The organism is Mycobacterium sp. URHB0044 (genome assembly GCF_000620625.1).
Lineage (GTDB): Bacteria > Actinomycetota > Actinomycetes > Mycobacteriales > Mycobacteriaceae > Mycobacterium.
This window is the reverse complement of record NZ_JIAW01000011.1, coordinates 56,872-114,542: the sequence shown is the minus strand read 5'-3', so window position 1 is coordinate 114,542 and position 57,671 is coordinate 56,872. Positions and strand designations below refer to the sequence as shown.

Sequence of the window (57,671 nt, the reverse complement as noted above, 5' to 3'; positions counted from 1 at the left end):
GCACCGGCGACGGAAACACCTTCGGGACCGAACACTCCGCCGCCCGGCCCTCAGCCGCCCGCTGGCATCGACCTACAGGTCACTTCGTCACTGGCGCATGCTGTTTCACCGATCCAAGCCCGGGTCGCCGCGTCTACGCCCGACATTCCAGCCGCATCGGCCCAGCAGGTCCTGCCCGCCGCCCTTTCTGCGCCAGTGCCCGCACCGGCGCCGCAAATGAACATCATCAGCGCGGTGCTGTCGGCGTTCGGCTTCACGCCGTTGCTGGCCCCCGGTCCAGCGGCCCCCGCGGCCACTCCCGGCATCTGGACGCTCCTCGCGTGGGCGCGCCGCGAGATCGAGCAGACCTTCTTCAATCACACGCCCACCCTGAAACCGACTCAGAACAGCCTCATCGTCGACGAGAACGGTGAAATCACCGGTAGCCTCGGCGCCTCCGATCCCGACGAGGGAGAAACCGAGGGACTCACCTTCCGGCTGGTGCAGGACGGGGCGCACGGCCACGTCGTGATCCACGACGACGGCACCTGGACCTACACCGCGAACGAGGGCTACAGCGGACCCGACTCGTTCAAGGTCATCACCAGCGACGCCGACACCGGATGGCACGTTCACGGGCTGCTGCAGACCTTGTTCTCACCCAACGGCGGCGCCACCCAGGCCGCCACGGTGAATCTCGTTGCACTGCAATCAGCCAACGTCGTCGGCTCACCCCTTCGCCTCGGCGGTGAACCCATCGGTTCACCCGTGTTCAGCCCGGACGGCAAGACCGGATGGCAGCTGGCCCGCCCCGCGGGAACTGCGGAGGGATACCGGCTCGTCATGTTCGACATGGCAACCGGCCACTTCAGGTCAAGCGTGACGACAGGCGCGGGCGTCCCCACCGACGAGGGCCTCGTCCTCAGCGCCGATGGCACGCGCGCCTTCTTCGTCATGCAACGAGGCGACGACGCCACCGACGTGAACATCGTCGCCCTCGACGGCCCACCCGACATCCCCGACACGGTGTCGATCGTTGGCAAGCTGGTGAATCCCGGCGACGTGGTGCTCAGCGCCGACGGCAAGCGGATATACGTGACCACCCGCGAGATAGGCGAGCGCTACGACCGCACCCACGTCAGCGTCGTCGACCTCAGCGGCGAGAGTTTGGTGGCGGAGCGCAGCGCATTCGGTACCTCCTCGGGGCCGGTGCTGGAAACTGCGAGCGGCCGCATCGTTCAGGTGGTCGTCATGGAGTCGTCGACACCCTCCAACGCGGCCACCTCGGTCATCCTTCTGGACAGCCATACCGGCCAGCCCGTCGGCGACCCGTTGCATTTTGGCGGGGCCATACCGCGCGGTCAGTTGATCCTGGACGCCACCGGCACGCGGGCCATGCTCCGACTGGACCCCGTGGACCCGGTCGTCGGTGGCGACATGCTGATCTTCGTCAACCTCACCAACGGGACCGTGGCACACCCGGTCAGCATCCAGAGTGACGCCACGGCACGGTTCGTCGGGGACGGATCGACCGTGCAACTGGTCACTCTCGTCGCCGCTACCCCACTTCACGACGCTTCCTACTATGTCAGCGTCCTGGACACGGCATCCGGAGCCTCCCTCGGTTCGACGAACTTGCACTTCAACAGCCTCCAGGCACCCGCTGCCACCTACGCCGACGACGGCACCGGCTACTACGTGGCCCCGCTCAGCGATCACACCGAGGTCTACGCCATCGGCCCCGACGGAACGTCGCGGGTGTTCGTGGTCGACGGGTCGTACATCCGCGGTGCCATTTTCCAACCAACCCGAAGTGCGATTGTGCTCAACGCAGACCAAAGCCGGCTCTACGTCACGACGGTCACGGGACCAGACGACGCCACGACGCTCCTGACAGCGATCAACGTCGCCACCGGCACGTCGTCGAGCGTCCAACTCGACGGCAGCCTCAATTCGCCGATGGTGACCAACGAACAGCACAGCCGCGCAATCGTCTTCACGCACACGCCCGGAGTAACCAATGAGACCGGCGCGTACGCGACCGTGATCGACCTCGTGACGGGCCAACCGGTCGGTTCGCCGATGAAGCTGGCCGCCGACGGTGTCAACAGTTTCCCCCGAGCGACGTTCACCGCCGATGGCAACAAGGCCTACGTCGTCGTCAACAACAGTTCGATCACGCCCGGGCAGGGAACCACCACATTGACCGCGATCGATCTGGTCACGGGCCAGGCCATCGGGGCGACCATCGTGGATGGCGATCCGGCCGACTTCATCGACGGGCCGGCCCCGGGTTTGGTACTGGGCGCCGACGGAACGAAGGGCTTCCTCGTCACGGAGAGGTTGCTCTCCGACGGAAGCAGCCACGAGCTCGTCGTGACCGGACTCGATCTCACCCGTGCCTCGGTCATCGCCGTCCCGGTCGTCCTGGCTGGGCCCGGCGACGCACCAAGGTTCACCGTCAACGAGGCCGGCACGTTGGCTGTCTTCCTCCGCAAGGGCTCGAACACGCTGTTCGATCTCAACGGTCACAGCGTGAAGGTGACGTCGCGCGACTCCAGCGGCATCGTGTATACGACGTTCAGTGAAGACGGCAACGCCGCCTACATGCGGGCATCCACGTATCTCAACGGCGAGGAATCGACTGGTATCACGACGGTGATTCGGACACCCAGCGGTGACCTGACCACGCTGCAACTCGAGCTACCCGACTACGCCGCCGGCGATCTCAACTTCAGTCCCGATGGCGCGCGGGCGGTTCTCGAAACGCGGGCCGGTGCCGACCGCTTCCTGCAAATCCTCGACTTGGGCGCTGCCACGACACTTCCCGACGTCGAGGTGCCGGAATCCGTCGTACCGATCAATCCCGCGCAGGCGCTGCGCGAGTGGATCGAGCACATCTTCTTCATTTGAGGAGATGTCGGACTCCCCTACTAACGTCACGTACGTGATCACCGTCGACGACGTCCGTCGCGTCACCGCGTCGTTGCCGCGGGCGTACGAAGTGGTGGTGCGCGATCAGATCAAGTTTCGGGTGGGCCAAATCGTCTTCGTTGCGTTCTCGCGCGACGAGACGGTGCTGGGCGTCGGCTTCCCCAAGGAGGAGCGGGCGGCGATGGTGGCTGCCGAGCCCGACAAGTTCATGCTGCCCCGCACGTCGGACATGAGATACAACTGGATCCACGTCCGGCTGGACGCGATCGATCTCGACGAACTGCGTGAGCTGGTGGTCGACGCCTGGCGCATGTGCGTCCCGAAAAAGGTTGCGGCGGCTCTACATACCGTTGGCGACGACCGCGCCCACGGCCTCGACTGACGCGGCAGCACCGGAGGTCGCCACCGTGCCGCCGCGGCTCCACGCCCACAGCGCGAGGTCGACCACCGGCGCTGTGACCGTGGCCGTCGGCTCCCCTGCCTCCGCCCTGCGCGCCATCGGCACGTCCACGGGTGTGCCCGACTCGGGGCCCACACCCGTCCAGTGCCCGACCTCGACGAGCCACCGCCCGTCGACGTCGGATGCCACGAACTCGACCACGGCACGTGCCTCGTACGTCGCCCCGTCCGGCAGCCAGCCCCACATCACGTCCACGGCATGGTCGACGGCACCGGCGGCCACGGCGGCGTCGATGTCGCCGATCGGTAGACCCGCCGCTAGTTCCGCGTCGACGCGGTGCATCGTCGCCTCGTAGGTCTGCATCCTGCGGGTGAAGCCGGCCGTCTGATCCGGCGGCCACCACGACCAGCGCGGCTCGGAGTCGTCCAGCCGGGCGAGCTGCTCCAGCAAGGCCGTCGTGGCCCGCTCCCGCAGCGCCAGCAGATGGGCCATGTCGGTCGGGCGTTCGGGTTTGGCCTCCTCGATGGCCGCGAGGTCGGCCTCGGCGCGGGCATCCTGCGACAGCACGCCGGCCCAGAAGTAGTGCACCTCGGTCAGGTGCCACAGCAGATCAGCCGCGGTCCACTCTGGGCATGTCGGGCAGCGGGCGTCGGGTGCCGCGCTGGCCAACACGGCGGCGAGGCGCTCGGCTTCCGTACGAATGATCGCGATCCGGTCCACGAGCCGAGTGTGTCAGCTGATCGGGAACTCTGCCTTCGCATTTCCGTCCCAGCGACGTAGGCCAATGAAGCTGCCGCTGATCTCCGAGGGCCGTCCTGCGATGCGCACGGCCCGCGCCAGGTGTGCCGGACCGACGCGCCGAGCCAGCGTGACATGACCGGTCCACTGGCCGGGCACGCTGTTGGCCATGGGGCCTGGCTGCAGGTGCGGCAGGCACAATCGGTGCACCTCGGCGTGGACCGCCAGCAGCTCGGCCGTCGGCACCACGAGTCGCGTAACGATCGCGGTCGATCTGCCGAACAACAGTGGCGCACCGACGATGCACGGCAGGGGAAACCGCTCGGGCAAGGACGCCAGGAGACCATCGACCGCCGGATCGATCCGCTCGGCCACCGCCAACGTCACATGGGGCCGGCTCGCGGGCGACTGGCTGGGTATTCCGGCGTCGCGCAGCTCGTCCCAGACGTGCCGGATCGCCGCCTCGGTGTCCGGGTCGAAGACCAGCTCCACGGAGTGGACCATCAGCCCACCAGGCCCGCCACCCAGTCGGGGTCGAACGCGGACACACTGAGGTTCGCGAAGTCCTGGGCACTCATCGAGCCGGCGCCGGTCGGCAACGCTGCGCGTAGCGGAGCCAGCGCCGCCAACGCGTCCCAGTTCGACGTTTCGGCGACTCCTGGGTCGGCAGGCCACGCGCCGATCATCAGCCCAGCCGATGGAATCCCTTGCGCAGCAAGGGCTTCCAGTGTCAGAGCAGTGTGGTTCAGCGTGCCCAAACTCGGTGCCACCACCACGAGCACGGACGCAGCCAGATCCGATGCGAGATCGCGCAGCGTCACCCCGCCCTGGCCGAGCTCCACCAGCAGGCCACCGGCGCCCTCCACCAGAGTCAAGCGCCTCGGCCCGTCGACCTCGCGCACCCACGCCGTCAGTTCGGCACGCGTCGGCAACGCCATACCGACGCGCGCCGCAGCGGCGGCGGGAGCCAATGGCTCGGGAAACCGTGCGAGGCCGTGCAATTCGCTGACTCCGGAGAGCCGGCGTACTTCGGCGAGGTCGTCGTCGCCGTCGGCGGTGCCGGTCTGCAGCGGCTTGCACACCGCGACGTCGATCCCGGCCAACCGTGCATGGCAGGCCAGCGCCGCGGTGGCGATGGTTTTGCCGACGCCCGTGTTGGTGCCGGTGACGACGAGGACGCTCACGAGTTTTGGACGTCGCCGCCGGGTCGGTTTCGGCGCGCATCGGCGAGGACTTCCGTCAACACGCGCCGAGCGAGGACCACGTCGTCCTCGTCAAGGGACGCGCGCGCGGTGAGCCGCAGCCGCGACGTGCCGACGGGGACGGTGGGCGGCCGGAAGCATCCCACCCGGACGCCGCGGTCGAGACAACCGGTAGCAGCGGCCAGCGCAACCTCGGGCTCACCGAGGATCACCGAGACGACCGCGGAATCCGGCGTCTCGGCGACGTCGCAGACCTCGGCGAGCGTGGCGGCGTGTCGCAGCACGGCATCGGCGCGCCACGGCTCGGCGATCAGCACCCGCAGGGCTGCCCATGCAGCGCCGACCGCGGCAGGCGCCAGGCCGGTGTCGAAGATGAACGGCCGCGCGGCATCGATCAGATGATCGCGCACCGCCGACGGGCCCAGCACCACGCCGCCCTGACTGCCCAACGCCTTGGACAACGTCGTCGTCATCACGACGTCGGGCGCGCCCGCCAGACCGACCTCGTGCAGGAGGCCGCGGCCACCGTCGCCCCGCACGCCGAGGCCATGTGCCTCGTCGACGATCAACAGCGCGCCATTCTTGCGGCACACGTCGTGAACGGCGCGCAGCGGCGCCATGACGCCGTCGGCGCTGAACACCGAGTCGACGAGCACGATCGCGCGTTCCTCGTCGCGCGAGCCCAGCGCGGCGTCGATCGCGGCCACGTCGCGATGCGGGGTGACCGTCACGCGGGCGCGGGACAACCGGCAGGCGTCGACCAGGGACGCGTGGGTCAGCGCATCGGAGACCAGCAGCGACCCAGCGCCGGACAGGGCGACCACCGCTCCGAGATTCGCGGTGTAGCCCGACGAGAAGACCAGCCCGGATTCGGCACCGACGAACTGCGCGAGCGCCGTCTCGAATCCCTCGTGCAGTTCGGTGTTCCCGGTGACCAGGCGTGATCCGGTCGACCCGGCCCCCCAGGTGCGCAGCGCATCGACCCCGCCCTCGATGACGTCGGGGTGCTGGGACAGGCCCAGGTAGTCATTGGACGCCAGGTCGAGTTCGGCGCCGACGGGCGGCCGGGCACGGAGCGAACGGCGCAAGCCGGCCGCGCGGCGCTGTCGTTCGACGTCGTCGAGCCAGGCCAGCGGCGAGAGACCTGCGCGTATCGACACCATGCGTCTCCTCCGAACCCGACTCGAACCCGTCGGCGAGCCGACAATTGAACACCGTTCAGGTTAGTGCACGCGCGACGCCGACCATCGCGGAGGTGATCTGGTCGACCTCCGCGGGCGTGCAGACGTACGGCGGCATGGCGTAGACGAGGTTGCGGAACGGCCGCAGCCACACCCGGTGCCCCAGCGCCGTCGCGGTCGCCACGGCCACGTCGACGGGCCGGTCCATCTCGATGACGCCGATCCCACCGAGCACGCGAACGTCGGCGACGCCGGTCAGGGTTCGCGCCGGTGCCAGCCCGTCGGACAGCCCCGTCTCGATGGTGCGCACGCGCCGCTGCCAGTCCTGGCCGATCAGCAGTTCGACCGAGGCCACCGACACCGCACAGGCCAGCGCGTTCGCCATGAACGTGGGGCCGTGCATCAGCGCACCCGCCTCACTCGTGCTGATCGTGGTGGCGATGTCGTTGGTGCACAGCGTGGCGGCCAACGTGACGTAACCGCCGGTCATCGCCTTGCCTACGCACATGATGTCCGGGGTGACGCCCGCGTGGTCGGCGGCGAACAACGCGCCGGTGCGACCGAAGCCCGTCGCGATCTCGTCGAAGATCAGCAGCACGCCGTGGCGGCTGCAGGCGGCCCGCAGATCCGACAGGTACCTCGGGTCGTGGAAGCGCATGCCTCCGGCGCCCTGCACGACGGGTTCGACGATGACCGCGGCCAGTTCGTCGGCGTGCTCGGCGAGTTGACGCTCGAACGCCGCGCTGTAGGCGGGGTCGTAGCTGTTCGGCACCTGCGGCGCGAAGATCTGGTCGGTGAGGACGTCGGACCAGAGCGAGTGCATGCCGCCGTCCGGGTCGCACACGCTCATCGGCGTGAACGTGTCGCCGTGATATCCGCCACGCCACGTCATCAGCCGGTGCTTGCCGGCGCGCCCGACGCTGCGCTGGTACTGCAGCGCCATCTTCACCGCCACCTCGACGGCCACCGAACCGGAGTCGCTGAAGAACACCGTCTCCAAGCCATCGGGGGTGATCTGCACCAGCAATTGCGCCAACCGCGCCGCGGGCTCGTGGGTGAGGCCGCCGAACATGACGTGGTTCATCGTCGCGAGTTGGCCGGTGATCGCAGCGTCGAGAGCAGGATGGCCGTGGCCGTGGATGGCCGTCCACCACGAGCTCATCGCATCGATGACCTCGATCGGACGTCCGTCGTCACCGGCGGGGTCGATCACCGTCAGCCACGCGCCGCGCGCCCCGACGGCAACCACGGGCGGCAGCGCTTCGGCGCCGATCGTGCTGTACGGATGCCACACGTGGGCGGCATCGATCGCACTGATCTCGGCGGGCGTCAAAGCGGGCATCGGCACAGTCTGCTCTTCGCGCAAGCGCTCATCGGCGGCTGTCTGCTCTTCGCGCAAGCGCTCATCGGCCCCATCTTCGCGTCGCATCACCGCTCATCGCAAAACGCGCCTGGCTCCCTGATTGGGTAGATTGACCGTCGACCATGATGACCCTCGCCCCACCCCGGTCGGCGTCGCGCGCCGATACCGGGACAGAAGCCCGCGCCGTCATGGGCACCCGCAAGTCGGGTTTCTACCGCCACGATCTCGACGGTCTCCGAGGCATCGCGATCGCGCTCGTTGCCGTGTTCCACATCTGGTTCGGCCGCGTCTCGGGCGGTGTCGACGTCTTCCTCGCCCTTTCGGGATTCTTCTTCGGCGGACGGTTGTTGCGTGCGGCCATCACGCCGCACGCCTCACTGGCTCCCGGGCCCGAGGTGATGCGCTTGGTCCGGCGACTGTTGCCTGCGCTGGTCGTCGTGCTCGCCGCGTCGGCGGTGCTGACGATCTTCGTCCAGCCCGAGACCCGCTGGGAGACCTTCGCCGACCAGAGCCTCGCCAGCCTTGGCTACTACCAGAATTGGGAATTGGCCAGCACCGCATCGGATTACCTGCGTGCCGGGGAGGCCGTGAGCCCGCTGCAGCACATCTGGTCGATGTCGGTGCAGGGCCAGTTCTACATCGCCTTCCTCGTGCTGATCTTCGGCTTCGCCTACCTGTTGCGTGGCCGCCTCGGCAGGCACACCAGGACGGCGTTCATCGCACTGCTGAGCGTGCTGACCGTCGCATCGTTCGTCTACGCGATATTCGCCCACCAGGCCGACCAAGCCACCGCCTACTACAACAGCTTCGCCCGGGCGTGGGAGCTCCTGCTGGGCGCGCTCGTTGGCGCAGTGGTGCCCTACGTGCGCTGGCCGATGTGGCTGCGGACGACCGTCGCGGTGGTGTCGCTCGCGGCGATCCTGTCGTGCGGCGCGCTGATCGACGGCGTCAAGGAGTTCCCCGGCCCGTGGGCCCTCGTCCCCGTCGGCGCCACGATCCTGTTCATCCTCAGCGCCGCCAACCGCGTGGCCGATCCCCACGTCGCACGCCTTCGGGGCAGGCTGCCTGCACCCAACCGGCTGCTGGCCACCGCGCCGTTCGTGTCGCTGGGCGCGATGGCCTACTCGCTGTACCTGTGGCATTGGCCGCTGCTGATCTTCTGGCTGGCCTACAGCGGTCACACCGCGGCCACCTTCGCCGACGGCGCAGGCATTCTGCTCGTCTCCGGCGTCCTGGCCTGGCTCACCACCCGCTACGTGGAGAACCCCCTGCGGTACAAGGCCGCGGCCGCCGCGCCGAAGCCGGTAGTCACCGTGCCGATCCGGGTACGGCTGCGGCGACCCACGATCGTGTTGGGGTCGGTGGTGACGCTGCTCGGCGTGACGCTGACCGCGACGTCGTTCACCTGGCGTGAACACATGACCGTCCAACGGGCCAACGGCAAGGAATTGTCCGGCCTCTCATCGCGGGACTATCCCGGTGCCCGCGCGTTGCTCAACCACGCGAAGGTGCCCAAGCTGCCGATGCGCCCGACGGTGCTGGAAGCGAAGGACGATCTACCCGAGAGCACCACCGACGGCTGCATCGGCGACTTCGACGACGTCGACGTCATCAACTGCACCTACGGCGACGAGACGGCGACCCGCACCATCGCGTTGGCGGGTGGTTCGCACGCCGAGCACTGGATCACCGCCCTGGATCTGCTCGGCAGGCTGCACCACTTCAAGGTCACCACGTACCTGAAGATGGGTTGCCCGTTGACCACCGAGCAGCAGCCGCTCGTGATGGGCGACAACCGGCCCTATCCCAAGTGCCGCGACTGGAACGACAGGGTGATGAGCCGGCTGCTCTCCGACCATCCGGACTACGTGTTCACGACGTCGACGCGACCGTGGAACATCAAGCCGGGCGATGTGATGCCCGGCACCTATATCGGCATCTGGCAGGAGTTCTCGAACGCGGGCATCCCGATACTGGCGATGCGGGACACTCCCTGGCTGGTACGCAACGGAGAGCCCTTCTTCCCCGCCGACTGTCTGGCCAGCGGGGGCAACGCCATCTCCTGCGGCATCAAGCGCTCTGAGGTACTGTCCGACCACAATCCGACGCTCGATTTCGTCGCGCAGTTCCCACTGCTGAAGCCGCTCGACATGAGCGAGGCGGTGTGCCGCGAGGACTACTGCCGTGCCGTGGAGGGAAATGTGTTGGTGTATCACGATTCTCACCACATCTCGACCACCTACATGCGCACCATGACGAACGAACTCGGCCGTCAGATCGCCGCCGCGACCGGCTGGTGGTGACGGATGGAGACCACCGTCTGGCCAGGCACCGCATACCCACTCGGCGCGACGTATGACGGTGCGGGAACGAACTTTTCGTTGTTCTCCGAGGTAGCCGAGAAGGTCGAACTCTGCCTCATCGCCAAGGACGGCACCGAGGAGCGCATCACCCTCGACGAGGTCGACGGCTATGTGTGGCACAGCTATCTGCCCACCGTCACGCCCGGCCAGCGCTACGGGTTCCGGGTGCATGGGCCTTGGGATCCGGCCGCCGGTCACCGCTGCGATCCGAGCAAGCTGTTGCTGGATCCCTACGGAAAGTCGTTCCACGGCGACTTCGACTTCACCCAGGCGCTGTTCTCGTACGACCTCGAGGCAGCCGAGGCCGACCCCGCAGCCATCGGAACCCCGCCGATGGTGGATTCGCTCGGGCACACCATGACCAGCGTCGTCATCAACCCGTTCTTCAACTGGGCCTCCGACCGGTCACCGAACACGCCCTACCACGAGACGGTGATCTACGAGGCGCACGTCAAGGGCATGACCCAGACGCATCCCGGCATCCCGGAGGCGCAACGCGGCACGTACGCGGGGCTGTCGCATCCGGTGATCATCGACCACCTCAAGTCGCTCGGCGTGACCGCGATCGAGCTGATGCCGGTACACCAGTTCCTGCACGACCACCGGCTGCTGGATCTCGGACTGCGAAACTATTGGGGCTACAACACCTTTGGGTTCTTCGCGCCGCACTACCAGTACGCCGCCAACCAGAACGCCGGTGGCGCCGTCGCCGAATTCAAGACCATGGTGCGGTCATTCCACGAGGCCGGCATCGAGGTGATCCTCGACGTGGTCTACAACCACACCGCCGAGGGCAACCATCTGGGCCCCACGATCAACTTCCGCGGTATCGACAATGCGGCCTACTACCGGTTGCTAGATGGAGACCTGCAGTTCTACAAGGACTTCACCGGAACCGGCAACAGCCTCAACGCCCGGCATCCGCACACCCTGCAGTTGATCATGGACTCGTTGCGGTACTGGGTGCTCGAGATGCACGTCGACGGCTTCCGCTTCGACCTCGCGTCCACCCTGGCGCGCGAGTTTTACGACGTCGATCGCCTCAGCGCGTTCTTCGATCTGGTCCAGCAAGATCCGGTGGTCAGCCAGGTGAAGTTGATCGCCGAGCCGTGGGACATCGGTGAGGGCGGTTACCAGGTCGGCAACTTCCCGGGTTTGTGGACCGAGTGGAACGGGAAGTATCGCGACACTGTGCGTGATTACTGGCGGGGAGAACCCGCAACCCTAGGCGAATTCGCGTCCCGTCTGACCGGGTCGTCCGACCTCTACGAGGCGACGGGCCGTCGACCCAGCGCCAGCATCAACTTCGTCACGTGCCACGACGGCTTCACGTTGAACGACCTGGTGTCGTACAACGAAAAGCACAACGAGGCCAACGGCGAGGACAACCGCGACGGCGAGAGCCACAACCGATCGTGGAACTGCGGCGTGGAGGGCCCCACCAAGGACCCGGAGATCCTCGCGTTGCGCGGCCGCCAGATGCGCAACGTGCTCGCGACTTTGGTGCTGTCCCAGGGCACCCCGATGATCAGCCACGGCGACGAGATCGGCCGTACCCAGAAGGGCAACAACAACGTCTACTGCCAGGACTCGGAGCTCGCCTGGATGGACTGGTCGCTGGCCGAGACGAACGCCGACCTGCTGGCGTTCACCCGGAAGGCGGTGGCGCTGCGCAACGATCACCCGGTGTTCCGCAGACGCCGGTTCTTCGCGGGCAAGCCGATCCGTACCGGTGAGCAGGTCCGTGACATCGCCTGGCTGACGCCCGCGGGCGAGGAGATGACGCCGGAGGACTGGGGTGCGGCGTTCGGGAAGAGCATCGCGGTGTTCCTCAACGGCGAGGCCATCCCCGAACCGAACTCCCGCGGCGAGCAGGTCAAGGATGATTCGTTCCTGTTGTGCTTCAACGCATTCGATCAGGAACTGGACTTCGTCATCCCTGCCGACTGGTATGCAGAACAATGGACCGCTGCACTGGACACCGCGAACGCATCCGGTGATACCAGCCTGGTGGTCGTCGCGGGCGAGAAGATCTCGCTGCAGGCCCGATCGTTGGTCGTGCTGCGCAAGACGGGCTGACCCGTGGCTCCTATGCTGTCCACGTACCGCTTGCAGATGCGCGGTGACGAATTCACCTTCGCCGATGCCGAGAACCTCCTCGACTACCTCGACGAACTCGGCGTCAGTCACGTCTACCTGTCGCCGATCCTGACGGCGGCGGAGGGCTCGACGCACGGCTACGACGTGATCAACCCCACCGAGGTGTCCCCCGCACTTGGCGGTGCCGACGGCCTGGCCCGGTTGTCGAAGGCGGCTCGGATAAGGAAGATCGGCCTCATTGTCGATATCGTGCCCAACCACGTCGGCGTCGACGACCCGCGGCAGAACCCGTGGTGGTGGGACGTCCTCACCCATGGCCGCGAGTCCCGGTACGCCACCTACTTTGACATCGACTGGACCCTGGACCCCGATGGCCGAATCGTGTTGCCCGTCCTGGGATCCGATGACGACACCGATGGCCTGACCGTCGACGGCGACGTGCTACGGCTCGGCGACCGGGCGTGGCCCATCGCTCCTGGCACCGGTACCGGCAGCGGCCCCGAGGTGTACGGCCGGCAGCACTACCGGCTCATCGGGTGGCGTCACAACGTGTGCGGGTATCGCCGGTTCTTCTCGATCACCTCACTGGCCGGGCTGCGTCAGGAGGACCGCGCGGTGTTCGACGCCACCCACGTCGAGGTCAAGCGGTGGTTCGACGAGGGCCTCGTCGACGGATTGCGCATCGATCACCCCGACGGCCTGACGAACCCCGCCGGCTATCTGGAGTGGCTGCGGGAACTCACCGGGCCCGATCCGTGGATCGTGGTGGAGAAGATCCTCGCGGTCGACGAATCGCTGGACCCGACACTGCCCGTCGCCGGCACCACGGGCTACGACGCGCTGCGCGAGATCGGTGGGCTGTTCGTCGATCCCGACGGCAAGCAGGCGCTGACGGAGGCCGTCGACGCGGCGGGTGCTGACTACGGCCAGACACCCGTGGCCGCCCGTGCACTCAAGGCCGAGGCCGTGACCACCACCTTGCACAGTGAACTCGGCAGGCTCTGCCGGACCATCGTCGCAGTGACCGGCGACGAGCATCCCGACCTCGCCGCCGGCGTCGCCGCTTTGATCAGCCACATCGGGGTGTACCGCTCGGACTACCTGTCCTTGGCAACTGTGCTGCCGGTGGCACTGGCCGAAACTGCAAGCGAGAAACCTGAATTCGCCGAGCCACTCGCGATCGTCGCGACCGCAGTATCGGCCAGCACGGAGGCCGCGGCACGCCTGCAACAGCTGTGCGGCGCCGCCACCGCCAAGTCGATGGAGGACTGCCTCTTCTACCGCGATGCGCGGCTGGTTTCGCTCAACGAGGTGGGCGGCGAGCCGGAGTGGTTCGGGGTGAGCAGCGCGGAGTTCCACGACCGCGCCGCCGTGCGTGCCCGGCTGTGGCCGTCGGCGATGACCACGTTGTCCACCCACGACACCAAGCGCGGGGAGGACGTGCGCGCCCGCATCGGCGTGCTGTCGCAGGTGCCGTCGCTGTGGGCCGAGCTGGTCGGTAAGTGGACGCTGAAGGCCCCGCCGCCCGATGCCGTGACCGCACTCTTCTTGCTGCAGAACGTCTTCGGCGTGTGGCCGGTCGACGGCACCGTCACCGAGACGCTTCGCGACCGGCTGCACGCGTACGCCGAGAAGGCGATCCGCGAGGCAGGCAGCCACACCACGTGGAACGACCCCGACGCGGAGTTCGAGTCGGCGGTGCATGGCTGGCTCGACGAGGTGCTCGACGGGCCCGTGGCGACCGAGATGACCTCGCTGGTGGCCCGCCTCGACGAGTTCGCCCGCAGTGACGCGCTCGGCCAGAAGCTGGTGCACCTCACCGCCCCAGGCGTACCCGACGTGTACCAGGGCACCGAGCTGTGGGAGGACAGCCTCGTCGATCCCGACAACCGCAGGCCCGTCGACTACCGCGCGTGCCGTGCGGCACTGAGCACCATGGAGCACCCCAAGATGCGGGTCGTCAACGCCGCATTGCGGCTACGCCGCGACCGACCCGGCACCTTCTGCTCCGGCGGTTACCGACCGCTGCTGGCCGCCGGGCAGGCGCGTCAGCACGTGGTCGCGTTCCTGCGAGGCGACGACGTCCTCGTGGTGGTCAGCCGATGGACGGTGCGGCTGGCCGAAACCGGTTGGGGTGACACGTCGATCGAGCTTCCCGGCGGCGTCTGGACCGATCGACTCGGTGCGGGCAGGTTCACCGGCACGGTCTCCGCCGCAGAACTGTTCGCCGAGCTGCCCGTCGCGCTGTTGGAGCGGGTCGATGACTGAGTTCGCGGTGTGGGCGCCGCGACCGTCGCTGGTCCGCCTGGACGTCGACGGCGACCTGCACCCGATGACCCGAACCGACGACGGCTGGTGGCGCGCCGAGGTCGACGCTCGTCCCGACGCCCGGTACGGCTTCGTCCTCGACGACGACGAGAAGGTGCTGCCCGATCCACGCTCCCCGCGGCAGCCCGACGGCGTCCACGAGCGCTCCCAGCTATGGGACGCCTCCGCGGTGGCGTGGACCGACGCCGACTGGCAGGGCCGCTCCATCGCGGGTCGGGTGATCTACGAATTGCACGTCGGAACCTTCACTCCGGCAGGCACGTTCGACGCCGCCATCGAGAAGCTGGACCATCTGGTGGATCTCGGCGTCGACTTCGTCGAAATCATGCCGGTCAACGCGTTCAGCGGGACGCACGGCTGGGGTTACGACGGCGTGCTGTGGTACGCCGTCCACGAGCCCTACGGCGGACCCGACGGGTTGGTGCGCCTCGTGGACGCCTGCCACCGCCGCGGGCTCGGCGTGCTGATCGACGCGGTGTTCAACCACCTCGGCCCATCCGGCAACTACCTCCCCCGGTTCGGGCCGTATCTGTCCTCGGGCAGCAACCCGTGGGGTGAGTCGATCAACATCGCCGACGACGACTCCGACGAGGTCCGCGCGTACATCATCGAGTGCGCGCTGCGGTGGATGCGCGACTTCCACGCCGACGGACTGCGCTTGGATGCCGTGCACGCGCTGGTCGACACCACCGCCGTCCACATCCTCGAGGAGTTGTCGGCCGAAACCGACTCGCTTGCAGAGCGATTGGGGCGGCCACTGTCCCTGATCGCGGAGAGCGACCGCAACGATCCGCGCCTCATCACCCCCCGCGATCGGGGGGGCTACGGCATGACCGCACAGTGGGACGACGACATCCACCACGCCATCCACACCGCGGTGTCCGGCGAACGCCAGGGCTACTACTCGGATTTCGGTTCACTGGAGACCCTGGCCACCACCCTGAAGAACGGCTACTTCCACGCCGGGACATATTCCTCGTTCCGGCATCGCCGGCACGGCCGCCCCTTGGACACCGCGACCATCCCGGCCACCCGGCTGCTGGCGTACACCGTCACCCACGATCAGGTCGGCAACCGCGCAATCGGGGATCGACCGTCGCACAACCTGGACTTCGGGCAGCTCGCGGTCAAGGCCGCCCTCGCCCTCGGATCGCCCTACACCGCAATGCTCTTCATGGGCGAGGAGTGGGGTTCGACGAGTCCTTTCCAATTCTTCAGCTCGCACCCCGAACCCGAATTGGCGAGGGCCACCGCCGAGGGACGCAAGGCCGAGTTCGCCGAGCACGGGTGGGACGCCGACGAAGTGCCCGACCCACAAGATCCCCAGACCTTCGAGCGGTCCAAGCTGAACTGGGACGAGGTCGGTGACGGTGAGCACGCGCGGCTTCGCGACACCTACCGCCGGCTCATCGCACTGCGCCACGACGAACCCGACTTCGCCGACCCCTGGCTGGACCATCTGGTGGTCGAGTACGACGAGGATCAACGGTGGATCATCTTGCGGCGCGGGGCCTTCACCATCGCGTGCAACCTCGGCACGGAGCCGGTGTCGATTCCCGTCACCGGCGAGGTCGTCTTGGCATGGGATCAGCCCACCGTCACGGACGCAACGCTGCTACCGGGTCACTCGTTCGCGATCCTGCGCTGAGTCAAGTCCGAATCCACAACCTGCGCGCCTGTGGATGAGTGAGCCGCCCATCGGCCGAAACCGCCCATCATGCGGGTGTGAAGAACCATGACTTCCTTCCGATCCCGCCCATGGAGACGGCCACGGACCCCATTGCGTCGCCAGCGGACCTTCGACAACGGTGGCGCGCCTTGATGCAGGAACTTGGATTCGGCGAGCGCCTGCTCAGGTTCGCGTTCGTCGGTCCCGACCGTCGGTTCATCAAGGTGCTGACCGAGGTGGAGATCGGGCCACGGCCCGTCACCACACAGGTCGACGATCTGATGGCAGCGTTGGCCACGTTGCTCGAGGGGTTGGGCGACGGAACCACTGCGGCTCTGCTGCTGACGCGGCCGGGCCGCGGCGGACTGTCGAACGCCGACCGCGCGTGGCACAGCGCGCTGATCGCGTCGGCGGAACGCTTCGACGTCCCTCTGGAACCGATCTTCCGCGCAAACGACGAGGCTCTCGTACCGATCACGGGCCAACTCGAGGCCACCGGTTAGGTCAGATAGCGGTAAGCCGCCGAGCCGGGCTCCAGCGCCTCGACGTGCATGTCGGAGGCGCGCATGCGCTCCATCAGGCCGTCGAAGTCGGCTGCCGAGCCGAGTTCCACACCGACGAGGGCCTCGCCCGTCTCCCGGTTGTTGCGCTTGACGTACTCGAACAGCGTGATGTCGTCGTTCGGGCCGAGCACCTGGTCGAGGAAGCGCCGCAGTGCGCCGGGCTCCTGCGGGAAGTCCACCAGGAAGTAATGCTTCAACCCGAGGTGCACCAGTGAGCGCTCGAGCACCTCGTTGTAGCGGGAGACGTCGTTGTTGCCGCCGGAGATCAGGCACACCACCGTCGATCCGGGCGCGACGTCGGCCTCGAGGAGGGCAGCCACCGACAGGGCGCCTGCGGGCTCGGCGATGATGCCCTCGTTCTGGTAGAGGTCGAGCATCGCGGTGCACACGGCGCCCTCGTCGACGGTGGTGATGGACACCATGTCTCCGGCCGCGGCCAATGCCGCGTAGGGGCGTGCACCGGCTTGCGCCACCGCCGCGCCGTCGACGAACTGGTCGACGTGCTCGAGGGTCACGGGAGCACCGTTGGCCAGCGCGGCGACCATGGCTGCCGCACCCGCGGGTTCCACTCCCAGCACGGAGGTGCTCGTGGTGCGCTCGGCCAGATACGTGGTGATGCCGCTGATGCACCCGCCGCCGCCGACCGGCACGATCACCAGATCGGGTTCGCCGTCGAGCTGGTCGAGGATCTCCACGGCGATGGTGCCCTGACCGGCCATCGTGCGTACGTCGTCGTACGGCGGCACCAGGGTGGCACCGGTGCGCGCGACGTCGTCGAGCGCCGCGGCCGCCGCGACGTCGTAGGTCTTGCCGCCGACGATCAGCTCGATGAACTCGCCGCCGTGATACCGGATCCGGTCCCGCTTCTGCTTCGGGGTCTTACCCGGTACGTAGACCCGGCCATGAATGCCCATCGACCGGCAGGCCAGGGCGAATCCTTGCGCGTGGTTGCCCGCCGACGAGCACACCACGCCCGCGGCCTTCTCCTCCGGGGTCAACTGCATCAGCAGGTTGTAGGCACCGCGCAGCTTGTACGAGCGCACCGCCTGGAGATCCTCGCGCTTCAGGTAGACCTGGGCGCCGGTCACTTCCGACAATCGATCGCTCAGCTGCAGCGGAGTGCGCGCGACCACGCCGGAAATTCGTTGAGCGGCCGCATCGATGTCGGCCGCGGACAGCGGCGACGTACGAGGACTCTGGCTCAACTCAGCGGACACCGGTCAATGGTGCCACTTCCTGGTTGTCCCGCGAAAACTGGTTTAGCCGCTCGCGCCATTCGGTAGACGAACCTGATCCGGCGTTTCGGTTGCCCGAACTCTTGGTTGCGAGCTATCGTCAATGGCATGACGGCCCCCAGCGTCAAACTCGTCACCCCCGGCGCCGAAGTGCGCATCGCCGGTGTGCCGTGGCCGGTGTACAAGCTGGTTGCACTCGCCGTCGGGCTGCTGGTGCTGGTGGTCGTCGGTGCGTTCACGACGAGCGCGGGGCCAGCCGTCGTCGCAGCCGCGGCCACGGCCACCGTGGTGTGGCTGGCATTGAGCCACCTCCACGCTGGAGACGACTAGCCCCTGAACAGCCCCCGCAACGTGGCCAGGTCCGCGGTCACGGCGGCAGCATCGGCGGCGAATTCGGCGTCCGTCACGCCCGGTCGGCGGCGCAGCGTGAACACCACTTCGCAGCCCGGCTGCCCCAGTCCCGCGGGGATCACCCGCATCGGGTTGTAGACCGCCTCACCGGACGGCAACCGCACCACGTGGTCGAGTACGCCGAACTCGTTGGGCGGCGCGAACTCGACGTCCGCGTCCGACAATGCGGGATCGGCCAGCCCGGCCGCCCAGCGTGGGAGTTCGGCGGGATCCGACGCCAACGCATACACCGCATCGGCAGCGGCGTCGATCCACACGCTGATGTGCCGGGTCTCCGTCGTGTCGTTGTCCATTAGTCCATGGTGGCCCACACACTGAGTGCATGGCCGACGCCCCCGACGCCCCGAAACCGGTGGAGTCATTCGTCCGCCGCTCCGAGCGCCTGGCGTCCGACGCCGAACACCTCGTGCCGTCCTGGCTGCGACCAGGAGATCCGGAAAGCCGACTACCAGTGCTGGCGGCGCTGATCGTCGCGATCGCACTGCAACTGGCCATCCCGAAGAGCTACACGGTGGTCCCGCGCTGGCCGCTGATCGCGCTCGAGATCCTGCTCGTCGTGGTGCTGGTCGGCCTCAACCCACTGCGCCTCTCGCGGAGCACGACGCTCGGCAGATGGGCCACCTACGTCCTGCTGGCGGCGATCACCATCGACAACACGCTGTCCGCGCTCGTTCTGGACATCCGGATCCTCTCCGGCGACGTGAGCAACAAGGCCGCCGTGCTGTTGGGCAGCGGAGGCGCCATCTTCGTCACCAACACCATCGTGTTCGGCATCTGGTACTGGGAACTGGACCGTGGCGGGCCCTTCGCCCGGCGCGAGGGGGCCCGGCCGTACCCGGACTTCCTATTCCCACAAATGACCGAACGCGAACTGGCGCCGCCGAATTGGCGCCCGGAGTTCGTCGACTATCTGTATGTCAGCATCACCAACGTGGTGGCGTTCTCGCCCACCGACACCATGCCGATGGCGCGGTGGGCCAAGGCGATGATGACCGTGCAGGCGCTCGTTTCACTGACCACCATTGCGCTCGTAATCGCAAGGGCGGTGAACGTTTTGGGCTAGACCGTGCGACGATACGCGCGTGACCCGCATCATCAATCTGCTGACGCTGCTTGCCGTCAACGCCATTCCGGCGGCAGGCTGGTTCGTGCAGGATTGGTCGGCAGGCACGACGCTCGCGGTCTACTGGTTCGAGAACGTCGCCGTGTGCCTGTTCGTTGCGGCCCGGATCATCGTCCATCAACGCCTGACTCCACGCCGGGGGCACTTCAGATACCAGGCACCGAGCACGCAGCGCCGCAGTTCGCAGTCCTCCTTCGTCGCGGGATTCCTCATCACCAGTCTCGTCTTCTCGGCCGCACATGGCTTGTTCCTCGGAGCCATCCTGTTCCTCCTCGACCGCAACGGCCAGACGGGGTTGGCGGGTGTCGACTGGCGCAGCGTGGGAATCGGCTGCCTCTACATGCTGGTATTCCTCGCCATCGATTTCGTGGCCGATCTGTCGGAGCTGCGCCAGTGGTCGTTCTGGCAGATCGAGCAGACGGCGAACCGCAGCCTCGGGCGCATCGTCGTCGTCCACCTCACGCTGATCTTCGGGATGTTCGCCGCCGCCTTCACCGATTTCTCCGCGCTGTTCGGTGTCTTCGTCGCCCTCAAGACCTTGAACGCGTTGAGCACGGCGCTGCCGCAGTGGGAGCCGGCCACCCCGCCGAGGTGGCTCAGCCGCGTATTGAATCGCCTGCCCAACGTCAAGCCGGGTGAGAGTTTCGAGGACGAATGGGTGAAGGACCGCGCCGACGAAGCCGAGCGACGGAAGAGCAACGAACAGCCGTGGACGGGTGCTCGCCGCTAGCCGACCGCCATCGGTTCAGCCGCCGAGGCAGCCGGGGCCGAGCAGCGCCTTCAAGTCCCCCATCAGCGCCGACGTCATCGTCACGCGGAGGTCTTCCGGCAGCTCCAGCGTGGTGATCCGGTCACCGCTGATCAACCGGAGCTGCACCTGCGAGGTCCCGGGATGACGCGACAGCACCTGCTTGAGTGCACTGACCTTCTCGATGGTGCATTGCCGGGTGGGCAGGCGCACCGCAAGCGGCCGGTCCACCTGAGCGTTCGAGAAGTCCGGGACCACCAGCTCGTTGGCGATGAGCGAGATCCGGTCGTCGCGGATGTTCACCTTGCCGGCTACCAGGACCACCGCATCGTCGGCGATGTCCGCACCGAACGTCGAGTACGTGTGCGGGAAGAACATCACCTCGATGCCGCCGGTAAGGTCCTCCAATTGCGCTGAAGCCCAGGGCATTCCGTTCTTGTTCACCCGCCGATTCACCGAGGCGAGGATGCCGCCGACCCGCACCTGCGTGTCGGTGGCGACGTCGCCGTCGAGGATGGCCGGGATCTGGGTGTCCACCTGAGCCGCTAGCAGGTGCGCGACGCCGTTGAGTGGATGACCAGAGACGTAGAGACCCAGCATCTCCCGCTCGAGTGCGAGCTTGTGCTTGTCGTCCCACTCCTCGTCGGGGACCCTGATCGTGAAGACCGCGTCCGCGGCAGTGTCGGCGCCACCGAACAGGTCGAACTGACCCATCGCCTCGGCCTTCTTGGTGCCCAGCACCGAGTCGACGGCGTCGGTGTGGATGAGGAACAGACCCTTGCGGGGATGACCGAGGGAGTCGAAGGCACCCGCCTTGATCAGCGACTCCGTCACCTTCTTGTTGCAGGCCGTGATGTCGACCTTGTTCAGGTAGTCCGAGAAGTCGGTGTACTTGCCCTTGTCGGTGCGCGTATTGATAAGCGAGGCAACGACATTGCTACCCACGTTGCGTACGGCGCCCAGTCCGAATCGGATGTCGGCGCCGACGGATGCGAAGTTCAGCACCGACTCGTTGACGTCGGGCGGCAGCACGGTGATGCCGAGTCGGCGGCAGTCCGCCAGGTAGACCGCGGCCTTGTCCTTGTCGTCGCCGACGGAGGTGAGTAGGCCGGCCATGTACTCGCCGGGGAAGTTGGCCTTGAGATAGGCCGTCCAGTACGACACCAGCCCGTAGCCGGCGGCGTGGGACTTGTTGAACGCGTAGTCCGCGAACGGAAGGACGGTGTCCCACAGCGCCTTGATGGCCGGCGGGGAGAAGCCGTTGGCCTTCATGCCGTCGGAGAAGCCCTCGTACTCCTTGTCGAGCACTTCGCGCTTCTTCTTGCCCATGGCCTTGCGCAGAATGTCTGCTCGGGCCAGGGAGTAACTGGCCACCTTCTGCGCGATGCGCATGATCTGCTCTTGGTAGACGATCAAGCCGTGCGTCTCGGCCAGGATTTCGGCCAGCGGTTCCGCCAGTTCGGGATGGATCGGCTTGACGGCCTGGCGGCCGTTCTTTCTGTCGGCGTAATCGTTGTGGGCGTTCATGCCCATCGGGCCGGGCCGGTACAGCGCGATGACGGCGACGACGTCCTCGAACGCCGTGGGCTGCATGCGGCGCAGCAGATCACGCATCGGGCCGCCGTCCAGCTGGAAGACGCCCAAGGTGTCGCCGCGGCCGAGCAATTCGTACGTGGCCGGGTCGTCGAGCGGCACCGCATCGAGGTCCAGGTCGATGCCCCGGTTCGCCTTGATGTTCTCGATGGCGTCGCCGATGATCGTCAGGTTTCGCAGGCCGAGGAAGTCCATCTTCAGCAGGCCGATGGCCTCGCACGACGGATAGTCCCATCCGGTGATGACGGCACCGTCCTGCGGCCGCTTCCACAGCGGGATCGACTCGATCAGCGGCTCGGAGCTCATGATCACTGCGCAGGCGTGCACCCCCGCGTTGCGGACCAGGCCCTCCAGCCCGCGCGCGGTTTCGTAGATGGTGCGCACGTCCGGGTCGGTGTCGAGCAGGTTGCGGACCTCGACGGCTTCCTTGTACCGCTCGTGGCTGGGGTCGGTGATACCCGACAGCGGGATGTCCTTCGCCATGATCGGCGGCGGGAGCGCCTTGGTGATGCGGTCGGCGATGGCGAACCCGGGCTGCCCGTAGTGCACCCGGGCCGAATCCTTCAGCGCCGCCTTCGTCTTGATGGTGCCGAAGGTGATGACCTGCGCCACCCGGTCGCTACCCCACTTGTTGGCCGCGTAGCGCAGCATCTCGCCGCGGCGGCGGTCGTCGAAGTCGATGTCGATGTCGGGCATCGACGCACGTTCGGGGTTCAGGAAGCGCTCGAAGAGCAGCCCGTACTTGATCGGGTCGATGTTCGTGATGCCGAGCGCGTAGGCCACCAGCGACCCCGCCGCGGAGCCTCGGCCCGGGCCCACCCGGATGTCGACCGAACGGGCGTAGTCGATCAGGTCGGCGACGATGAGGAAGTAGGACGGGTAACCCTTGTCGCAGATGACCTTGATCTCGTAGTCGGCACGGTCAACGTATTGCGCGGGCGCGCCCGACGGGAAGCGGCGGGCCAGCCCCCGCTCGACCTCGCTGCGCAGCCACGACGCCTCGTCGTGACCGTCCGGCACGGGGAACACCGGCATCCGGTCCTTGGGCGCCCACACGTCGGCGTAGGACTGCACGCGCTCGGCGATCAGCAGCGTCGAATCGCATGCAGCCGGGATGTCGGCCCACAGCGCGCGCATCTCGGCGGCCGACTTCAGGAAGTAGCCGTCGCCGTCGAACTTGAACCGGTTCGGGTCCGACAGCGTCTTGCCGGTCTGGATGCACAGCAGCGCCTCGTGGTTGTGCGAGGCCTCGCGGGTGACGTAGTGACAGTCGTTGGTCGCGAGCGGCGGGATGTCGAGCTTTCGCCCGACCTCCAGCAGGCCCTCCCGCACGCGCCGCTCGATCGACAGGCCGTGGTCCATCAACTCCAGGAAGAAGTTCTCCGGGCCGAAGATCTCGCGCCACTTCGCCGCCGATTCCAGCGCCTCGCGTTCCTGGCCGAGCCGCAGCCGGGTCTGCACCTCGCCCGACGGGCACCCCGTCGTCGCGATGATGCCCTCGGCGTGCTCGGCGATGATCTCGGCGTCCATGCGCGACCACTTGCCCAGTTGCCCCTCGAAGGAGGCCAGCGACGACAGCTTGAACAGGTTGCGGAGCCCGGTCGCGTTCTCCGCGACCATGGTCATGTGCGTGTACGACCCGCTGCCGGACACGTCATCGGACTTCTGGCTGGGGTCGCCCCACAGGATGCGCTTCGTGTCGAACCGTGACGCCGGCGCGATGTACGCCTCGACGCCGATGATCGGTTTGATGCCGACAGCGGTTGCCGCGTTGTAGAACTCGCTGGCACCGAACATGTTGCCGTGGTCGGTCATCCCGATGGCGGGCATTTCCAGGCGTTGAGCCTCGGCGAGCATCGGCGTCACCTTCGCCGCACCGTCCAGCATCGAGTACTCGGTGTGGTTGTGCAGGTGCACGAAGGAGTCGCTCCGATGAGCGCTCGCGCGGAGAGGCGACGGACTGTCCATAGGCCCGTCAGTCTAGGACGGCCGACCGACACCGCCGGGCGTGTCGCGAACGCGTTTCGCGGCGTGTCACGAAGTTTCTCAAAGAAGCCCGGGAACGGCCTGCACCGGCTCGACCGCGTCACTCAGCAAGCCGTCGGAGAGCAGCCGTTCGAGTTGCTTGGTTATCAGATGCATGACGGCCTCGTCGTCGACGAAGCCGGCGTGGAAGCCCAGACCCCACAGCATTGCGTGCAGCATGTCGGCGATCGGCGCGACCACCGCGTCAGCGGCCAGCTCACCCCTCGCCTTCCCGTCGACGAGCACGGACTCCAGGTAGCTGCGCAGGACGCTGCCCGTGCCCGCCCGCAGTTCGGGATTGCGGGTTGCCTCCAGGCGGGCGCTCACCAGGAACGCGATCTGCGAGCGGTCCCTGAAGTCGGCGTCGTGCATCGCGGCAACGAGCGCCGTCAACTGCCCGAGGAGGGTGTCCTTGCGCTTCGCGGCGCCAATGCATTCGACCATGACGCCGCTCGCGTCGGCGACGAGCACGCGGTAGATCTCTTCACGCGAGTCGAAGTAATAGTGCAGCGTGGGACGGCTCAGGTCGGCAGCCATCGCGATCGCCTGAAAGGTGGCGGCGTGGTAGCCACGTTCGATGATGACTTGGCGCGCGGCCTTGAGGATGCGGTTGCGCGTTTCGGCGGAATCCGAGCCAACCGGCCGGCCGCGGCGTCGAGCCGCCGGCAGCGACTGACGGTTGACTTGCAGCATGTCCCTGACCTCACCAGCGAGGTGAGATGGCCTCGCCTGGCAAACCGTATTGCATAGCTAGAAAGCGGTCAACCCGGCAGGGCCCGCAAACGTCGGGCGAGGTACTGAGCCACCCCTGGGTCCGAGGTGGACTCGATCGCCCGACGGTAGGCGCGGTCGGCGTCGACGACGTGGCCCGCGGCCGCCAGCAGATGCGCCCGCACCGCCCACGCGGGCTGGAAGTGCTCGACGGCGGGATCGCTCACCGCATCCAAAGCCCGCAATCCCGCGGCTGGCCCGTCGACCTCGCCGTCGAGCGCGGCCAGTGCGACCTGGGCACCCAGCGACGGGGCCGTTCGCACCAGCGCCCGATGCAGCCTGCGCAGCGTCTCGGCGTCCACCGGGTCCCCCGAGACGCGGCTGCAGTGGGCGGACTGGATCGCCGCCTCGTATTGGAACCGGCCGGGGCGGTGGTGGGCGTGCGCCCGGCGAAGCAGCGCCTCGCCACGGGCGATCATGGACCGATCCCACCGGCCGGTGTCCTGCTCCTCGAGCGGCACGAAGCAACCGTCCTCGGCACGCCGTGCAGGTCGGCGGGCTTCCGATAGGCAGACCAGCGCGGCGAGGCCGAGCACCTCGGGCTCGTCGGGTAGCAGCTCGGCGAGCACCAGGGCCAGGTGCACGGCCTCTGCCGACAGCGATTCCACCGGCTGCCCCTGGGGTACGAGCTGCCAGTCGATGGCGTATGCCCCGTAGACGGCCTCCAGTACCGCGGGGAGTCGCTCGGCGAGGTGCTCGCGGTCGGGCATCTCGAACGGAATTCCGGTGTCCCGGATGCGCTTCTTGGCACGCACCAGTCGTTGCGCCATCGTGGCGGGCGCCACGGCGAAGGCCTCGGCGATCGCTGCCGCGTCCACCCCGAGCACCACCTGGAGCACGAGCGGCGTCCGGACGTTCTCGGCGATGGCCGGATGCGCGCACGCCAACATCAGTTCGAGTCTGCGATCGGGGATGGTAGAGCCGGCGGCGACGTCGACGGCGGCGGATGCCTCGAATTCCCAGTCGGTTTCGTCGAACGGCACGTTGGTCCGCCGAGCCGCCGACTTCCAGGCATCGCGCAGCCGGTTGCGGGCGACGACCAGGAGCCAGGCCTCCGGGTTGTCGGGGATGCCGTCGACGGGCCAGCGCGTCAACGCCCGCTCCATGGCATCGGCGAGCGCGTCCTCGGCGGCGGCGATGTCGCGGCCGGGCGCGGCAAGCAGCGCCAACAGCCGGCCGTACGACTCGCGAACGACGCCGGCGAGCGCCTCGGCCGCCCGCGAGTCTTGCCCGCTCAGGGGTTGTACCACCCGCGCTCCGGAGCGTAAGTCCTTGCCACCGGGCGGATTTCGATCGATCCCCAGCCGTTGGCCGGATTGCGCTGAGCCCACTGCAGCGCCTCGTCGAGGTTGGCCACGTCGATGACGAAGATGCCGCCGAGCTTTTCCTTCGTGTCGGCGAACGGGCCGTCCTGGATCTCGGGTGCACCGTTGCGCGCGGTGACCGTCGTGGTGGCGTCGACGGGAGCGAGCACTTCGGTGGTGATCAACACGCCAGCGGCCGACAGATCGTCGGCGTACGCGGCGAACGCGGCCATCGCAGGCGCCATGTCGTCCTCGGTCAGACCGATGGAGGGGCCCTCCTGGTAGTGCATGAGCAGGCAGTAACGCATCGCGGTGTCCCTTCTCGTAGTAGATGGTGACGAGCCCTTCGTTCTTCGCGCAAGCGCTCATCACCCCTATGACGACTGCGGCACCTTCCGATCGACACGTGCCCGCCAGATCGCGTCGCCGCTGAAGACGGCCAGCGCTGCCCAGATGAGTGCGAAGCCCAGCCACCGCGCTGCGGGCATCGGCTCGTGGCCGACCAGCACACCCCAGGTGAGCTGCATCGCAGGCGTCAGGTAGAACAGCAGCCCCATCGTCACCATCGGCAGCCGCTGGGCAGCCGCGGCGAACAACAGCAGCGGCAGTGCCGTCAGCACGCCGGCCGAGACCATCAGCAGGGCGTGGCTCGTGCCGTAAGTCGTGAACGTTCCATCACCGACGACGTTCAGGACCACGAGAAACGCCAGGGCGAACGGCGTAGCGATCCCGGCCTCGATGCCGACGCTGACCCGGGGATCGACCGGGACCACCTTCTTCACCGCGCCGTACAGCGCGAACGACGACGCGAGTCCGAGCGCAATGACCGGCACCGTGCCGACCTCCACTGTCATGACGACGACGGCGACGACCGCGATCGCCAGTGCGACGAACTGCGCACGGGTGAGCCGCTCGCGAAAGATCACCAATCCCAACGCGACGGTGACGAGCGGGTTGATGAAGTAGCCGAGCGCGGCATCCACCACGTGACCGTTGTTGACCGCATAGATGTAGATCACCCAGTTGACCGAGATCAGGGCCGAGGCGAACGTCAGCTGCAGCCAGGTGCGGATGGTCATGGCGCGGATGTCGCCGAACCGGCGGACCACCGCGATGACCGCGATCATGAGGACGAAGCACCACACGATGCGGTGCGCGAGGATTTCGAAAGCGTTGGCGGGCTTCAGCAATGGGAAGAACGCCGGGAAGAGACCCCAGGACGCGTAGGCGCCCACACCGGCGAACACGCCCGCTCTACGCGTGCGCGTTTCCGGGGCGCCGGTCACGAGTCGTGGTGGCGCAGCACATCGAGGGCGTGCTGCAGGTCCGCCGGGTACGGACTGGTGATCTCGATGCGCCGCCCGTCGTCGGGATGGGCGAACGCCAGCGACCGCGCATGCAACCACTGCCGTTCCAGCCCAAGCCGTTTCGCCAAAGTCGGGTCCGCACCGTAGGTCATGTCGCCGCAGCACGGATGGTGCAGCGCCGCGAAGTGCACCCGAATCTGGTGTGTGCGACCAGTTTCCAGATGCACGTCGAGCAGACTTGCCGCCTGGTGCGCCTCCACGGTGTCGTAGTGCGTGATGCTGTGCCGTCCGCCCTCGGTCACGGCGAACTTCCAGTCGTTGCTCCTGTGCCGCCCGATCGGCGCGTCGATGGTTCCGCTGGACGGGTCGGGGTGGCCCTGGACGAGGGCGTGATAGCGCTTGTCGACCGTGCGCGCCTTGAAGGCCCGCTTGAGCACGGTGTAGGCGCGTTCGGAGATGGCGACCACCATGACCCCGGAGGTGCCGACGTCGAGGCGGTGCACGATGCCCTGCCGCTCGTGCACGCCCGACGTGGTGATGCGGTAACCGGCCGCGGCCAGCCCACCCAGCACGGTGGGGCCCGTCCAGCCGACCGAAGCGTGCGCGGCGACGCCTGCGGGCTTGTCCACCGCCACGATGTCGGCGTCGGAGTAGAGGATCGTCATGCCCTCGATGTCGACCGGCCGATTCTCCAGTGGCGCAGGGTCTTCGGGCAGTTCGACCTCGAGCCAGGCCCCGGCAGCCAGGCGGTCCGACTTGCCGACGGGTGATCCGTCCAGTTCGACGCCACCGGCTTCGGCCATCGCGGCCACCGCGGTGCGGGACAGGCCGAGCAGCCGGGACAGGCCAGCGTCGACACGCATGCCCGCCAGCCCCTCCGGAACCGGCATGGAACGCGTCGTCATGCTTCGGGTTCGTCGCTCGATGGGTGGCTCGGGACGACGGCGGGCGCACCATCGGGCCTGCGCCGCCCGACGACGTCGAAGTCATAGCCGAACAACGACAGCCCCACGAGCAGGATCGCCCCACCCACTACCGCGGGATCGGCCACGTTGAACACCGGCCACCAGCCGACGGACAAGAAGTCGACGACATGGCCACGCAGCGGACCCGGAGAGCGGAAGAACCGGTCCATCAGGTTGCCGAGGGCACCGCCGAGGATCATCCCCAGCCCGATCGCCCACCACGGCGAGACGAGCCTGCGGCCCATCCACGCGATGCCGAACACCACACCGGTCGCGATCAGGGTGAGTACCCAGGTGTAACCCGTGGCCATCGAGAACGCCGCGCCCGAGTTGCGCACCAGAGTCCACGTCACGGTGTCGCCGACGATGGACACCGGTTGTCCGGGTGTCAGCAGTTTGACCGCCAGCACCTTGGTCACGACGTCCAGTGCGAGTACGACGGCGGCGACCGAAACCAGTAGGCGCAGTCGACGCCGCGAGGGCCGCGGCGGGGTTCCCTCATCCGCGGTCGCTGGCTCGGCCGAGCCCGTTGATTCATCAGTCACTCCACCATCATCCCAAAGTGGCGATGGTGAACAATCGCCGCATGAGCCGCATCGTCGTCATCACCACCGGCGGCACCATCGCCACCAGCACCGACGACACCGGCGTTGCACGTCCAACCCGCACCGGTAGCGATCTGATCAACGGCCTCGACGGCGCCGATCTCGAGGTCGTCGACCTCTTCGCCGTCGACAGTTCCGAGTTGACGCCCGCGGATTGGGACGCCATCGGGGCCGCCGCCAAGGCGGCGGTCAAGCGGGGCGCAGACGGCGTGGTGATCACGCACGGCACCGACACGATGGAGGAAACGGCGTTGTGGCTGGCGCTCACCTACGACGGTGAGGTCCCGGTGGTGTTGACCGGAGCAATGCGCAGTGCCGACGCACCGGACGCCGACGGTCCGCGGAACCTGCGCGATGCGCTGGCGTTGGCGACCAGCCCGGCCGCACGGGGTCAGGGCGTGCTGGTGAGTTTCGGCGGCAGGACGCTGCAGCCGCTCGGTCTGTACAAGGCCGCCACCGGCGACCTGAGCGGTTTCACCGGCACCGACCTGGCAGCCGAGCCGGACCGCCGAGCCTTCCTCGGCCACCTGTCGGCCGCTGCCGCGCCCCGCGTCGACATCGTCGCCGCCTACGCGGGCAGCGACGGGGTGGCGCTGGACGCGGTCGTGGCGGCCGGTGCGCGTGGCGTGGTGCTGGAGGCCGTGGGCTCCGGGAACGCGGGAGCCGCAGTGATCGAGGCCGTGCAACGGCACTGCCGGGACGGCGTGGTGGTGGCGTTGGGTACCCGCGTCCCCGGTGGCCATGTCCGACCGGGCTACGGGCCGGGCCGGGCCCTGGTGGACGCCGGTGCGGTCGTGGTGCCGCGGCTACGCCCACCGCAGGCGCGGGTCCTGCTGATGGCCGCACTGGCGGCGGGAGCGCCCGTCGCCGACGTCTTCGCGACCTGGGGCTGAGCCGCTACCGGCTGGCTTCGTGCGTCTCCCCCGTCAGGTGCCGGACGTACTCCGGCCAGTCCAGGCTGTCGACGGGATTGGCCCGGCCGATGTCGGGCGTGTCGACGGGCAGGGTGTGCACCGGACCGGGGCCGCTGCCCCGGGTCTCGAACCGCACCGTCATCACGCCGTGCCCGGCACCCTGAACCCACCCGTGCCCGTACACGGTGTGCTTGACGTCGTCGCCGATCCGCCATGCCGCCGGCGCCTGATCCGCGCTGGGGGCGGCGGCCACCGTCGCCGGCGGAGCGTCGGACGCCTCGAGCACCTGCTCGAGATCGGGGAACAGCGACTCCTGCTGGAAGTCCGAGAGTCCCGAGAAGCCGACGCCGAGAAGCCGGACCGGTCCGATCTCGACGGGGTCGAGCAGCAGCCGGCGCGCGGTGCCGATCAGCGTCGACGCGTCGGTGGTGGCGTACGGCAGCGTCGCAGAGCGGGTGAGCGTGCTCATGTCGGACTTCTTGAGCTTGACGGTCACCGTGCGGGCGCCGCGGCCGTCGCGCTCGAGGCGGCGGTGGGCATGTTCGCCAATGGGGCCCGTGGCGTCGCGCAGTTGGTTCAGCGTGGTGAGGTCCTCGGCGAAGGTCGACTCGGCGCTGATCTGCTTCGACTCGGCGCGTTCCGCGACGGGGCGATCGTCGATGCCCTTGGCGAGCTGGTGCAGCGCAGGCCCGACGGTGCCGCCGAGGATGTCGGCGACCTCCGTTCCGGTGAGCGCTGCGAAGGCGCCGACCGTGTCGATGCCCAGCCGGTGCAGTTTCTCCTCGGCGACCGGCCCGATGCCCCACAGCCGGCGCACCGGGAGCCCGGCGAGCAGGGTGCGCTCCTCGTCACGGCGGACCACGCGAATGCCGTTCGGCTTGGCCAGATCCGAGGCGATCTTGGCGATCTGCTTGCCCGAGCCGGCTCCGACGGAGGCGACCAGCCCGGTGTCGCTCAGCACCCTGGCACGCAGGTGCTCGCAGAACCGCTCGACCTCGTCGGCGGGTGCACCGGCGAGTTCGATCGGTTCCCCGAACGCCTCGTCGAGCGACAGCTGCTCGAGCACCGGCACCATCGACCGCACGGTGTCGAGCACCCTTCTGCTGGCCACGCCGTACACCACGCCGCGCGGCGGCAGCACCACCGCCGCCGCGCCGACGAGTCGACGGGCCTGGTGCATCGGCATGGCGGAACGGGCCCCGAACACGCGCGTCTCGTAGCTGGCCCCCGCGACGACGCCGCGGCCACCCAGGCCGCCCACCAGAACGGGGCGGCCCCTCAGCGTGGGTCGGGTCAGCTGTTCGACGGAGGCGAAGAACGCGTCCATGTCGAAGTGCAGCACCCATCGCCCTTCCACAGTCGCGATCGTAGGGCGCTAACCTGACGCCATGGCGCAACAGGCCCGCGACGTGCCGATCCGGGACGAGTCGATCCGCCTTGGCCAGTTCCTCAAGCTCGCCGACCTGATCGACAGCGGTTCGGATGCCCGAGCGGCCATCTCCGCGGGCGAAGTCGCGGTGAACGGTGATGTCGAATTGCGGCGCGGTAGGCAATTGCACACCGGCGACACCGTGTCGATCCGCGGACATACCGCCCGGGTCACCGCTGGATGACCGTGCCTGCCGCAGTAGGCCTTTCGGTCACGCCCTAGCGATCGCCACCTGGACGCCGTCGCCGATCTCGGTGCCGTCGGAGGGCGGGCCGAACTCGAACCGGGTGGCGAGGACCTCCCTGGCGATGAGGTCGCTGTGCGCCTGCGCCCAGGTCTCCCGCTCCGGTGGCACCGACATGACCAGCGAGATCCGGTCCGACACGTCCAGCCCGGTGGCCTTGCGCAGCTCCTGCAGTTCGCGGATCCGGTCCTTCGCCCATCCCTCGGCTTCGAGTTCCTCGGTGACGGTGCCGTCGAGCACCACCAGCCCGGCCCCACCGGGCAACGCGGCGGTGAACTCCGGATCGGCGGCGACCAACTTGGAGCTGTACTCCTCCGGCAGCAGCGTGGCCGGGCCCGCGGTCAGCGTCCCGTCGGCGTTCACCACGCCCTCCCCCGCCTTGACCGCCTTGATCGCGGCCTGCACGTCCTTGCCGATACGCGGCCCGGCCACCCTGGCGTTCACGGTCAGCTCGAAGCGCCCGTAGGCCGCGATGTCGTCGGTCAACTCGACCGCCTTGACGTTGAGCTCGTCGGCGATGAGGTCGGCGAACGGCCGCAGCGTCTCTGGATTCTCCACCGCCACAGTGAGTTTCGGCAGAGGTAGCCGCACGCGCAGCTTCTTCGCCTTGCGCAGCGACGATGCCGCCGAGCACACGTCGCGGACCTGGTCCATGGCTGACACCAGGGCCGGGTCGGCAGGTACGGCGTCGGCCTCCGGCCAGTCGGTCAGGTGCACCGATCGCTCGCCGGTGATGCCGCGCCAGATCACCTCGGAGATCAGTGGCAGCAGCGGAGCGGCCAACCGGCCGGTGACCTCCAAGACGGTGTGCAGCGTGTCGATGGCGTCGGGATCCTCCTCCCAGAACCGCGAACGTGACCGTCGCACATACCAATTCGTCAACGCCTCGGTGAACTGCCGGAGCTGATCGCAGGCCACGGAGATGTCGCAGACGTCCAGTCCCCTGGTCAGGTCGTCGCGCAGCGCGGCCAGCTTGGCCAGGATGTAGCGGTCCAGCACGTTGGTCGAGTTCGTGCGCCACGTGCCCTTCTTCGGCGCATACAGCGCCAGGAAGGAGTAGGCGTTCCAGAACGGCAGCAGCACTTGCCGGACGCCCTCGCGGATCCCCTGTTCGGTGACGATCAGGTTGCCGCCACGCAGGATCGGCGAGGCCATCAGGAACCAGCGCATCGCATCCGAGCCGTCGCGGTCGAACACCTCCGACACGTCGGGATAGTTGCGCAGCGACTTGCTCATCTTCTGACCGTCGTTGCCCAGCACGATGCCGTGCGCCACACAGGCTTTGAACGCCGGCCGGTCGAACAGCGCGGTGGCGAGCACGTGCAGCGTGTAGAACCAACCGCGGGTCTGCCCGATGTACTCGACGATGAAGTCGCCGGGAAAGTGCGTGTCGAACCAATCGACATTCTCGAACGGATAGTGCACCTGCGCGAACGGCATCGACCCCGAGTCGAACCACACGTCGAAGACGTCCTCGATGCGGCGCATGGTCGAGCGACCCGTCGGGTCGTCGGGGTTGGGCCGGGTCAGCTCATCGATGTAGGGCCGATGCAGATCCGCCGGCCGCACCCCGAAGTCGCGCTCGAACTCGTCGAGACTGCCGTACACGTCGATGCGCGGATACGCGGGATCATCGGACTTCCACACCGGAATCGGCGTGCCCCAGTAGCGGTTTCGCGAGATTGACCAATCCCTGGCACCCTGCAGCCACTTGCCGAACTGACCGTCCTTGACGTGCTCGGGGTACCAGGTGATCTCCTGGTTGAGTTCAACCATCCGGTCGCGGAAGTCCGTCACCTTGATGAACCAGGACGACACCGCGCGATAGATCAACGGGTTTCGGCACCGCCAGCAGTGCGGGTAGGAGTGCTCGTACGTCTCGTGCCGCAACAGCACCGCGCCGTTCTCCCCCGCCGAGCCGGTCTGATTCTTCAAGTCCCGGATGATCTGCGGGTTGGCGTCGAATACGTGCTGGCCGGCGTAATCCGGCACCGTCGCGTCGAAGCGACCCTTCGAGTCGACCGGCGTGACGGCCACGATGTCCGCGGCGTCCGCGGTCGCCTTGTCGTCTTCGCCGTACGCGGGTGCCATGTGCACGAGGCCGGTGCCGTCGTCGGTGCTGACGAAGTCGGCGGGTAGCACCCGGAAGGCGTTCTCGGAGTCCATGAAGTACGGGAACGGCGGCAGGTAGCTCGTGCCGAGCAGATCGGCGCCCGTATACGTGCCGACGATCTCGGGGTCTTCGCCGAGCTCTCGGGCGTACGCAGGCACCCGCGCCTGCGCCAGCACGTAGCGCCGCCCATCCGTGCCGCGCACCGCGACGTAGGTGACCTCCGGATTGACCGCGACGGCCTGATTCGACGGCAACGTCCACGGGGTTGTGGTCCAGATCAGCAGGTAGGCACCATCAAGCGGCCCGTCGCTAACCCGGAATCCGACCGTGAGCGCCGGGTCCTGACGGCTCTGGTACACGTCGTCGTCCATCCGCAGCTCGTGGCTGGAGAGCGGGGTCTCGTCGTTCCAGCAGTACGGCAGCACGCGGTAGCCCTCGTAGGCCAGGCCCTTGTCCCACAGCTGCTTGAACGCCCAGATCGCCGATTCCATGAACGTCGGGTCGAGCGTCTTGTAGTCGTTGTCGAAGTCGACCCAGCGCGCTTGCCTGGTGACGTACGCGCGCCACTCGCCCGTGTACTTGAGCACCGAGGCGCGACAGGCATCGTTGAACTTCTCGATGCCCAACTCCTCGATCTGCGCCTTCTCGGTGATGCCGAGTTGCCGCTGCACCTCGAGTTCGGCGGGCAGGCCGTGGGTGTCCCAGCCGAAGCGACGCTCCACCTTGTAGCCGCGCATGGTGCGGTAGCGGGGAACGATGTCCTTGACGTAGCCGGTGAGCAGGTGGCCGTAGTGCGGGAGGCCGTTCGCGAACGGCGGCCCGTCGTAGAACACGTATTCTTCTGCGCCGTCGCGCCGTTCGATGCTTGCGCGGAAGGTGCCGTCGCTGTCCCAGTAGTCGAGCACCTGGGTTTCGAGATGCGGGAAGTTCGGCGCTCCGCCGGCAGGCTTCGGGTAGGCAGTCACTGCGAGGTCGTCTCCTGTGCCAAATGTCGCTGGCGCTCGGAAGCCCAGGTTCGTTCAGGCACGGGGACGACGTCGCGCGTGTGCGCGAGAGCCGCGGTACCACCCCGCTTGCGTACACGAGGCACGCCGCTCAATTCGTTGGGCGTTTACGGACCCATCCGTTCGGGTCTACTGAGCGCGGGCGATGACGCCACCCGTGCCGTTCTTCCGAAGGCTCCCCGGTGATGGCCGGATCAGTGCCTGTGCGTCGATTCTAGAGGTTCGCGGATTCGCAGGCTAATGGGCCATGGCCAATTCGGCGGCACCGAGCACGGGCGCCGTGGCTTCCGACGTCAGCTCGATCAGCGCGAACGGGAACTGCTCGGAGAGCTCCTCGATGGTGTAGGCCTCGAAGCGGCTCTCGTCGTACCACCAGTCCAGCACGAGGATTCCGCCGCGGCGGTGTGCGCGCAGCTCGAGGGCGTGGCCCAGCTGCGCGGGACGGGAGGCGCCATAGGCGAACAGGACGTCGGACAGCGGTTGCACGACCGGGTGGTCCGGCACCCCGTGCACCGTCCGGTGCAGCGCCACGGCCGCTACCAGATAATGGACGCCGGCCAGCATCTCAGTGGCGTCGATCCGCTGCGGGCCCATGCAGGACAGCGCGACCGGATACACGGCGCGACCGTGGCCGGGCACGTCGACGGCAACGACGCCTTCGCCGATGGTCCGCCCGATCGCGCGACCCAGCGCAGCCAGCAGGACATCCTCGGCGGTGACGCCCAGTGCTTCGCTGGCGCCGTCGAGTTCCTGGGTCAGGACATCCGAGAGGGGCACCGACAACAGCGCGGCATCGCTCGTCGGCTGGCCGGCACCGTCGTAATCAGTCACCTGAAAGTTTGCGAGCATCATGTGAGCGAGATTACACGACTGTCCCAGAAATGGGAGACCTCTACCAAAACTGTGACGGCAGTGTCAATAAGTGGCTAACACTCCTGTTCCTGATTACTACTGCCCAATCGCGGGAAGTCGGGTTATGGTGTATCCGTGCCGCGTACCGATGAAAACGGCAGGCAACTCAAAGCCCTGCTCGACTACCTGCTCGACGGAGACGTCGACGCAAAGGCGATCTACGACGCCCTCGGTACCTCCAGTAGCACCTACTACCGGAGAATCAAGGAAGCCGACTACCCGAACGCCGAGGAGTTGCGACACGTCGCGGACCGGTTCAACCTCAGCTATCCGGACCTGCAGGTTCGGTTCGGGCTGATGAGTCGTGAAGAGGTGTGGAGCTACCTCGAATCCGCGCCGGTGAGCGTCGCGACGGCTAACGAAACGAAGACGGACGTGCGGACCGTTCGGCGGCCGAAATTGTCCGAACTCACGCCACGACCCGATGCACCCCCGCTTTAGCAGTAGTATTTGCTGAACCGCATTTCAGCTCAAAGGCGACACCGATGACCCTGACAGTCCTGATCGCAATCACCACGGCGTGTATCGCGTGGAGTTTGTGGATCCGGCGTGTCACGTGGTCGTGCCGCTGGGAGGTTGCCGCCACACTCAACATCGCCTTGCAGGGCGTAACGGTGCTGCTCATGTCGCCATTCGCCTCCGAAACCCTCGGGCATTGGCTGCACGCTCTGACCGGCAAGTGGAACCTCGAGGACTACATCGGCCACGACCTGTACATCGTGGCGGCATCTGCTGTCGTCTACAACGCGCTGGGCCGGCTGCAGGACGACCACGCGATGCAGAGGACGTTCAAGCAGTACGTCGAGCTTCCGGCGACGATCTGCATTCCGCTCCTGCTGGCCACGTTCACGCTGGGTAATGGCGCACACGTCTACGCGGCGGACTTCTTCGACGTGCCCACCGACATATGGCTCACCATCTACTGGTTGATGCTGTGCGCCACGCTGATCTACCTGCTGGGTTACGGTGCCCGTGCGCTGCTGGTGCTGCGGAAGGATCCACGGTCACGGCGCGTGGCCAACGTCTACCTGATCGCTTCCCTCAGCGGCATCATGGCGTGCCTCGTCCGCGTCGTCACCGCGCTGGTTCCCTCGCTGCAGTCCCTTGAGAAGGGCACCCTGGTGTGGATCTTCGCCTGCCTGTGCGGTGCCGGGTTCGCCCTTACATCGGCGCATTCCTGGCGCATCAAGACCAAGTGGTTCAGCAAGGCCAACACCTAGGACGGGACGCGCGTCCCGCACGTACAGGCATCGACTGAGGCACACCCGCAGCTCATCGCCCATTCGATGATTTCCCTGGCCCGTTTCAAGGTGGCCAGCTGCGCATCGATGTCCGACAGCTTGGCCCTGGCCAGCGACCGGCTCGCCGGGCGGCCCGGCGTCGCATCGGAGAGCAGGACCCGGATCTCGTCGAGCGTGAAGCCAGCTGCCTTGCAGAGTCCGATCACTTCGAGCCTGGTCAGCACCGAATCGTCGTACCGCCGGCGGCCGCCCACCCTGGTCGGTGGACGCAGCAGGCCCGAATCCTCGTAGTACCGCAACGTGGTGGCCGCCACGCCCGAACGCTGGGCTACGTCGCCGATGGACAACGGAGGATGCACGATCCCATCCTGACGTGACGAGGACTTGACTTCAAGCCGACTCGAAGTCGTTCAATCGGATCATGACCGACATCGCCCTGCTGGACGGCCTCACCGCCGCACGCTACGCACAACTGCGCACCTACCGCCGCGACGGCGTCGGCGTCGACACGCCGATCTGGTTCTACGTCGACGGCGACAGCCTGTTCTTCCGGACCAAGGTCGGCCCGAAGACGCGCAGGCTCACCGCCGATCCCCGCGTCGAACTGTGGCCGTGCGATCACCGCGGCCGCTACGCCACCGCGACACCCACCGTGACAGGGACGGCGTCGATCCTCGAGGGACGGGCCGCCGAGGCGGCCAACCGCGAGTTGCACCGCCGCTACGGCTGGCAGTACAACGTCGTCCCCCTGCTCAAGGTGCCGGGCGTCAAGAACGTGCACAGCGGCCTTCCGCTACGCGAGAAGCTGCGCCGCGCGACCACCAGAAGCCTCTGGCCCGACAGCGCCATCGTCGAAGTGAAGCTCGACCGGTCCGATCCGGGAATCGCTGCACCGGAAACCATTTGACGCTGCCGTGTCGACACCGCGGGCCAGCTGACTGCCGAATCGCGTTGGGGGCCAACGCCCCACTACGTGAGAACGGAAAGATGAACCAGCGTGTCGACTGGCAACCGAAAGTGGTATTCAAATCCGAACCACCACGCCCGGACTCACCAGCCCGACGCTGTTCAGGACCCTGCGGAAGGTACTCGCCTCAATCCGGGCGCGAAATCAGGTGAACCACAACTTATTTGCTATCTTCGCGGGCACCAGCACGATGCGCGCACAGCGGACGCCGGTGCCATCCCGCTGTGTCACGTGTCATTTGGCCATGACCGAGCAACTCGTGTTCTCATTCCATAAGCTCGACCTACTGTTTCCCGCACCACCGTTGAGAGAGGCCACTCGATGCCCGACTCGTCGATCCCCGCAATCCTCCGTGAACGGGCAAGTTTGCAGCCGAACGACACTGCATTCACGTTCATCGACTACGAGCAGGATTGGGACGGCGTCACGACCAGCCTGACCTGGGGTCAGCTGTATCGCCGCACGACGAACCTGGCACGCGAACTCGCCGGCGTCGCCACCACCGGTGACCGCGCGGTCATCGTGGCACCACAGGGCCTGGAGTATCTGGTCGCGTTTCTCGGGTCCCTGGAGGCGGGGCTGATCGCCGTTCCGCTGTCCACGCCGATGGTCGGGGCCCACGACGAGCGGGTGACTGCCGTGCTGCGGGACTCCGAGCCGACGGTCGTGTTCACCACCTCGCCGATCGCCGACGTCGTCGCCGGGTACCTCAAACCACAGGGCGACCAGCCGGCACCGACCCTCATCGAAGTCGACAAACTGGACCTCGACGGCAGGCACCGCGTCATCCGCCGCGATGCGCCCCGCCCGGAAACCGCCTACCTGCAGTACACGTCGGGATCGACGCGCACACCTGCCGGCGTGATGGTGTCCTACCGAAATCTGAACGCCAATTTCGAGCAGATGATGACCGACTTCTTTCCGGAGGCGAAGGTGGCGCCCGCCGGTACCACCGCGGTGTCGTGGCTGCCCTTCTATCACGACATGGGACTGCTACTCGGCATCTGCGCGCCGATCCTCGGTGGCTGGCAGACGGTGGTCACCACCCCGTTGTCGTTCCTCGCCCGTCCGGCCCGGTGGATTCAGTTGATGGCCACCAGCAAGAACGCCTTGACCGCCGCTCCGAACTTCGCCTTCGAACTGGCCGTCGCACGGACCACGGACGAGGACATGGCGGGACTCGACCTCAGCGGCGTCGTGAGCGTGATGAGCGGCGCGGAGCGGGTGCACGAAGCCACGCTCAAGCGCTTCAACCAGCGGTTCTCACGTTTCGGCTTGCAGGAGAAGGTACTCAAGCCGTGCTACGGACTGGCCGAGGCAACGCTGTACGTCGCCACCCGCGAGCCCGACGGCCCGAAGATCGTCAACTTCCGTCTCGACAAATTGTCGGATGGACTGGCCGAGCCCTGCGAAGCCGGCGAAGGTACGCCGCTGGTCAGCTACGGCACACCGAAATCACCGGCGGCGCGGATCGTGGACCCCGAGCAGAGGACCGAGTGCCCACCGGGCAAGATCGGCGAGATCTGGTTGCAGGGTGACAACGTGTGCCTCGGTTACTGGAACAAGACCGAACAGACCGAAGACACCTTCAACGGCCAAATCGTGAATCCCCCGGCCGGCACCTCCGAGGGACCATGGTTGCGGACCGGCGACCTGGGCTTCATCTTCGATGGGGAGCTCTTCATCATCGGCCGCATCAAGGACCTCGTCATCGTGCGTGGCACCAACCACTACCCCGATGACATCGAGGCCACGATCCAGGAGATCACCGGCGGCCGCGTCGCGGCGATTTCGGTGCAGGACGACCGTAGCGAGCAGCTGGTCGCCATCATCGAAGTCAAGAAGCGCGGCGACACCGACGAAGAGGTGCTGGAGAAGCTGCAATCCGTCAAACGCGATGTGACGTCGGCGATTTCGACGACGCACGGGCTGACCGCGGCGGATCTGGTGTTGGTGCCGCGAGGCTCCATTCCGATCACCACCAGCGGGAAGATCCGCAGGTCGGCCTGCGCCGAGCGCTACCGCAACGATCAGTTCACCCGGCTCGACGTGGGACGGGAGCCCGTCGGCGTCAGCGGATGATCTTGTAGCCGAACAGTTTCTGTAACCGTGCGGGCAGGACGGACACCACCGTCCACTGGAAGAACAGCGTCCAGTACCCCACGGTGTCGAAACGCCGTGTCGACGTGTACACCGTGCGGGTCGGCAGGAAGAAGAAGTCGCCCGACTCACGTGCCCGCTTGATCAGCAGCAGGTCTTCGCCCATGGTGAGGCGCTCGTCGAATTTGAGTGCCGGGAACAGCGATCGCCGCGCTATCTGGATGGCGTAGGAGCCCTTTCCCCACCGGTGGGCAACGTCGTAGTACGCAAACCATGCCCGCGCCGCGCGACCACCGCCGAGCGGCCGAACCTTGGTGGTGCCCACCGCGAGTGGTTTGCGCGCAGCGTCAAGCATCGCAGCGAGGTCGTTCAGGAAGTTCGGCTCGAGAATGGTGTCTGCATCGAGGAATACCACCCAGTCGCTGTCGCGCGAGAGTCGATCGATGCCGAAGTTCTTGGCGGCCGAGACCCCGGCCGTCGGACTGGAGAAGACCCGGATGTTGCCGCCGTCGAACCGCTTTGCGACCTCGAGTGTTCGGTCCGACGAGCAGTTCTCGACGACGAGCGCCTCGTACGATTCCTTCGGATACGCCAGATTCGCGATGTGTTCGAGGGTGTTTCCGATGTACTTCTCCTCGTTGTGTGCGGGAACGATGATCGAAAAGTGCAGCCGTCCGAGCACACGGTGATCGTAGCCTTGCACCACGAGCCCAGTGGACCGGCCGTCCTACCCCGCGGATCCACGGCGAATTCCTCGATCTCAGCGACCACATCGGCCCGTCCTGCGCGACGCGTACCGGTCACGACGACACATCCGTTGTGCGACAGCAAAGGTATGCCCGAGCATCCAGGGCCGGTGTTCGAACGCGATTGGAGCTCAAGGGGTTTGGTCGCCACGGCAAGCCCAGCCACGGTATCGTTTCCCCTTGTGATCGAGCTTGATGGCGTCTCGAAGACGTTCGGCGGTGGGGTGCCAGCGCTGCAGGACGTCAGCTTCTCCGTTCCCACCGGGACGGTCTGCGCCTTGCTGGGCCACAACGGGGCAGGCAAGACCACCGTGGTCAAGATCCTGTCCACATTGCTGCAACCCGACGCCGGAAGAGCCGTCGTGGCCGGGTACGACACCGTCGAACAGTCCGGACGGGTGCGCGCGAACATCGGTGTCACCGGACAGGAGACCGCGCTCGACCTCTTGCTCACCGGGCGCGAGAACCTCGAGCTCTTCGGCAGGCTGAGGGGCCTGCGGCGCAAGCATTCCCGGCGGCGGGCCGACGAGCTGATCGACCAGTTCGACATGCGGCACGCCGCCGACCGGCGTGTCGTCACGTATTCGGGGGGCATGCGCCGGCGCATCGACATCGCCGCGGCACTCGTGGTTCCGCCGAAGGTCCTCTACCTCGACGAGCCGACCACGGGGCTGGATCCCCGCAGCCGCCGCGACGTGTGGTCGTTGGTGTCGTCGCTGTCCGCTCAGGACGTGACGATCCTGCTCACGACGCAGTATCTCGAAGAAGCCGACGTGCTCAGCGATTCGATCGTCATCCTCGACTCGGGCCGGGTCATCGCCAGCGGAACCGCCGAGGACCTCAAGCGCCGCGTGGGGTTCAGCTTCTGCCAGGTGACGCCCGTGCGCCCGGAGGACATCTCCCGGATCGCAGCCGTCTTGGTCGACTTCGAGGGCGTCGAGGCCGACTTCGACGCGAATACGGTGTCGGTGCCTGCTGCCGCGGGTGCGGCGACCCTGACCGAGGTGCTCCGCCGGATCGACCGGCTCGGCGTCGAGCTGATCGACATCTCGCTGCGCAAGCCATCGCTCGACGAGGTCTTCCTGCATCTCAGCCCGTCGGCCGTCACCGCATGAACGCGCTCGTCGCGCTCGTGGAGCGCACCGTTCGCGGCACGCTGCGCGATCTCGACCTCGTATTCGCGGTCCTGGTTCCGGTCGCGACGTTCGTCGGGTTCACCGTGGTGCTGCGCGGGTTGGTCGACACCGGCGGCGTCGATTACGCCCAGTACGTCCTTCCCGCGGTCATCATCCAGACCACGCTCTTCGGCGCGATGACCACCGCCGACCGGGCTGCCCGCGAGCAGGCGACCGGATTCGGAGTTCGCTTGCGCACGTTGCCCATTCCCATCCTGCTTCCACTGTTCGCCCGCATGCTCTACTGCATGATTCGGGGCGCCCTTGCCATGGTCGCAGCCGTCGGCATCGCCTACGTCTTCGGCTTTCGGATGGCAGGCGGGTTCCTGTACGGCGTCGCGTTCGTCGCTACCGTTCTGACCCTGACTCTGGCGTTGTCGCTGGGTGCGGACGCAACGGGCACCCAGGTGAGGTCGACCGACGCGTCCAGTCAGATGCTGCTGATCCCCCAGCTGCTGCTGGTGCTGCTGTCCACCGGGATGGCGCCGGTCGGTTCGTTTCCGTCCTGGATTCAGCCGTTCGTGCACTACCAACCGGTTTCGCAGGTGACCGAAACGCTCCGTGGGTTCGCGGTCGGCCTGGTCAACCCCGGCAACCTGGCGATGAGCCTCGCGTGGTGTCTCGGCCTTCTCGTGGTGTTCGGCGCTGTGGCGCTGCGCATGCAACGGCGGATGCAGTGAGCCTGGAGGCACCGCCGCGAACGTCGCTGGCCATGGAAAGCACGCTCTTCGCGGGCCGGCTGTTCACTCGCTGGCGGCGCAGTCCGATCGTGCCGATTCAGGCGCTGCTGTTCCCCACCTTCCTGCTGATCACCTATCACCTGTTGGTCGGCCAGTCGATGACGCGGATCACGGGCACCAACAACCTCGACGGCCTGGTACCGATGTGTGCCGTCGCCGGCGCCATGTTCGGTGCGCTCGGCGCCGGGCTCACCCTTCCGGCGGAACGCGCCAGCGGTCTGCTCAGCCGATTCTGGACACTGCCCGTCCACCGCGCGAGCCCGCTGACCGGCAGGCTGCTGGCCGAGGCGGTGCGAACCTTCGCAGGCGCGATACTGATCACCGCGGTCGGCTTCGGGCTCGGGTTCCGATTCCACGGCAGCTGGCTCGCGGTGATCCCTTTCCTTCTGGTGCCGGTTCTCGTGGTGATCGTCTTCGCCACGGTTGTGGTCACCGTCGGACTGCGCTCGGGCGGCAACACCCTCTTCACGTGGTTGGCAACGGGAGCCATCGGCTTGGTGTTCTGCAACTCCGGCGTGGCCCCGCTCAAGATGTTTCCGGAATGGATCCGGCCGCTGATCCAGTTTCAACCGATGTCGCCGACGATCGAATCGATGCGGGCGCTCGCTTCGGGTGGTTCCGCGTTGACGCCGCTGCTGTTGACGTGTGCGTGGCTCGTCGGTCTCGCGGCGATCTTCGGGCCCTTGGCCATTCACGGTTACCGTGTCGCGGCCGAGGCCGGCACCTAGTAGTTCGTCACGGGGCGCGGAGGCGGGCCCCTTGGTCGTCGAGACCCAAATGCGTTCCGACGGCCGCGTATTCGACTGAAAGCCGCTCGCGCAGCCGGGCAACCGCCGCGGCGGTGCCCGCCCTGATGCTCGCCGAGTCGGCGAACGTGGCAAGCACGCGGTCGACCACGTCACCGCTCGTCAACCGATCGGTGCGGATGAGTGACCGTTCGTCGTCGATGGACAGCGCGAAGTCCCGGCACTTCGGTTGATACTCCAGCGACACGACCGGCGTCTCGGAAAGCGACGCAAGGATTCCCGCGTGCAGCCTGCTCACGATCGCCACCGAACACCGCGCGAGCTCCCGCGCTGCAGCGGCCGCATCGACCGGTGCGACGATCTCTGCGTCGACGCCCTCGAGTGCCGTCTGCGTCCACCGCCTGTCGCTGGGGTTCATCAGGATTCCCACGAACCGATGGCCCCGCGACGACAGCTCGCGAACGGCAGCTGCCATCTCACCCGCCAACACAGCCGGGTCGTGTCCCCAGAGGTCGTCGCCGAAGCCGAGATTCAGCCCGATGAGCCCGTCCTCGGGGGCGACGTCGGGTCGTGGAAGCACGAGCGCAGGGTCGCCGGATACCTGGACGTCCAGGCCGATGTCGGCGAGTAGCTCGGCGCTTCGCGGCCCGCGCACGGAGACGATGCGGAATTCGGCCAGGATCGGCGCCCAACGCTTCAACTCGTCGTTACCCGAACCACTGGCACGTCCGCCGAACACGGGGTCCTCGACGCCCACGCCGATGGCGTAGTTTCCGTTGCGCCTCGTCAGCGCCGAACCCCGATTGACCCACCGCCTCCAGGCCCGTCTGCCCACCAGGGTGCCGCCACCCATCACCTGTACGCCGCGGCGCACCGATCGGTCCAAACCCGTTGTGAAGGACCGGACCCGCTCCTGCGCAAGCAGCGGCATGTCCACGAACTTCGCTCCGCCGAGCTGCGATCTGACCGCGTCGTAGATGGCGTCGTCACCGATGTTGCCCCTGCCGTGCCAGCCGAGGTAGGCGACGACGGGATCCAGCGCCCCGGTCACGTCACGACCCGGTCCGACTGGTCTCTTGGCCAGTCGACGATCGGAAGTCACTGCGGGAACTGGCCTTTCGCCGCAAGCAGGGGTTGGCCTGGCTGATCTCCGCACGGCGAGTCATCGTCGCCCGGCGCAGGCACGTCGTCGTACTCCCGTTCGTCGCCACCGCCGATGACTTCCTCGATGTCGTCGTCATCACTTGCCTCGGTGACGGATTCGTCGTCGGCTGGTGCACTCCGCTCCTTCTTCGGTTTGATGCCGGCGCCCGACTTCGATGGCCACCAGTTCGCCTTGCCGACCAGGACGGCCATGGCCGGCACCGTGATGGTCCGCACCAAGAAGGTGTCCAGTAGCAGTCCGACACCGATGATGAATCCCACCTGAACGATGTTGCTGATGCTGCTGAACGTCAGACCGAACATGGACGCCGCGAAGATGAGCCCCGCAGACGTGATCACCCCGCCCGTCGCCCCGACGGTCTTGATGACACCGGCCTTGATGCCGCGGGCCGACTCGTCGCGTATTCGCGAGATGAGCAACAGGTTGTAGTCGGCGCCGACCGCCACCAGCACGAGGAACGCCATTCCTGCCACGTTCCACGAAAGTTGTTCTCCCAGAATGAATTGGAAGAACAGCACGCCGATGCCCACCGCGGAGACGTAGGACAGGATGACCGACGCCACCAGGTAGAGCGGCGCAATGATCGCGCGCAGGAGCATGACGAGGATCAGGAACACGACGATCAGCGTCACGATGATGATCAACCGGACGTCGGCGTTGTAGTAGTTTCGAATGTCGTTCTGTACGGCGGAGAAACCCACCATCGAGATCTTGGCGTCGGCCAGCGTCGTGTTCGGACGGGCGCTCTCGGCGGCCTTCTGGATCTGCTTGACCTGATCCATCGCCGCGGTGCTGAACGGGTCGAGTGCGGTCTGCACCACGTACCGCGCGGTATGACCGTCGGCCGAGATGAACAGCGTCGCAGCCTTCTTGAACTCCGCCTGGGTCAGAATCTCCGGGGGAATGTAGAAACCCGACATCGGCGGATCCGATGCATCCCTGTTCATCGCCATCAGGAATGCCGATGCCTGGTCCAGGCCGTCGCCCATCACCCTGGTCTGATCGACGAGCATCTGCACGCCCATCGCGAGCTGTTGGCTGGCGTCCGCCAGCTGGTCGGCGCCCTGCTGCACGACGCTGAGTTTCTGCTGGATGCTCTCGGGATCGGCGATGCCCAGCTTGCGCGCTGCCGTCGTCGCACTGTCGAGGCTCTCGCTGAGCCCCCGAATGGCCTCGCTGAGGGGCTGCGTCGATTCCGTGTCCCTCAGCTGCTTTCCGAGCTGCGCGAGGCTGATGAACGTCCCCTGGTCGTGCGCGGTCACGATCGCCTGCAAGTCCCCGCGGGACGTGACGCATGCCGGATTGATGTTGCACACCGGGCTGAGGTTGAGCGCGAACACCATCGGGTTCGCCCACTGGTAGACGTCGTCGATCTGCGCGAGGTTGGTGTCCAGGTTGGCGCCCAGCGTGTGCATGTTGTCGACCAGCGTGGCGGTCTTGTCGATCTGTGCCAGCGTGGTGTCGCCACCGAATTTGCGGTCCATGTCCGACAGCGCGGTCACCAGGCCCCGGACCGAACCGACTGCCCCGACCACCTGGTTTCGCACGTCGCCAAGCACGCCTGCGAGTTGATGCGCGCCCCCGCTCAACCGCGAGAGATCCGAATCGCCGTTGTTGATCTGGCTGGAGGCATCGCCCAGCCGGGTGCCCACTTGACCCACCTGGTAACTGGTCTTGGCCTGCTCCAGCACGTCGCCGGTGGGCCGGGTGATGCCGCGGACGAGGCCGATGCCGGGCACTTGAGTCACCCGGTGCGCCATCTGCTCGAGGTCGGCGAGTGCCTTCGGGGTGCGCAGGTCGGTGTTCGGGGATTGCACGAGGATGAACTGCTGCAGCGTGCTGGCCACCGGGAAGTGGGAGTCCATCGATGCGTATCCGCGGTTGCTCGGCGCATCGGCGGGCAGGGTCTTGCGATCGTCGTAGTTGTACTTGGCGAGCAACGTGCAGCAGGCGAGCGCGACGAGGATGACGAGGCTGACCGCGAGGTGCATCTTCGGTTTGCGGGCGATGTGGATGCCGGAGCGCCGCCAGAATCGACCGGTCATGTCCTTGCGCGGCGTCACCCACCCGCGGCGCCCGGCGAGCACGATCAAGGCGGGAAGCAAGGTGACCGACGCCGCGAAGCCGACGGCGATGGTGACCGACAGGGCCGGACCGATCGTCGAGAAGATCCCGAGCGTCGTGAACGCCAGACCGATGAACGTGATGGCGACGGTCCCCGCCGACCCGGCGATCACCTTGCCGATCGACCCAAGCGCCGCCACCAGCGCGTCGTCGGACGTCATGCCCATCCTGATGCACTCGTGATAGCGACTGAAGAGGAAGACGGCATAGTCCGTCCCCGCGCCCAGCATCATCCCGGTCATGAGCACCAGCGTCTGGGGACCAAGGCCGATCAGTTCCACGTTGCCCAACGCGGCAACGACCTGTTGCGCCACCACGAGGGACACGCCGATCGTGGCCAGCGGAAGGATCATGGCTACGACGTTGCGGTACACCACGATCAAGATCGTCAGCACCATCAGCACGGTGGCGATCTCGATGACGTGTTGGTCCTCCGCGCCGATCTGAGTGAGATCCTCCAGCGTTGCCGCGGGCCCGATGACGTTGGCCGTGAGCGTGGTGTTCGCCGTCGTCGCCTTGACGAGTTTGACGACGTCGCGGAACGCCCGTTGCCCCTCCCCGGTGCCCATCACCCCGACGAGGTTCACTGGCAGATTCCAGGCCTTGTTGTCCTGGCTGGTCATGACTTGCCGCAGTTCGGGGATGTGGACGAAGTCCTGCGTCGACCGGACGTGATCGGTGTCGGCGCGCAGCTTGTCCACCAGCGTGCGATACGTCGCCTCGTTGGCGGCGTCCAGGCCATTCTCGTTGCTGAGGATGACGACGGCGAGGTTGCCCGAGCTGGCCTCGTGGAACGCATCCTTCATCTGGTCGGTCGCGACCAGTACCGGGGAGTCCTTCGGCAAGAACGGTGGCGGGTTCTTCAAGGCCACCTGCGCCAGCGGCGGGACAGCCAGGAACAAGGCGATCGCCAGGGCCAGCCACGCGGTGATCATCAACAGCGGGTGGCGGACGATCACTCGGCCGAGCCGCTCGAATCCCGCATCCTCTGGGCCGTTCCCGAACGGCAGGCGCATCCGCAGCTTCATCGGATCACCTGCTCGCGATCAGGCTGCGTGGGATCAAATTGCGTGGGACCAGGATGAGACCCGCGACGAGACGTCCCGCCGCAGTCCCTTTGAGGCTCGTCCATCCACCTCACCCCGGTCACTTCGCGGCCATGACGCCGGCCTTCTCCTCAAGGAGGTCGGCGGCGGCCCCCACGCTAGCATCGGATTTTGTGAGCTGCGTCGCGACCTCACGAGCGCGGGCGGTGAACCGAGGCTCCAGCACGGACCGGAGTGCGCCGAGCAGGCGATCCGGGGTGGTCGTCGAAAAACGCCGGGCGATGCCCACTTTGAGTCGATTCACCTGAGTCGCCCATACCGGCTGGTCGGCTCCAACCCACAGAATCAGCGTCGGCACCGCCGCACGCACGCTGGCCGCAGTGGTTCCTGCGCCGCCGTGATGCACGACGGCCCGGCAGGCGGGAAACACCGCGGCATGGTTCACCGCGCCCACCAACTTGACGTGGTCGCCGTAGGCCCCACCGTCCAGGTCCCAGACGCCCGACGAGATCAGTGCGCGCTCCCCCAGTTCGGCACATACCGCGCTGATCATCGCGACAGCTTCCGAAGGAGATTCGACGGGCATGCTGCCGAACCCGAAGTAGATCGGCGGGTTTCCACCGGCGATCCACGACGCGACCTCGTCGTCGGTCGCCGTGGGCAACTCCATCGTCAGCGCACCCACGAAGGGCCGCGTGCCGCCCCACTCCTCGGCCAAGCCCGGGAAGAAGAGCTCGTCGTACGCCTGGATCTCGAGCGTGCCTGCCTCGACGATGCGGCGGGCGCACCGGACCGTTGCCTTGGGCAGACCAAGCTCGCGGCGCTGCCGGTCCTCCGCGTCCTTCATCATCCGCCAGTGCAGCCATTCACCGGCCGTCCATGCCGACCTCATCAGCTGACCGGGAATCGGGAACGGCACGATGTGGCTATTGACCCGGGCCGGGAAGTAGTGCAGTGCTGCCAGCGGGATGCCTTGGCGCTCAGCGACGTTGGCGACCACTTCCTGGTACGTCGTGCCGGTCAGGAGCAGATCGGCGCCGTCGGACAGCGACATCAGCGTCTCACTCATCTCCGACCAACCCTCGGTGATGTAGTCCATCCCCCTGCGCACCAGCGTGATCGGATTCTGGATCTTCCAGAACTCGCGAAAGAAGTCGTCGTCGAGCTGCTTCTGCGAATCCGGCCCGTACGCCACGGCACCGGGGATGCCCGCCGACTCCACGAATCCGATCAGGTTCGGCGGCACCGCCATCCGGACCTCGTGCCCACGGGTCAGTAACTCACGACCGACCGCGGCGCATGGTTCCACGTCACCGCGGGTGCCGTGCACCGCCAAGGTGAACTTCATACCGGCCCCCTTGCGAGAACGCCGGGTCAAGCCGTCTCGCGCATCGACGTCACGACCACTTCACGGCCCTCGGCGACACCGGCGTAGACGTCCTGCATCGCCTCGACGTAGCGGGTGACCGATTCGCGGGCAACCGGATTGTCGGGGAAGAACACCGTCAGAGCCGTCTCGTCGTGGACGCGGCCCACCCACATGCAGATGTGAGCCGGGCTCAAGCCGTCGCAGTACGTGCGGGCATTCACCCCGTCGAGATGCGAAGCCACCACTGCGGAAAGCGGTGGCAATCCGGCATCGAGGTACGCCAGCATCGGGAAGCCCCGCTGCGACCGGCGCAGCGTCGGGACCAACTCCAGCACCCGGTCGAACGGAACCTGGGCCAGGTCCGTGTTCCCGTCGAAGGACTTCTGCGCCGCACGGGCGGTTTGAGCGAACGAGCCGGCCGTGACCGGGACCCCGACCGGAATCATGCCGGTGAACCAGCCGGCCGTCACGAACTCCTCCGGCGTGGTGCGCATGTCCTTGGGCGTCATGCCGTAATAGTTGTCGACACCGGTCAACCGATACTGCGCGATCGCGGCAGCGGCGAACACGCCGCCGACGAACCGCGATCCCGCTGCAATGCAGGCGTTTTCGAAGTTCGCGGTCTGCTCGGCGTTCATCAGCTGCGCGACCATGATGTCGCCGCCGCACGGCACCGACGGGTCACCGAGCGGTAGCGAGAACTCGGGCAGCGTCCCGTCGTTGATCCCGGCGAAGTCGATCCAGCGGCGCACCTGGGGTGAATCCGCCGTCAGTGCCGACGTGTACTGGTGTTGCCGTACGCAGTACTGGTCGTAACCGCTGGGCTCCGGAAGCGCCGGGGGCGCACCACATTCCAGCAACGTGGAGTACATCTGATGGATCTCGACGAACAGCATCGCCATCAGCATCGGGTCGGTGTGGACGTGATCGACGATCACGTAGAACGTGTAGTGATCCTCGTACTGGATGACGCCGAAGCTGAAGCAATCCCACTCGTAGGGCTTCGGCGTCGACAGGATCAACTCGTGGAATTCCTCGCCCGACATCTCGCCGCGCTTGGTCGGAACGAACTTGATGTCGTTCGGGTTCTGCATCGTTCGCCGGACGATGCGTCCGTCGTCCTTGTAGTCGAACCAGCTGCGGTAGGTGTCGTGGCGGCGCAGGTGCGCGTTGATCACGTAGGTCATCGCGCGGACGTCGCACTGGCCCTGCTCGTCCCAGGAGACGGTCACCAGACGCGAATAGTCCATTCCGCGTTCGGCGAACTCGTGGAAGCCGCGGATGTGCTGTGCCTGCATGTAGCTCGCCGGCACCGTGCTCACCGGCGCCGCCATTGCCTTCGCACGCGATGCCGGCGATCCGTGCCACGAGACCACTGAACCGGTCCCGGGCTCCCACTCATCGAGCCTGACGATCTCCAATGCCCCAACGAACATCGTTTACTCCTCTGCTTGCGACATCACGACAACGACACCCCGGAAGACACCCGGAACCTGCGGCGGCCTCAAGCAGCCACCTCCGCAGGTGCCAACTTTTCGCAGAGGGAGTCCGCCAATCCTCGAATCGTGGTGATGTCGGTCGCGGTGATGCGCATCCCCGTCTCCGTCTCCACCCGGGTACGCAGTTCGAGGTTGCCCAACGAGTCCAGCCCGTACTCCGAGAGCGGACGGTCCGGATCGACCGACCTGCGCAGGATCAGGCTGATCTGTTCCGAGATCAGGCGCCGCAGCCGGGCAGGCCACTCTTCCCGCGGCAGTTCGTGCAGTTCGGTGAGGAACTGACTGGTGCCCGTGCCGCCCTTGCCGAGCGACTTGAATGCCTCGGCGAACTTGCTGGTCTGCGCGAATGCGGTCAACCACGGCGTGCCCGCGATCGGCGCGTAGCCGGTGTATGCCCGGTCGAAGCGCTGCAGCACGTCGAACGCGTAGGCACCGTCGTCGGGCGCAATGGCCATCGCGCCGTCCTCGGCCATGGCTTGACCCGCTCCGATCTCGGCCCAGGCTCCCCACGCGACGGCGCTGGCGGGCAGCCCCTGCGCGCGGCGCCAATGCGTGAACGAGTCCAGCCAGCTGTTGGCCGCGGCGTAGGCACCCTGGCCCGGCGAACCCACCATGGCGGCGGCCGACGAGAACGAGCAGAACCAGTCCAGCGGGTGATCGGACGTGGCCTCGTGCAAATGCCACGCGCCGTACACCTTTGGCGCCCAGTCCCGTTCGACCAACTCGTCGGTGATGTTGCCCAGCGTGGCGTCCTCCACCACCGCCGCGGCGTGCAACACGCCACGCAGCGGGAGACCCGTAGCGGTCGCGGCCGCGACCAGGCGGTCCGCCGTGCCGCTGACGGCGATGTCGCCGAGCTCCACCTCGACATCGGTGCCGCGGGCGCGAATGCGCTCGATGGCTTGCTGCACATCGGGTTTCGGGCTCGAACGACCGTTGAGGATGATTCGCCCACAGCCCGCGGCCGCCATCTTGTCGGCGAGGAAGAGCCCGAGCCCACCCAGACCGCCGGTGATGACGTAGGCACCGTCGCTGCGGAACGCCGGCGCATGCTCGGGCGGCAGCACCACCGTGTGCTTGCCGGTGTGCGGAACGTCGAGCACCAGCTTGCCGGTGTGTTCGGCGGCACCCATCACGCGGATCGCCGTCGCACCGTCGCTGAGCGGGTGGTGCGTGGTCTCCGGCAGCGGCAGAACGCCATCGGCGATCTGCTGATACACGGTGTCCAGCAGGCGCCGCAGCTTGCCGGGGTTGGTGATGGTCAACAGCGCAAGGTCGACGGCGTAGAACGACAGGTTGCGACGGAACGGGAACAGCCCCATCTTGGTGTCGCCGTAGATGTCGCGCTTGCCGATCTCCACGAACCGGCCGCCGAAGGACAGCAGCTCCAGGCCTGCCCGCTGGGCGGCGCCGGGCAGCGAGTTGAGCACGACGTCGACGCCGTACCCGTCGGTGTCGCGGCGGATCGCATCGGCGAATTCGGTGCTGCGCGAATCGTAGACGTGCTCGATTCCCATGGTGTGCAGCAGTTCTCGACGATCCGGGCTACCCGCGGTGGCGTAGATCTCGGCGCCCGCGGCCTTGGCGATCGCCACCGCTGCCTGACCCACGCCGCCGGTGGCGGAGTGAATCAACACCTTGTCGCCCTTTTCGATCCTGGCCAGATCGTGCAGGCCGTACCAGGCGGTGGCGTGCGCGCTCGGGACCGCCGCGGCCTGTGCCTCCGGCACGCCGTCCGGGATCTTGACCGCAAGGCCGGCATCGCAGGTGACGAAGGTGCACCACGCCCCGTTCGCGGAGATGCCTGCGACACGGTCGCCGATGCTGTGCTCGGTGACGCCGACACCCACTGCGGTGACGACACCGGCGAAGTCGGCGCCGAGCTGCGGCAACCGGCCTTCGAAGCTCGGGTACCTGCCGAATGCCACCAGGACGTCGGCGAAGTTGAGGTTGGACGCCGTGACCGAGACCTCGATCTGACCCGGCCCCGGCGGGACGCGGTCGTAGGCAGCCAACTCGACCGACTGAAGGTCGCCGGGCGTACGGATCTGCAGACGCATGCCGTCGTGCTCGGGCTCGACCTCGACGGTGCGCCGCTCCTCGGGCTGCAACGGGGTGAGGTTGAGTCGTGCCGTGTACCACTCACCGTCACGCCAAGCGGTCTCGTCCTCGTCGGAACCGGCAAGCAGCTGCTGGGCGAGCTGACCGGCATCGGTGGCGTCGTCCACGTCGATCTGAGTCGGCGCCATCCCCGGATGCTCCATGCCGATGACCCGCATCAGACCGCGCAACCCGCCCTGCTCCAAGTTGGCGAGGTCGTCGTCGAGCACCGTCTGGGCGTTCCGGGTCACCAGGAACAGCCGCGGCGGCTCACCCGGGACGTCCGGCAGACCGCGAACGACGCGCACCAGGTGACGCACCAGGTCGGCGCCCTTGCGGGGCGCATCCGCATCGGCGGCGCCGTCCCATCCCGCGGTCACGATGACCACACCCTTGAACGGCGAGTCGGTGAGCTGCGTCTGCAGCCGTTCGGCATTGGCCGCGTGGTCGGCACCGAGCGGCCAAACCATCGTCGAGACCTGAGCTTCCTTGACCTTCAACACTTCGGCCAGATCGGTGGCGAGCATGTCGGAGCCGTCCGACGTGCTGACCACCAGCCAGGAGCCCGCCTCGACGGCGTCGACCTCGGGGGCCTCCTGCTTGCGCCAATCGATGGTGAGCAGCCGCTCGTTGAGGGTTCGGTCGCGCTGACCCGCCTCGGAGACACCGGTGCCCAGCCGCAGACCCGACACCGTCAGCAGGATCGCACCGTGTTCGTCCAGCACGTCGATGTCGGCCTCGACCGCTGCGGCGCTGGCACTGGTCAACCGCACGTAGCAGTAGTGGGCGTTGCGGGTCGAGGCATGCGCACGCAGGCGTCGCACGCCCAGCGGAAGCATCAAGGCTCCGGTGGTGTCAGCGTGCAGATCGGGGTGCGCACCCACCGCTTGGAAGCAGGCGTCCAGGAGGGCGGGGTGCACTCCATAGGCGCCCTGCTGGGATCGGATCGACCCCGGCAGCGCCACCTCCGCCAGCACGGATCCACCGGTACCCGAGGTGGTGTGTGCTGCGGACAGCCCGTTGAAGGCCGGGCCGTACTGAATGCCCCGCGCGTCGTACCAGGCGCGCAGCTCCGCGCCGTCGAGGGCTTCGGAATGGGTCGCCAGCAGTTCGGACATGTCGTAGGCGGCCGGGGTTTCCTGGTCCTCCACCGCCTGGAGTACGGCAACGGCCCGTCGGGCCTCTTCACCGTCGCGGTGGGTCTGCACCTGGAAGTCGGCAACCCCGGCAGGCGTGATCGAGGCGACGGCCGAGACCGGCGTTTCCTCTTCGAGGAGCAGCATCTCCTCGAAGGCGATGTCGTGTACCTCGGCCGCGTCGCCGAAGACGGTCCGCGCGGCGGCCAGCGCCATCTCGCAGTACGCCGCACCGGGCAGCGCCGCCACGTTGTGGACCTGGTGATCGCCCAGCCACGGCTGCGCGTCGGTGCCGACGTCGGACTGCCACACGTGCCGCTCGGGCACTTCGGGCAGCCGCACGTGCGCACCCAGCAGCGGATGAACGGCCAGTGTGGACGATCCTTGGCCCTGCTCGCCATCCCTGGTCAGAATCAAGCGAGGGTGCGTCCACGTCGGCAGCGGCGCGTCGACGAGAACACCTTCGGGCCACAGCACGGTGAAATCGATTGCCGCGCCTGCACTGTGCACGTCCGCCACGAAGTCCCGCAGCCCGCGCGGCATCTCCTGCTCGCGCCGCATGCTCGCCAATGCCGCCAGGCGGATGTCGAGGCTCTGCGCGTTCTGGTTCACCGCGTGGGTCAGCAACGGGTGCGGGGCAAGTTCACCGAAGACCCGGTAGCCGTCTTCGAGCGCCGCCTGCACGGCCGCCGAGAAACGGACCGCGTGCCGCAGGTTGTCCACCCAGTAGTAGGCGTCGAACTCCGCAGGGTCGCGAGGGTCGTACAGGGTTGCCGAGTAGTACGGGACCGTCGGCTCCATCGGCGTGATGTCGTCGAGCACGTTGGCCAGCTCGTCCAGGATGGGATCCACCTGAGGTGAATGCGACGCGACGTCGACCGCCACCTCGCGCGCCATCACCCCGCGCGCCTCCCACTCCTCGACGAGAGCGCGAATCGACTCCGTGGTTCCGCCGACGACCGCCGATTGCGGCGAGGCCACCACGGAGAGCACGACGTCGCTGACGCCACGCGAGGCCAGTTCCGAGAGCACCTGCTGGGCAGGAAGCTCGACCGACGCCATCGCACCAGAGCCGGCGATCGTCGCCATCAGCTTCGACCGACGGCAGATGACCTTCACGCCGTCGCCGAGCGACAGTGCGCCCGACACGACGGCGGCGGCCACCTCACCCATCGAATGGCCGATGACGGCGCCGGGCACCACACCGTAGGACGTCATGGCAGCGGCGAGACCGACCTGCACGGCGAACACCGTCGGCTGCACCCGATCGATGCCGGTCACCTTCTCCTGCGAGGACATCGCCTCGGTCACCGAGAAGCCCAATTCGGCGAAGATCAGCGGCTCGATCTCTGCGACCTTCTGGGCGAACGCCGGTTCGGCGGCGAGCAGACCCGCACCCATCGCCGCCCACTGCGAGCCCTGTCCCGAGAACACCCACACCGGGCCGTGGTCGCCCTTGGCGACGACTGGCTCGTAGGGAGCGTCACCATCGGCGACCTCGCGCAAGGCCGCGACCAATTCGTCGTGGTCGCTGGCGAGGACCACGGTTCGCACCGACCTGTGCGCACGACGACGCGCCAGCGTGTAGGCCAAATCAGCCAACTGCGTTTCCGCCTCGTCCTGGGCGGCGGGGTGCGTCTGCACCCAGTCGGCCAGCCGGCCCGCGGTCCGCCGCAGCTCGTCGACGGACGTGGCGGACAGCGGGAAGAGCTTGGGCCCGGCGACGGGCTGAGCGGCGTCCTGCTCGAGGGTGCGCGGCGACTGATCGGCCGGCGCCTGCTCGAGAACGGCGTGCACGTTGGTGCCGGACAGGCCGTACGACGACACCGCCGCACGCCGTGGATGGTGGCCGTTGGTGGGCCAGGGCGTCGCCTCCACCGGCACGAACAGATTCGTTTCGATGCGGGACATCTCTTCGGGCAACGCCGTGAAGTGCAGGTTCTTCGGCACCGTGGCGTGCTGCAGCGAGAGGATCGCCTTCATCAGCCCGAGTGCACCGGACGCGGACTGAGCGTGGCCGAAGTTGGTCTTCGCCGATCCCAGTGCGCAGGGTCCAGTCGTGCCGTAAACCTCAGCGACGCTGGCGAATTCGAGCGGGTCACCGACCGGCGTGCCGGTGCCGTGCGCCTCCACCATGCCGATGGTGGTTGGGTCGACGTCGCCCGCGGCCAGGGCGGCCCGATACGCGGTGACCTGTGCGTCGCGGGACGGAGTGGCGATGTTGACCGTGTGCCCGTCCTGGTTCGCTGCCGTGCCGCGCACGACGGCGAGAACGCGATCACCGTCGGCCTGTGCGTCCGAGAGCCGCTTGAGCAGGAGCACCACCGACGCCTCGCCCGAGACGAAGCCGTCGGCGTTCACGTCGAACGCGTGGCACCGCCCCGTCGGCGACAACATGCCCTGGGCCGAGCCGGAGGACATCTTGCGCGGCTCGAGCATGATCGAGACGCCCCCAGCGAGGGCGAGGTCGCTTTCGCCGCCGTCGAGGCTGCGGCAAGCCATGTGCACGGCCAGCAGGCTGGAGGAACAGGCCGAGTCGACCGTCAACGCGGGTCCGTGGACGCCCAGGTGGTAGGCGATGCGTCCGGACGCCATGCTGAAGTTTTGGCCGGTGAACCCATAGGGCCCCTCGATGACTCCGACGTCGGCGGCCAGTAGTTCGTAGTCGCAACCGGTCATGCCCATGAACACACCGGTCAGGGACTTCGCCACCGTTGCCGGGTCGATGCCGGCATGTTCGACGGCGTCCCAAGCGGTTTCGAGCAACAGCCGGTGCTGCGGATCGATGACGGTGGCCTCGCGCTCGCTGATGCCGAAGAAGTCGGCGTCGAAACCGGCGATGTCGTCGAGGAATGCACCCCATTTGGAGACGGAACGTCCGGGCACACCGGGTTCGGGATCGTAGTACTCCTCAGCGTCCCACCGGTCCAACGGAACCTTCGTGATGAAGTCGTCGCCCCGCAGCAGGGCTTCCCACAAGGCCGCTGGCGAATCGATCCCTCCCGGCAGTCGGCATGCCATGCCGATCACGGCGACTGGAGAAACCGGTGTGTCTACCACGAACTTCAACCCCTTCTACGAACGTTCTCAGGCCCCCCGACCCAGTGCTGCTGCACAGAAAATGTCAAACGCGCGACGCGGCCGAGCGGGCGCCCGGGCTTCCTCGATTCGTGTCCACGGTTGCCGTCACGAGTCGGAGCTTAACGGCCGGACCGCGCGGTAGCGCGACTGTTCGGGCAAATCCGATTTTGCTCTTTCGCGTTTTCAACATTCTCCGGCGGGGAGATTACACGGGCAACCACCGATTCGCCTTCTCTACGCTTTTAGTGCCCTAAGCAGCACAAACGCCATGAATTAACGGTCTGCGTCAATTCCAGCGACTAGAGACGGTCACGGTCACACTTTCGCCAATTGCGATTCCAGCAAACTTTCACAGATGGATTCCCTACCCGCCTCGAACCCTCCGGCAAACACTTCGGACACGCGCGCGGATCACGGCCGAATCGTTATTGACGCAGGCAAACACCCGTTGCGAGGTCCCCGAAAGGAGGACATATCCACAAAGAGCGGCAGGTGTGGCGACGTGCCAATATCGCCCGGACCCAGCAGCCCGCGTTATTGGCAACAATCGTCGCAATAACGACGGGGCTCACTCAGATCACACTGGCAACATTTCGGGCCAACGCGGCGCCAAGCGCGCTGAATCGATGAGCAGCAGCGCCCGCGATCGATGAAAACGCCTCCGCCACAAGCAATTAACGTAGACAACACACGTTGTCCGCATTATGTTCGGAATGCAGCTGACCCCGGGTAATCCAGCGACGTCACACCGCTTCGGTCGCAAGCGCGGTGAAGGGCGAGCCAAAGTCGGGCACCGGCGTGAAGCCGTGTTTGCGGGCCTGAGCCACACCGCGGCGGATCAGGGCTGCCGTCGCCACGAAACCGGCCTGATCGCTGACCACCATCGGCGTCAATAATCGGTTGTGCACGAATC

At 67.1% G+C, this 57,671-nt stretch carries 44 protein-coding genes (2 of these 44 only partly in view); 19 read left to right on the top strand and 25 right to left on the bottom strand.

Annotation, left to right across the window (positions count from 1 at the left end; all coding sequences use genetic code 11):
• A protein-coding gene (locus tag N536_RS0121880; RefSeq protein ID WP_029115566.1) for an Ig-like domain-containing protein crosses the window boundary here: on the top strand, positions 1–2,892 show its 3' portion. The gene continues 486 nt to the left of window position 1, outside the view; only the last 2,892 of its 3,378 coding nucleotides appear in the window; the start codon falls outside the window, past its left edge; the stop codon is at positions 2,890–2,892.
• A 34-nt stretch (positions 2,893–2,926) separates the two neighbouring features.
• The gene (locus N536_RS39140) at positions 2,927–3,295 is read left to right on the top strand and encodes an MmcQ/YjbR family DNA-binding protein (RefSeq protein WP_051574680.1); all 369 of its coding nucleotides are present in this window, start codon (positions 2,927–2,929) and stop codon (positions 3,293–3,295) included.
• Here N536_RS39140 and N536_RS0121870 read toward each other — a convergent pair.
• Genes N536_RS0121870 through N536_RS0121850 form a run of 5 tightly spaced genes read right to left on the bottom strand, consistent with a single transcriptional unit; the run spans position 3,254 to position 7,776 of the window.
• On the bottom strand, positions 3,254–4,033 hold the full coding sequence (locus N536_RS0121870; protein WP_029115565.1) for a maleylpyruvate isomerase family mycothiol-dependent enzyme: 780 nt from the start codon (positions 4,031–4,033) through the stop codon (positions 3,254–3,256). The genes N536_RS39140 and N536_RS0121870 overlap by 42 nt on opposite strands.
• A gap of 12 nt (positions 4,034–4,045) precedes the next feature.
• Complete coding sequence (locus N536_RS0121865; RefSeq protein WP_029115564.1) at positions 4,046–4,555, bottom strand: 2'-5' RNA ligase family protein; 510 nt, start codon at positions 4,553–4,555, stop codon at positions 4,046–4,048.
• Positions 4,555–5,235 carry a dethiobiotin synthase gene (gene bioD, locus N536_RS0121860; protein WP_029115563.1) on the bottom strand — a complete coding sequence of 227 codons (681 nt, stop codon included), beginning with the start codon at positions 5,233–5,235 and terminating at the stop codon, positions 4,555–4,557. Before bioD ends, N536_RS0121865 begins: the two co-directional genes overlap by 1 nt.
• Positions 5,232–6,416 (bottom strand): 8-amino-7-oxononanoate synthase, encoded by a 1,185-nt coding sequence (locus N536_RS39135; protein ID WP_051574679.1) that lies wholly within the window; start codon positions 6,414–6,416, stop codon positions 5,232–5,234. Before N536_RS39135 ends, bioD begins: the two co-directional genes overlap by 4 nt.
• Positions 6,417–6,471: 55 nt before the next feature.
• Positions 6,472–7,776 (bottom strand): adenosylmethionine--8-amino-7-oxononanoate transaminase, encoded by a 1,305-nt coding sequence (locus N536_RS0121850; protein ID WP_029115562.1) that lies wholly within the window; start codon positions 7,774–7,776, stop codon positions 6,472–6,474.
• A 143-nt stretch (positions 7,777–7,919) separates the two neighbouring features.
• On the opposite strand from N536_RS0121850, the gene N536_RS0121845 reads away from it, so the two are divergent.
• From N536_RS0121845 to N536_RS0121825, 5 genes are all read left to right on the top strand, one after another.
• Positions 7,920–10,100: an acyltransferase family protein gene (locus N536_RS0121845; protein WP_029115561.1), complete on the top strand. Its 2,181-nt coding sequence runs from the start codon at positions 7,920–7,922 to the stop codon at positions 10,098–10,100.
• Positions 10,101–10,103: 3 nt separating this feature from the next.
• On the top strand, positions 10,104–12,239 hold the full coding sequence (gene glgX / locus N536_RS0121840) for a glycogen debranching protein GlgX (RefSeq protein WP_029115560.1): 2,136 nt from the start codon (positions 10,104–10,106) through the stop codon (positions 12,237–12,239).
• Positions 12,240–12,275: 36 nt separating this feature from the next.
• Positions 12,276–14,528: a malto-oligosyltrehalose synthase gene (gene treY, locus N536_RS0121835; protein WP_231514600.1), complete on the top strand. Its 2,253-nt coding sequence runs from the start codon at positions 12,276–12,278 to the stop codon at positions 14,526–14,528.
• Entirely contained in the window at positions 14,521–16,236 is a 1,716-nt protein-coding gene (treZ, locus tag N536_RS0121830) for a malto-oligosyltrehalose trehalohydrolase (RefSeq protein WP_029115558.1), read from the top strand. The genes treY and treZ overlap by 8 nt, the downstream gene beginning before the upstream one ends.
• Before the next feature lie 77 nt (positions 16,237–16,313).
• On the top strand, positions 16,314–16,760 hold the full coding sequence (locus tag N536_RS0121825; RefSeq protein WP_029115557.1) for a hypothetical protein: 447 nt from the start codon (positions 16,314–16,316) through the stop codon (positions 16,758–16,760).
• Here the strand turns inward: N536_RS0121825 and ilvA are convergent.
• Positions 16,757–18,037, bottom strand: coding sequence for a threonine ammonia-lyase IlvA (gene ilvA, locus N536_RS0121820; RefSeq protein WP_029115556.1), 1,281 nt, complete (start codon positions 18,035–18,037; stop codon positions 16,757–16,759). The two genes, N536_RS0121825 and ilvA, sit on opposite strands and share 4 nt — an antisense overlap.
• Positions 18,038–18,163: 126 nt before the next feature.
• On the opposite strand from ilvA, the gene N536_RS0121815 reads away from it, so the two are divergent.
• Positions 18,164–18,385 (top strand): hypothetical protein, encoded by a 222-nt coding sequence (locus N536_RS0121815; protein WP_029115555.1) that lies wholly within the window; start codon positions 18,164–18,166, stop codon positions 18,383–18,385.
• Here the strand turns inward: N536_RS0121815 and N536_RS0121810 are convergent.
• Complete coding sequence (locus tag N536_RS0121810) at positions 18,382–18,759, bottom strand: polyketide cyclase (protein ID WP_036437205.1); 378 nt, start codon at positions 18,757–18,759, stop codon at positions 18,382–18,384. The two genes, N536_RS0121815 and N536_RS0121810, sit on opposite strands and share 4 nt — an antisense overlap.
• A 29-nt stretch (positions 18,760–18,788) precedes the next feature.
• On the opposite strand from N536_RS0121810, the gene N536_RS0121805 reads away from it, so the two are divergent.
• Complete coding sequence (locus N536_RS0121805) at positions 18,789–19,529, top strand: hypothetical protein (protein ID WP_051574678.1); 741 nt, start codon at positions 18,789–18,791, stop codon at positions 19,527–19,529.
• Between the two features lie 19 nt (positions 19,530–19,548).
• Positions 19,549–20,319, top strand: coding sequence for a DUF6498-containing protein (locus tag N536_RS0121800; protein ID WP_029115552.1), 771 nt, complete (start codon positions 19,549–19,551; stop codon positions 20,317–20,319).
• A gap of 15 nt (positions 20,320–20,334) precedes the next feature.
• On the opposite strand, the gene dnaE is transcribed toward N536_RS0121800, so the two are convergent.
• From dnaE to lspA, 7 genes are all read right to left on the bottom strand, one after another.
• A complete protein-coding gene (dnaE, locus tag N536_RS0121795) occupies positions 20,335–23,898 on the bottom strand; it encodes a DNA polymerase III subunit alpha (protein WP_051574677.1) in 3,564 nt (1,187 codons plus the stop codon).
• A gap of 78 nt (positions 23,899–23,976) precedes the next feature.
• The gene (locus N536_RS39130; RefSeq protein ID WP_036437203.1) at positions 23,977–24,648 is read right to left on the bottom strand and encodes a TetR/AcrR family transcriptional regulator; all 672 of its coding nucleotides are present in this window, start codon (positions 24,646–24,648) and stop codon (positions 23,977–23,979) included.
• A 68-nt stretch (positions 24,649–24,716) separates the two neighbouring features.
• Positions 24,717–25,898 (bottom strand): RNA polymerase sigma factor, encoded by a 1,182-nt coding sequence (locus N536_RS0121785; protein ID WP_029115550.1) that lies wholly within the window; start codon positions 25,896–25,898, stop codon positions 24,717–24,719.
• Between the two features lie 62 nt (positions 25,899–25,960).
• Positions 25,961–26,338 (bottom strand): YciI family protein, encoded by a 378-nt coding sequence (locus N536_RS0121780; protein ID WP_029115549.1) that lies wholly within the window; start codon positions 26,336–26,338, stop codon positions 25,961–25,963.
• A 66-nt stretch (positions 26,339–26,404) separates the two neighbouring features.
• Positions 26,405–27,277 carry an EamA family transporter RarD gene (gene rarD / locus N536_RS0121775; RefSeq protein ID WP_231514599.1) on the bottom strand — a complete coding sequence of 291 codons (873 nt, stop codon included), beginning with the start codon at positions 27,275–27,277 and terminating at the stop codon, positions 26,405–26,407.
• Positions 27,278–27,312: 35 nt separating this feature from the next.
• The gene (locus tag N536_RS0121770; protein WP_029115547.1) at positions 27,313–28,242 is read right to left on the bottom strand and encodes an RluA family pseudouridine synthase; all 930 of its coding nucleotides are present in this window, start codon (positions 28,240–28,242) and stop codon (positions 27,313–27,315) included.
• Positions 28,239–28,847 (bottom strand): signal peptidase II, encoded by a 609-nt coding sequence (lspA, locus tag N536_RS39125; protein ID WP_051574676.1) that lies wholly within the window; start codon positions 28,845–28,847, stop codon positions 28,239–28,241. The genes N536_RS0121770 and lspA overlap by 4 nt, the downstream gene beginning before the upstream one ends.
• A gap of 23 nt (positions 28,848–28,870) precedes the next feature.
• Here lspA and N536_RS0121760 point away from each other — a divergent pair, with 23 nt between their 5' ends.
• On the top strand, positions 28,871–29,800 hold the full coding sequence (locus N536_RS0121760; protein ID WP_036437251.1) for an asparaginase: 930 nt from the start codon (positions 28,871–28,873) through the stop codon (positions 29,798–29,800).
• 4 nt (positions 29,801–29,804) lie between these two features.
• Here N536_RS0121760 and N536_RS0121755 read toward each other — a convergent pair whose 3' ends face one another.
• Entirely contained in the window at positions 29,805–31,148 is a 1,344-nt protein-coding gene (locus N536_RS0121755; protein WP_051574693.1) for a DNA polymerase IV, read from the bottom strand.
• 61 nt (positions 31,149–31,209) lie between these two features.
• Between N536_RS0121755 and N536_RS0121750 the strand changes: the two genes are divergently transcribed.
• On the top strand, positions 31,210–31,434 hold the full coding sequence (locus tag N536_RS0121750; protein WP_029115544.1) for an RNA-binding S4 domain-containing protein: 225 nt from the start codon (positions 31,210–31,212) through the stop codon (positions 31,432–31,434).
• A gap of 27 nt (positions 31,435–31,461) precedes the next feature.
• Here the strand turns inward: N536_RS0121750 and ileS are convergent, their stop codons facing one another.
• Both ileS and N536_RS39120 read right to left on the bottom strand, forming a co-directional pair.
• On the bottom strand, positions 31,462–34,572 hold the full coding sequence (gene ileS / locus N536_RS0121745) for an isoleucine--tRNA ligase (protein ID WP_029115543.1): 3,111 nt from the start codon (positions 34,570–34,572) through the stop codon (positions 31,462–31,464).
• Between the two features lie 276 nt (positions 34,573–34,848).
• Positions 34,849–35,463, bottom strand: coding sequence for a hypothetical protein (locus N536_RS39120; RefSeq protein WP_051574675.1), 615 nt, complete (start codon positions 35,461–35,463; stop codon positions 34,849–34,851).
• A 135-nt stretch (positions 35,464–35,598) separates the two neighbouring features.
• On the opposite strand from N536_RS39120, the gene N536_RS0121735 reads away from it, so the two are divergent.
• Positions 35,599–35,964 (top strand): hypothetical protein, encoded by a 366-nt coding sequence (locus N536_RS0121735; RefSeq protein WP_029115542.1) that lies wholly within the window; start codon positions 35,599–35,601, stop codon positions 35,962–35,964.
• A gap of 44 nt (positions 35,965–36,008) precedes the next feature.
• Positions 36,009–36,743: a hypothetical protein gene (locus N536_RS0121730; RefSeq protein ID WP_029115541.1), complete on the top strand. Its 735-nt coding sequence runs from the start codon at positions 36,009–36,011 to the stop codon at positions 36,741–36,743.
• Here N536_RS0121730 and N536_RS0121725 read toward each other — a convergent pair.
• Positions 36,740–37,123, bottom strand: a complete 384-nt coding sequence (locus N536_RS0121725) for a MerR family transcriptional regulator (protein ID WP_036437201.1) — start codon at positions 37,121–37,123, stop codon at positions 36,740–36,742. The genes N536_RS0121730 and N536_RS0121725 overlap by 4 nt on opposite strands.
• A 62-nt stretch (positions 37,124–37,185) precedes the next feature.
• Between N536_RS0121725 and N536_RS39115 the strand changes: the two genes are divergently transcribed.
• Positions 37,186–37,671, top strand: a complete 486-nt coding sequence (locus N536_RS39115; protein ID WP_051574674.1) for a PPOX class F420-dependent oxidoreductase — start codon at positions 37,186–37,188, stop codon at positions 37,669–37,671.
• Between the two features lie 381 nt (positions 37,672–38,052).
• A complete protein-coding gene (locus N536_RS0121715; protein WP_029115539.1) occupies positions 38,053–39,813 on the top strand; it encodes an AMP-binding protein in 1,761 nt (586 codons plus the stop codon).
• Here the strand turns inward: N536_RS0121715 and N536_RS0121710 are convergent.
• On the bottom strand, positions 39,803–40,513 hold the full coding sequence (locus N536_RS0121710) for a glycosyltransferase (RefSeq protein ID WP_051574692.1): 711 nt from the start codon (positions 40,511–40,513) through the stop codon (positions 39,803–39,805). The genes N536_RS0121715 and N536_RS0121710 overlap by 11 nt on opposite strands.
• A gap of 246 nt (positions 40,514–40,759) precedes the next feature.
• Between N536_RS0121710 and N536_RS0121705 the strand changes: the two genes are divergently transcribed.
• The 3 genes from N536_RS0121705 to N536_RS43065 are packed head-to-tail and all read left to right on the top strand — an operon-like array spanning position 40,760 to position 43,220.
• Entirely contained in the window at positions 40,760–41,692 is a 933-nt protein-coding gene (locus N536_RS0121705) for a daunorubicin resistance protein DrrA family ABC transporter ATP-binding protein (protein ID WP_029115537.1), read from the top strand.
• Entirely contained in the window at positions 41,689–42,432 is a 744-nt protein-coding gene (locus tag N536_RS43070; protein WP_029115536.1) for an ABC transporter permease, read from the top strand. The genes N536_RS0121705 and N536_RS43070 overlap by 4 nt, the downstream gene beginning before the upstream one ends.
• Complete coding sequence (locus N536_RS43065) at positions 42,429–43,220, top strand: ABC transporter permease (RefSeq protein WP_029115535.1); 792 nt, start codon at positions 42,429–42,431, stop codon at positions 43,218–43,220. The genes N536_RS43070 and N536_RS43065 overlap by 4 nt, the downstream gene beginning before the upstream one ends.
• A gap of 7 nt (positions 43,221–43,227) precedes the next feature.
• Here N536_RS43065 and N536_RS0121690 read toward each other — a convergent pair whose 3' ends face one another.
• The 6 genes from N536_RS0121690 to N536_RS0121665 all read right to left on the bottom strand — a co-directional run.
• Positions 43,228–44,289, bottom strand: coding sequence for a polysaccharide pyruvyl transferase family protein (locus N536_RS0121690; RefSeq protein ID WP_029115534.1), 1,062 nt, complete (start codon positions 44,287–44,289; stop codon positions 43,228–43,230).
• A gap of 47 nt (positions 44,290–44,336) precedes the next feature.
• On the bottom strand, positions 44,337–47,555 hold the full coding sequence (locus tag N536_RS39110) for an MMPL family RND transporter (RefSeq protein ID WP_064751573.1): 3,219 nt from the start codon (positions 47,553–47,555) through the stop codon (positions 44,337–44,339).
• Positions 47,556–47,673: 118 nt separating this feature from the next.
• Positions 47,674–48,921 (bottom strand): glycosyltransferase, encoded by a 1,248-nt coding sequence (locus N536_RS0121680; RefSeq protein ID WP_029115533.1) that lies wholly within the window; start codon positions 48,919–48,921, stop codon positions 47,674–47,676.
• Positions 48,922–48,947: 26 nt separating this feature from the next.
• Positions 48,948–50,378, bottom strand: a complete 1,431-nt coding sequence (locus N536_RS0121675; RefSeq protein ID WP_029115532.1) for a condensation domain-containing protein — start codon at positions 50,376–50,378, stop codon at positions 48,948–48,950.
• 68 nt (positions 50,379–50,446) lie between these two features.
• Positions 50,447–56,737, bottom strand: coding sequence for a type I polyketide synthase (gene pks2, locus N536_RS0121670; protein ID WP_029115531.1), 6,291 nt, complete (start codon positions 56,735–56,737; stop codon positions 50,447–50,449).
• A 764-nt stretch (positions 56,738–57,501) separates the two neighbouring features.
• Positions 57,502–57,671 carry the 3' end of a serine hydrolase domain-containing protein gene (locus tag N536_RS0121665; RefSeq protein ID WP_029115530.1) on the bottom strand. The gene runs 1,099 nt beyond the window's last position, so only the last 170 of its 1,269 coding nucleotides appear in the window; its start codon lies beyond the right edge, outside the window; it ends in the stop codon at positions 57,502–57,504.

Excerpts from the sequence above, each read along its gene's own strand:
- N536_RS39120 (WP_051574675.1), bottom strand. The coding sequence starts at position 35,463 with ATGATGCTCGCAAACTTTCAGGTGACTGATTACGACGGTGCCGGCCAG.
- N536_RS39110 (WP_064751573.1), bottom strand. The coding sequence starts at position 47,555 with ATGAAGCTGCGGATGCGCCTGCCGTTCGGGAACGGCCCAGAGGATGCG.
- glgX (WP_029115560.1), top strand. The coding sequence starts at position 10,104 with ATGGAGACCACCGTCTGGCCAGGCACCGCATACCCACTCGGCGCGACG.
- N536_RS39130 (WP_036437203.1), bottom strand. The coding sequence starts at position 24,648 with ATGCTGCAAGTCAACCGTCAGTCGCTGCCGGCGGCTCGACGCCGCGGC.
- N536_RS0121730 (WP_029115541.1), top strand. The coding sequence starts at position 36,009 with ATGACCCTGACAGTCCTGATCGCAATCACCACGGCGTGTATCGCGTGG.
- N536_RS0121805 (WP_051574678.1), top strand. The coding sequence starts at position 18,789 with ATGGCCGACGCCCCCGACGCCCCGAAACCGGTGGAGTCATTCGTCCGC.
- N536_RS0121810 (WP_036437205.1), bottom strand. The coding sequence starts at position 18,759 with ATGGACAACGACACGACGGAGACCCGGCACATCAGCGTGTGGATCGAC.
- N536_RS0121755 (WP_051574693.1), bottom strand. The coding sequence starts at position 31,148 with ATGGACGCGTTCTTCGCCTCCGTCGAACAGCTGACCCGACCCACGCTG.
- N536_RS0121680 (WP_029115533.1), bottom strand. The coding sequence starts at position 48,921 with ATGAAGTTCACCTTGGCGGTGCACGGCACCCGCGGTGACGTGGAACCA.
- dnaE (WP_051574677.1), bottom strand. The coding sequence starts at position 23,898 with ATGGACAGTCCGTCGCCTCTCCGCGCGAGCGCTCATCGGAGCGACTCC.
- N536_RS0121815 (WP_029115555.1), top strand. The coding sequence starts at position 18,164 with ATGACGGCCCCCAGCGTCAAACTCGTCACCCCCGGCGCCGAAGTGCGC.
- N536_RS0121760 (WP_036437251.1), top strand. The coding sequence starts at position 28,871 with ATGGTGAACAATCGCCGCATGAGCCGCATCGTCGTCATCACCACCGGC.
- N536_RS0121845 (WP_029115561.1), top strand. The coding sequence starts at position 7,920 with ATGATGACCCTCGCCCCACCCCGGTCGGCGTCGCGCGCCGATACCGGG.
- N536_RS0121865 (WP_029115564.1), bottom strand. The coding sequence starts at position 4,555 with ATGGTCCACTCCGTGGAGCTGGTCTTCGACCCGGACACCGAGGCGGCG.
- N536_RS0121715 (WP_029115539.1), top strand. The coding sequence starts at position 38,053 with ATGCCCGACTCGTCGATCCCCGCAATCCTCCGTGAACGGGCAAGTTTG.
- N536_RS39135 (WP_051574679.1), bottom strand. The coding sequence starts at position 6,416 with ATGGTGTCGATACGCGCAGGTCTCTCGCCGCTGGCCTGGCTCGACGAC.
- N536_RS0121850 (WP_029115562.1), bottom strand. The coding sequence starts at position 7,776 with ATGCCCGCTTTGACGCCCGCCGAGATCAGTGCGATCGATGCCGCCCAC.
- N536_RS0121750 (WP_029115544.1), top strand. The coding sequence starts at position 31,210 with ATGGCGCAACAGGCCCGCGACGTGCCGATCCGGGACGAGTCGATCCGC.
- treZ (WP_029115558.1), top strand. The coding sequence starts at position 14,521 with ATGACTGAGTTCGCGGTGTGGGCGCCGCGACCGTCGCTGGTCCGCCTG.
- N536_RS0121770 (WP_029115547.1), bottom strand. The coding sequence starts at position 28,242 with ATGACGACGCGTTCCATGCCGGTTCCGGAGGGGCTGGCGGGCATGCGT.
- treY (WP_231514600.1), top strand. The coding sequence starts at position 12,276 with ATGCGCGGTGACGAATTCACCTTCGCCGATGCCGAGAACCTCCTCGAC.
- N536_RS0121780 (WP_029115549.1), bottom strand. The coding sequence starts at position 26,338 with ATGCGTTACTGCCTGCTCATGCACTACCAGGAGGGCCCCTCCATCGGT.
- N536_RS39115 (WP_051574674.1), top strand. The coding sequence starts at position 37,186 with ATGACCGACATCGCCCTGCTGGACGGCCTCACCGCCGCACGCTACGCA.
- N536_RS43070 (WP_029115536.1), top strand. The coding sequence starts at position 41,689 with ATGAACGCGCTCGTCGCGCTCGTGGAGCGCACCGTTCGCGGCACGCTG.
- N536_RS0121675 (WP_029115532.1), bottom strand. The coding sequence starts at position 50,378 with ATGTTCGTTGGGGCATTGGAGATCGTCAGGCTCGATGAGTGGGAGCCC.